Origin of the sequence: Fundidesulfovibrio magnetotacticus (genome assembly GCF_013019105.1) — a bacterium.
Classification (GTDB): Bacteria; Desulfobacterota; Desulfovibrionia; order Desulfovibrionales; family Desulfovibrionaceae; genus Fundidesulfovibrio; species Fundidesulfovibrio magnetotacticus.
In genome coordinates this window covers 1-55337 of record NZ_BLTE01000021.1, presented here as the reverse complement: position 1 = coordinate 55337, position 55337 = coordinate 1, and the positions used below count along the sequence as shown (strand labels likewise).

46 protein-coding genes are annotated in these 55337 nt (G+C 68.4%); 23 read left to right on the top strand and 23 right to left on the bottom strand.

Annotation, left to right across the window (positions count from 1 at the left end; genetic code table 11):
• Positions 1-184 precede the first annotated feature (184 nt).
• Positions 185-1753 (top strand): radical SAM protein, encoded by a 1569-nt coding sequence (locus tag NNJEOMEG_RS18175; RefSeq protein ID WP_173086889.1) that lies wholly within the window; start codon positions 185-187, stop codon positions 1751-1753.
• Positions 1754-1831: 78 nt separating this feature from the next.
• The gene (locus NNJEOMEG_RS18170) at positions 1832-3280 is read left to right on the top strand and encodes a lipopolysaccharide biosynthesis protein (protein WP_173086888.1); all 1449 of its coding nucleotides are present in this window, start codon (positions 1832-1834) and stop codon (positions 3278-3280) included.
• A gap of 45 nt (positions 3281-3325) precedes the next feature.
• Here NNJEOMEG_RS18170 and NNJEOMEG_RS18165 read toward each other — a convergent pair whose 3' ends face one another.
• The 5 genes from NNJEOMEG_RS18165 to NNJEOMEG_RS18145 form a co-directional block, all read right to left on the bottom strand.
• Positions 3326-3826 (bottom strand): DUF2867 domain-containing protein, encoded by a 501-nt coding sequence (locus NNJEOMEG_RS18165; RefSeq protein WP_173086887.1) that lies wholly within the window; start codon positions 3824-3826, stop codon positions 3326-3328.
• Complete coding sequence (locus tag NNJEOMEG_RS18160; protein WP_173086886.1) at positions 3823-4995, bottom strand: glycosyltransferase family 2 protein; 1173 nt, start codon at positions 4993-4995, stop codon at positions 3823-3825. Before NNJEOMEG_RS18160 ends, NNJEOMEG_RS18165 begins: the two co-directional genes overlap by 4 nt.
• Before the next feature lie 19 nt (positions 4996-5014).
• A complete protein-coding gene (locus NNJEOMEG_RS18155; protein WP_173086885.1) occupies positions 5015-5425 on the bottom strand; it encodes a hypothetical protein in 411 nt (136 codons plus the stop codon).
• A 171-nt stretch (positions 5426-5596) separates the two neighbouring features.
• Entirely contained in the window at positions 5597-6673 is a 1077-nt protein-coding gene (locus tag NNJEOMEG_RS18150; RefSeq protein ID WP_235957028.1) for a glycosyltransferase, read from the bottom strand.
• A 7-nt stretch (positions 6674-6680) separates the two neighbouring features.
• On the bottom strand, positions 6681-7895 hold the full coding sequence (locus tag NNJEOMEG_RS18145) for a radical SAM protein (RefSeq protein ID WP_173086884.1): 1215 nt from the start codon (positions 7893-7895) through the stop codon (positions 6681-6683).
• Positions 7896-8051: 156 nt separating this feature from the next.
• Here NNJEOMEG_RS18145 and NNJEOMEG_RS18140 point away from each other — a divergent pair, with 156 nt between their 5' ends.
• Complete coding sequence (locus NNJEOMEG_RS18140; protein WP_173086883.1) at positions 8052-9260, top strand: zinc-dependent alcohol dehydrogenase; 1209 nt, start codon at positions 8052-8054, stop codon at positions 9258-9260.
• A 223-nt stretch (positions 9261-9483) separates the two neighbouring features.
• Here the strand turns inward: NNJEOMEG_RS18140 and NNJEOMEG_RS18135 are convergent, their stop codons facing one another.
• A complete protein-coding gene (locus NNJEOMEG_RS18135; protein WP_173086882.1) occupies positions 9484-10296 on the bottom strand; it encodes a glycosyltransferase family 2 protein in 813 nt (270 codons plus the stop codon).
• Positions 10297-10435: 139 nt separating this feature from the next.
• Here NNJEOMEG_RS18135 and NNJEOMEG_RS18130 point away from each other — a divergent pair, with 139 nt between their 5' ends.
• The 15 genes from NNJEOMEG_RS18130 to asnB (NNJEOMEG_RS18060) all read left to right on the top strand — a co-directional run bounded on the left by NNJEOMEG_RS18130 (position 10436) and on the right by asnB (NNJEOMEG_RS18060) (position 28551).
• The gene (locus NNJEOMEG_RS18130; protein WP_173086881.1) at positions 10436-12052 is read left to right on the top strand and encodes a glycosyltransferase family protein; all 1617 of its coding nucleotides are present in this window, start codon (positions 10436-10438) and stop codon (positions 12050-12052) included.
• Positions 12042-12623 carry a hypothetical protein gene (locus tag NNJEOMEG_RS18125; protein WP_173086880.1) on the top strand — a complete coding sequence of 194 codons (582 nt, stop codon included), beginning with the start codon at positions 12042-12044 and terminating at the stop codon, positions 12621-12623. The genes NNJEOMEG_RS18130 and NNJEOMEG_RS18125 overlap by 11 nt, the downstream gene beginning before the upstream one ends.
• On the top strand, positions 12620-13105 hold the full coding sequence (locus NNJEOMEG_RS18120) for a hypothetical protein (protein ID WP_173086879.1): 486 nt from the start codon (positions 12620-12622) through the stop codon (positions 13103-13105). The genes NNJEOMEG_RS18125 and NNJEOMEG_RS18120 overlap by 4 nt, the downstream gene beginning before the upstream one ends.
• 110 nt (positions 13106-13215) lie before the next feature.
• Positions 13216-14505 (top strand): aminotransferase class I/II-fold pyridoxal phosphate-dependent enzyme, encoded by a 1290-nt coding sequence (locus NNJEOMEG_RS18115; RefSeq protein WP_173086878.1) that lies wholly within the window; start codon positions 13216-13218, stop codon positions 14503-14505.
• 57 nt (positions 14506-14562) lie between these two features.
• A complete protein-coding gene (locus NNJEOMEG_RS18110; RefSeq protein WP_173086877.1) occupies positions 14563-15816 on the top strand; it encodes an ABC transporter permease in 1254 nt (417 codons plus the stop codon).
• A complete protein-coding gene (locus NNJEOMEG_RS18105) occupies positions 15809-16501 on the top strand; it encodes an ABC transporter ATP-binding protein (RefSeq protein ID WP_173086876.1) in 693 nt (230 codons plus the stop codon). The genes NNJEOMEG_RS18110 and NNJEOMEG_RS18105 overlap by 8 nt, the downstream gene beginning before the upstream one ends.
• Before the next feature lie 16 nt (positions 16502-16517).
• Positions 16518-18140 carry a TolC family protein gene (locus NNJEOMEG_RS18100; RefSeq protein ID WP_173086875.1) on the top strand — a complete coding sequence of 541 codons (1623 nt, stop codon included), beginning with the start codon at positions 16518-16520 and terminating at the stop codon, positions 18138-18140.
• Between the two features lie 4 nt (positions 18141-18144).
• Positions 18145-19098, top strand: coding sequence for an efflux RND transporter periplasmic adaptor subunit (locus tag NNJEOMEG_RS18095; RefSeq protein WP_173086874.1), 954 nt, complete (start codon positions 18145-18147; stop codon positions 19096-19098).
• 2 nt (positions 19099-19100) lie between these two features.
• The gene (locus NNJEOMEG_RS18090; RefSeq protein ID WP_173086873.1) at positions 19101-20228 is read left to right on the top strand and encodes a hypothetical protein; all 1128 of its coding nucleotides are present in this window, start codon (positions 19101-19103) and stop codon (positions 20226-20228) included.
• A complete protein-coding gene (locus NNJEOMEG_RS18085) occupies positions 20212-21861 on the top strand; it encodes a hypothetical protein (RefSeq protein WP_235957027.1) in 1650 nt (549 codons plus the stop codon). The genes NNJEOMEG_RS18090 and NNJEOMEG_RS18085 overlap by 17 nt, the downstream gene beginning before the upstream one ends.
• Positions 21862-21897: 36 nt before the next feature.
• Positions 21898-22860 carry a glycosyltransferase family 2 protein gene (locus NNJEOMEG_RS18080; RefSeq protein WP_173086872.1) on the top strand — a complete coding sequence of 321 codons (963 nt, stop codon included), beginning with the start codon at positions 21898-21900 and terminating at the stop codon, positions 22858-22860.
• 6 nt (positions 22861-22866) lie between these two features.
• Positions 22867-24726, top strand: a complete 1860-nt coding sequence (gene asnB, locus NNJEOMEG_RS18075) for an asparagine synthase (glutamine-hydrolyzing) (protein WP_173086871.1) — start codon at positions 22867-22869, stop codon at positions 24724-24726.
• A complete protein-coding gene (locus NNJEOMEG_RS18070; protein ID WP_173086870.1) occupies positions 24723-25520 on the top strand; it encodes a class I SAM-dependent methyltransferase in 798 nt (265 codons plus the stop codon). Before asnB (NNJEOMEG_RS18075) ends, NNJEOMEG_RS18070 begins: the two co-directional genes overlap by 4 nt.
• Complete coding sequence (locus NNJEOMEG_RS18065; protein ID WP_173086869.1) at positions 25520-26680, top strand: glycosyltransferase family 4 protein; 1161 nt, start codon at positions 25520-25522, stop codon at positions 26678-26680. Before NNJEOMEG_RS18070 ends, NNJEOMEG_RS18065 begins: the two co-directional genes overlap by 1 nt.
• Positions 26668-28551 (top strand): asparagine synthase (glutamine-hydrolyzing), encoded by a 1884-nt coding sequence (asnB, locus tag NNJEOMEG_RS18060; protein ID WP_173086868.1) that lies wholly within the window; start codon positions 26668-26670, stop codon positions 28549-28551. Before NNJEOMEG_RS18065 ends, asnB (NNJEOMEG_RS18060) begins: the two co-directional genes overlap by 13 nt.
• Positions 28552-28576: 25 nt before the next feature.
• On the opposite strand, the gene NNJEOMEG_RS18055 is transcribed toward asnB (NNJEOMEG_RS18060), so the two are convergent.
• Positions 28577-29353 (bottom strand): hypothetical protein, encoded by a 777-nt coding sequence (locus NNJEOMEG_RS18055; protein WP_173086867.1) that lies wholly within the window; start codon positions 29351-29353, stop codon positions 28577-28579.
• 113 nt (positions 29354-29466) lie between these two features.
• Here NNJEOMEG_RS18055 and NNJEOMEG_RS18050 point away from each other — a divergent pair, with 113 nt between their 5' ends.
• Positions 29467-31800 (top strand): GGDEF domain-containing protein, encoded by a 2334-nt coding sequence (locus NNJEOMEG_RS18050; protein WP_173086866.1) that lies wholly within the window; start codon positions 29467-29469, stop codon positions 31798-31800.
• A 10-nt stretch (positions 31801-31810) separates the two neighbouring features.
• Here NNJEOMEG_RS18050 and NNJEOMEG_RS18045 read toward each other — a convergent pair whose 3' ends face one another.
• The 7 genes from NNJEOMEG_RS18045 to NNJEOMEG_RS18015 are packed head-to-tail and all read right to left on the bottom strand — an operon-like array spanning position 31811 to position 38723.
• Positions 31811-33004: a GAK system CofD-like protein gene (locus NNJEOMEG_RS18045; protein ID WP_173086865.1), complete on the bottom strand. Its 1194-nt coding sequence runs from the start codon at positions 33002-33004 to the stop codon at positions 31811-31813.
• Positions 33001-34119: an HprK-related kinase B gene (locus tag NNJEOMEG_RS18040; RefSeq protein WP_235957025.1), complete on the bottom strand. Its 1119-nt coding sequence runs from the start codon at positions 34117-34119 to the stop codon at positions 33001-33003. The genes NNJEOMEG_RS18045 and NNJEOMEG_RS18040 overlap by 4 nt, the downstream gene beginning before the upstream one ends.
• Positions 34116-34991, bottom strand: coding sequence for a GAK system ATP-grasp enzyme (locus tag NNJEOMEG_RS18035; protein ID WP_173086864.1), 876 nt, complete (start codon positions 34989-34991; stop codon positions 34116-34118). The genes NNJEOMEG_RS18040 and NNJEOMEG_RS18035 overlap by 4 nt, the downstream gene beginning before the upstream one ends.
• Before the next feature lie 15 nt (positions 34992-35006).
• Entirely contained in the window at positions 35007-36653 is a 1647-nt protein-coding gene (locus NNJEOMEG_RS18030) for a PhoU domain-containing protein (protein ID WP_173086863.1), read from the bottom strand.
• A gap of 2 nt (positions 36654-36655) precedes the next feature.
• Positions 36656-36967: an amphi-Trp domain-containing protein gene (locus tag NNJEOMEG_RS18025; protein WP_173086862.1), complete on the bottom strand. Its 312-nt coding sequence runs from the start codon at positions 36965-36967 to the stop codon at positions 36656-36658.
• Positions 36968-36983: 16 nt separating this feature from the next.
• Positions 36984-38159, bottom strand: a complete 1176-nt coding sequence (locus NNJEOMEG_RS18020) for a hypothetical protein (protein WP_173086861.1) — start codon at positions 38157-38159, stop codon at positions 36984-36986.
• Between the two features lie 9 nt (positions 38160-38168).
• Complete coding sequence (locus NNJEOMEG_RS18015; RefSeq protein ID WP_173086860.1) at positions 38169-38723, bottom strand: GAK system XXXCH domain-containing protein; 555 nt, start codon at positions 38721-38723, stop codon at positions 38169-38171.
• 183 nt (positions 38724-38906) lie between these two features.
• On the opposite strand from NNJEOMEG_RS18015, the gene NNJEOMEG_RS18010 reads away from it, so the two are divergent.
• The gene (locus NNJEOMEG_RS18010) at positions 38907-40367 is read left to right on the top strand and encodes a GGDEF domain-containing protein (RefSeq protein WP_173086859.1); all 1461 of its coding nucleotides are present in this window, start codon (positions 38907-38909) and stop codon (positions 40365-40367) included.
• Positions 40368-40542: 175 nt separating this feature from the next.
• Positions 40543-41289, top strand: coding sequence for a sulfite exporter TauE/SafE family protein (locus NNJEOMEG_RS18005; protein ID WP_173086858.1), 747 nt, complete (start codon positions 40543-40545; stop codon positions 41287-41289).
• Positions 41290-41460: 171 nt separating this feature from the next.
• On the opposite strand, the gene NNJEOMEG_RS18000 is transcribed toward NNJEOMEG_RS18005, so the two are convergent.
• Positions 41461-42666, bottom strand: a complete 1206-nt coding sequence (locus NNJEOMEG_RS18000; protein ID WP_173086857.1) for a PhoH family protein — start codon at positions 42664-42666, stop codon at positions 41461-41463.
• Between the two features lie 276 nt (positions 42667-42942).
• Here NNJEOMEG_RS18000 and NNJEOMEG_RS17995 point away from each other — a divergent pair, with 276 nt between their 5' ends.
• Positions 42943-45468: a methyl-accepting chemotaxis protein gene (locus NNJEOMEG_RS17995; RefSeq protein WP_173086856.1), complete on the top strand. Its 2526-nt coding sequence runs from the start codon at positions 42943-42945 to the stop codon at positions 45466-45468.
• A gap of 327 nt (positions 45469-45795) precedes the next feature.
• Here NNJEOMEG_RS17995 and NNJEOMEG_RS17990 read toward each other — a convergent pair whose 3' ends face one another.
• The 5 genes from NNJEOMEG_RS17990 to NNJEOMEG_RS17970 form a co-directional block, all read right to left on the bottom strand.
• On the bottom strand, positions 45796-47178 hold the full coding sequence (locus NNJEOMEG_RS17990; protein ID WP_173086855.1) for an MFS transporter: 1383 nt from the start codon (positions 47176-47178) through the stop codon (positions 45796-45798).
• 505 nt (positions 47179-47683) lie between these two features.
• Entirely contained in the window at positions 47684-48397 is a 714-nt protein-coding gene (locus NNJEOMEG_RS17985; protein ID WP_173086854.1) for a superoxide dismutase, read from the bottom strand.
• A gap of 109 nt (positions 48398-48506) precedes the next feature.
• Positions 48507-49106: a methionine biosynthesis protein MetW gene (gene metW, locus NNJEOMEG_RS17980; protein WP_173086890.1), complete on the bottom strand. Its 600-nt coding sequence runs from the start codon at positions 49104-49106 to the stop codon at positions 48507-48509.
• On the bottom strand, positions 49106-50296 hold the full coding sequence (gene metX, locus NNJEOMEG_RS17975) for a homoserine O-acetyltransferase MetX (protein WP_173086853.1): 1191 nt from the start codon (positions 50294-50296) through the stop codon (positions 49106-49108). The genes metW and metX overlap by 1 nt, the downstream gene beginning before the upstream one ends.
• A 13-nt stretch (positions 50297-50309) precedes the next feature.
• A complete protein-coding gene (locus NNJEOMEG_RS17970; RefSeq protein ID WP_173086852.1) occupies positions 50310-50675 on the bottom strand; it encodes an Hpt domain-containing protein in 366 nt (121 codons plus the stop codon).
• 165 nt (positions 50676-50840) lie between these two features.
• On the opposite strand from NNJEOMEG_RS17970, the gene ilvD reads away from it, so the two are divergent.
• A complete protein-coding gene (gene ilvD / locus NNJEOMEG_RS17965) occupies positions 50841-52505 on the top strand; it encodes a dihydroxy-acid dehydratase (protein ID WP_173086851.1) in 1665 nt (554 codons plus the stop codon).
• Positions 52506-52751: 246 nt separating this feature from the next.
• Here ilvD and fliS read toward each other — a convergent pair whose 3' ends face one another.
• The 3 genes from fliS to NNJEOMEG_RS17950 form a co-directional block, all read right to left on the bottom strand.
• Complete coding sequence (gene fliS, locus NNJEOMEG_RS17960) at positions 52752-53261, bottom strand: flagellar export chaperone FliS (RefSeq protein WP_173086850.1); 510 nt, start codon at positions 53259-53261, stop codon at positions 52752-52754.
• Positions 53262-53280: 19 nt separating this feature from the next.
• Positions 53281-54963 carry a flagellar filament capping protein FliD gene (gene fliD / locus NNJEOMEG_RS17955; RefSeq protein WP_173086849.1) on the bottom strand — a complete coding sequence of 561 codons (1683 nt, stop codon included), beginning with the start codon at positions 54961-54963 and terminating at the stop codon, positions 53281-53283.
• A 205-nt stretch (positions 54964-55168) separates the two neighbouring features.
• Positions 55169-55337, bottom strand: a 169-nt coding sequence (locus NNJEOMEG_RS17950) for a flagellin (RefSeq protein WP_268885702.1), incomplete at its 5' end; no start/stop codon positions are given.

Here is a 55337-nt window from a genome sequence, read left to right as displayed (position 1 = left end):
CCGTTCCTGCCGTACGGGTCCACTGTGGAGCGTGCGCCCGTCCCGAAAGTGTGCACGTGGGGCGTTGCGCCGCTGGGCATCGGGGTCGGCGCCGCCTCCCCCGGGCGTTGCCAACCCGGGCCCTTTTGCTGTACAGCGGCTCAGATTTGGCGTGCCTTTACGAATCCAACCACACGGACCAGCCATGAACCCAAAGCGCCCCCTCACGCCGGAGACCTACTACCGTCTCCCCTGGAACCTGTCGGACAACTCCATCACTTGGCTCGAACCCACCACCAAGTGCAACCTCTACTGCGAAGGTTGCTACCGCGAGAACGACCCCGACGGCCACAGGCCCCTGGAGGACGTGATCCGAGAGCTGGAGACCGTGCGCACCCTGCGCCGCACCGACGGCATCTCCATCGCGGGCGGAGAGCCGCTCATCTACCCCCACATCGTGGAGCTGGTGCGCTACGTGGCCGCCCAGGGATGGAAGCCCATCATCAACTCCAACGGGCACGCCCTCACCCCCGCCCTGGTGCGAGACCTCACCAAGGCCGGGCTCGTGGGCTTCACCATGCACGTGGACTCCCACCAGAAGCGCCCCGGCTTCTCCGGCCAGACCGAAGAGGAACTCTGCGACCTGCGCCTGAAGCTCGCCAACATGATCCACGAGCACGGCGGCGGCAAGGTGGCCTGCGCCTTCAACGCCACCATCTACCGCGACACCCTGGACAAGATCCCCATGCTCACCCGCTGGGCGCAGGACCACATGGACCGCGTCCAGACCATGGTGTTCATCCTCTTCCGCTCCGCCAAGGCCCAGGCCGGCTTCGACTGCCACGCCGGCGGAAAGCCCGTGGACATGCACCAGCTCGTCTACCAGCTGGACCACATGGAAGCCCACAAGGACATCGTGGCCCAGGACGTGGCCGACGTGATCCGCACCCAGGACCCGGCCTTCGAGCCCTGCGCCTACCTCAACGGCACCGAAGACCCCCGCTCCATGAAGTGGCTGCTCACCCTCAAGGTGGGCCGCAAGGACAAGACCCTGGGCTACCTCGACCACAAGTTCGCCGAGATCGTCCAGGTGTTCCACCACCTCTTCACCGGCACCTACCTGGCATACGCGCGCCCCACCCTCACCAACACCGCCCAGGCCCTCTTCCCCCTGGCCCTGGTGAACAAGAGCGTGCGCAAGATCTTCTGGGAATGGCTCAAGGAGCCCTCCCGCATGGCCGAATGCCTGCACATCCAGTCCGTGATGATCATCCAGCCCTGCGACGTCTCCGAGGACGGACGCCAGAACATGTGCGACGGCTGCCCCGACGCCATCCTGCACAAGGGCCGCATGGTCTGGAGCTGCCGCGTGGACGAACTGGAGAAGTACGGCACGTTCATCACCTGCACGCCGCGCGGCGGTTGCTGCGGCGGCGGACAGAAAGCCGCCCCGGCCCCCGCGCCCGAAGCTCCGGCCGTCAAATCGCCCGACGTCCCGGCCGTCAAATCGCCCGACGTTCCGGCCGTGAAGGCGCCCGCCCCGGTGGCCGTGAAGCCCGAAGCGCCCCTGGCAGTGAAGCCCGAGGCCCCCGTGGCCGTGGCCGCCCCTGCCGAAGCCCAGGCCGCCGCCACCGCTCCCGCGGAGAAGGCCCCGGAACAGGCCCCGCTCCTGGCCGCCGAGCCCCAGGCCGCGCCCGCGCCCAAGTCGGCTCCCAAAGCGGCCCCCAAGCCCGCCTCCAAAGCCAAGCCCGCCAAGGGCAAGGGCAGAAAGTAGCACCCACAAGCGACCTCACGAGGGGCGGGCCGCCCGGCCCGCCCCCACGGAATCCCCCATGACCCACCCCCGCCCAGCATGAGCCAGCCCTCGGACAACGGGGGAGCGGCCGCCGCGTCCCACGGCGTCATCGGCAAGTTCCTGCACCTTGCCTCGGCCCAGACCATCAAGGATCTCCTCCACACCGCCTTCTTCATCTACCTGGCCCGCGTGGACCAGAGCCACTACGGCGAGTTCCAGCTGGCCTTCAGCACGGCCATGATCGTGCTTTTCCTGGGGGAGTTCGGGCTCAACCAGCCCCTGGTGTCCGCCCTGTCCAAGAAATACGGGCACAAGGGCGACATCCTCATGCAGTACACGCTTATCAAGGGCGTGATCCTCGTGCTGGGCTGGCTGGGCGTCACGGCCTTCATCATGCAGCAGCGCTACACGGGGGGGCTCACCAACCTCATCCAGGTGATCACCGCCGGGGTGGGCCTGGAGGCCCTGGCCTCCACCTTCTTCGTGGCCTGCCGCGTGCAGGGGCGACAGGACCTGGAGGCCCGCATCCGCTCCATCGGCGCGGTGTGCGGCTACGGCTGGGCCCTGGCCACCCTGGCCCTGGGCTTCCAGCCCCACTGGATCGCCCTTTTCAAGATCATCGAGAACGGCATCAACCTCCTGGGCGGAGCCTGGATCGCCGTGAACCGCACCGACGTGCAAGACCTGGCCTTCAAGGGCAAGGCACTGGCCAGGACCTGGAACACCGCCAAGGGCGGCGTGGTCTTCGTATTCATGGCGCTCTTCTCCATCCTCTACAACAAGGCCAACCTCTTCTTCCTCCAGAAGTACGCCGGGCCGCATTCCGTGGCCCAGTACGCCGCCACCTGGGAGGTGGTGGACGCCATCCAGATCCCCATCTCCAGCCTGCTCATGAAGAGCGTGCTCTACCCCCTCTTCGTGGGCCTGTGGCGGCACGACAAGGAAGCCTTCGACCGGCTCAAGGACAACTCCGTGAAATGGCTCCTGGGGGCCTCCATCCCGGTGATGTTCTTCCTGTGGGCCGAATCGGACCGCATCATCGGCATCATCTACGGCCCGGACTACCACCAGGCCGCGTTGCTCCAGAAATGGCTCGTGCCCTCCGTGCTCTTCAGCTTCATCCACAACCTGGCCGCCTACCTGCTCATGAGCCAGCACCGGCAGTGGACCCTCTTCTGGATTTACGGGGCGGGGCTGATCCTGAACATCGCCCTGTGCAGCGTGTTCATCCCGGGCGACCCGCTGCTGGGCGCGGGCATGGCCATCGTGCTCACCAAGGGCGTCGTGGCGCTGTGCTCCACCGTGACCTGCCAGCGCTCCATGGGCCTCATCAAGTGGCGCGCCGTGAGGCCCGTGCTGGGGGCCGCGTGCCTGGGCGGGGCGCTCTACTACGCCCTGGGCCTGACCCACGTGCGCGAGCTGGCCGAGGCCGGGGCGCTCTCGCCCTTCGCGGTGCTCGGCTGGAAATGGTGGAAGGAGATGAAGGCCCAGGCGCGCGCGGCCTGAAGCCCGGGGCGCTTCAACGCCGCCAGGGCGGATGGCTGACGCCGCCTACGCCGCCCGGCGCGTCTTGGCCCCCACCACCAGGGAGTGGAAGGGGCGCACCAGCCGGAAATAGAGCGGGCCGCGCCAGTTCTTGAAGCGCACGAAGGTCATCACGCGGTAGCCCCTTGCTCCGCCCTCCAGGGTGTCTGCGGTCACCGCCAGCACCGCGCGCAGGTGCGCGTCGTCGGCTTCGCCCGCCCAGTAGGACCCCTCGCGGGCCGCAACGGTCCTGAAGATCCAGAGCATGCCCCCCGGCTCGAAGGGGATGGATTCCGGCCCGGTCGGCGCGTCCGGCTGGAACGCGTGGCGGATGCCCAGCAGGCGCGCCAGGGGCGCTCGCAGGGCGAAGAGCGCCCGTAGCCACCAGGGCCTGTACGAAAGAAAATCCGCCAGATAGCGGCGGATTTCCTTGCGGCTCGCAGCGGCGAACTGGTCGGCGAAATCGTAGGCCCCCACGGCCTCGAGCACCTCGGGCGGCAGCGAGAGCTCCGAAGGCTGGCCGTTCACTGGCGGATCACCCGCAGCACCTTGCCGCCCCAGCCCACCTTGTAGGACGTGCCCCTCCAGCGCATGTGGAAGGTGGTCCAGGTGCGCAGGTAGCACCAGGCGGCCATGAGGGGCGTGGCGAAGAAGCCCAGGGTCCAGGGGAGCAGGCGCACGCGGAGCGGGGCGAGCTGGCGGTAGAGAAGCCCCAGGCCGAAGAAGGCCGCGCCGTAGAGCGCGGCGGCGCCCAGCCACCAGGGGTCCGCCGCGCCGAACACGGCCCCCAGAGCGCCGAAGAGGGCCAGAAGCGCCGGGCCGAAGAAGAGCCAGATCACGGGGACGACCCCGAGCCACATCTCCGGCGTGCAGAACTTCAGGTAGAGGAGCTGGCGCGTCAGCCAGTCCTGCCAGATGGCGAAGGGCACGCTCTTGAGCGGCGTCTCCAGGCACGCCTCGCCCACGGGCCAGGTGCGGATGCCCTTCTTGGCCAGATGCGGCCCCAGGGAGAAATCGTCCACGATGTTGGTGGACCAGACGGCCTGGATGCCGTGTTCCTCGAAGGCCTTGCGGGAGACGGCCATGGCCCCGCCCCAGGGCTGGGTGACGGCGCGCACGGGCTGCAGGCAGTGCAGGAACATGCAGGCCAGGAGCATGCCCAGGGTGGGCGTGGTGTCGTTGTGGGGCACCACGCGGTGGAACCCGCCGGACATGACGCCCTTGCCCTCGGCGATGGGCCGGGCCAGCAGCCGGGCCAGATCAGGCCGGGCCACGTGGGTGGAATCGCAGAAGACGTAGATGTCGGCCCAGTGCCTGGCCTGTGCCACGCCCGCCAGGAGGTTGTGGTTCTTCTGGCCGCTGGTCTCGGCGGGGCCGCTCACCAGGCGCACGGCGTCGCCGCGCCCCGCGATAAGGGCGTCGATCACGCCCACGGCCGGGTCGGACCCGTCGCGGGTGACAAGGAAATAGCGCAGGTTGGGATAATCCTGCTCCAAAAGGCTTTTCAGGCCCGCGCGCACGGCCGGGGTGTCGCCGGTTACGGGCACGATCATGGCCACGCGGGGCGACGGCTCGAAGGGTTCGGGGCCTTTGTAGGGGTTGCGCAGCCCGGCCAGCACGTGGCGACGCCCGGCGTTCCACAAGGCCAGGAGCAGCAGGGCTTCGGCCAGGGCCGAAAGGACGAAGAGGGTCTTCACGAAATGATCCTCGGGCGCTTCACTGCGCGGGGGGGTAGTTGGGCGGCCATTCCAGGCCTCCGGGATGGGTGCGGCCGGGCTTCACGCGCCTGGCGTCCATGGCGATGGTGGGGCCGTCCTTCATGATGAAGTTGCCGGAGACGCGGCCTTCCGGGGATACCTGGCCGCTGAAGCGGTTGCCGCTGCTGCCGTGGAAGGCCTCCACGGAATTGCCGGCCACGATCCCGATGAGGTGGTAGGTGTTGCGTTCGCCCGCCCGGGTGGTCACGTAAGCCACGCCCCAGAGGAACTGGCCCTTCTGCTCCAGGTGGCATTCCACGGTGTTGCCGAAGAAATCGGCGGTCCAGAGGCCCTCCACGTTCTGGGGCTGGGGAGCGGCCAAGGCCGGCAGGGCCAACAGGAGGGCTACGGCGAGACAGATCGTTTTCATGACGGCTCCGAAGAGGTATGCGGCGCGCCCCGGCTGGAACGCGCGACGCGCCGCTTATAGACGCTTCCGTGCGGGTTGAACAGCCCCCCGGCAGACTGGCGGAACCATCGCGCGGGGTGCGGTGCGAAGGCCCCCCGGTCGGCCGCGGGAGAGGGCTTCGTCAAAGGGCCGTCAGGGCTGCCGGAGGCGATCGAGCAGTTCCTCGTGGCGCGCCACCATGGACCGAAGGGAGAAGTCCTCCACGGCGCGGGCGCGTGCCGCGCGGCCCATGCGCTCCCTGGTCTCCTCGTCGGCCAGTAGGCGCTCCAGGTTACGGGCCAGGCCCTCCGGGTCCCCAGCGGGGGAGAGACGTCCGGTGCGCTCCTCCTCCACCACCTCGGGAATGCCGCCCACGGCCGTGGCGGCCACGGGCACGCCGCAGGCCATGGCCTCCAGCACCACGTTGGGCAGCCCCTCGCGCAGCGAGGAGAGCGCCAGCACCGAGGCCTGCCGGTAGAAGGGCACCAGGTTCGGCCCGCCGGGGAAGACGCGGATGTTGCGCCCGCACTCCAGGCGGCGCGCGGCGAACTCAAAGCGGCCCTTGAGAGGGCCGTCGCCCACGAGCCAGAGTTCGGCGTCGGGCATGCGGGCGTGGAGGCGTTCGAAGGCGGCCAGGAGCGTGGGATGGTCCTTGTCGTCCACGAAGCGGGCCACGCAGAGCACCACCTTGCGCACGGGGCCGATGCCGTCGGGGTCAGGGCTGAAGCGGTCGGTGTCCACGCCGTTTCGGATCACGGTGACGGCGTGGTCGGGCCTGCCGAGCTTCAGGAGCGCGTCCTTGAGGGCCTGGGTGTTGGTGATGTGGTGCCCGGCCAGGGGCGCCAGGAAGCGTTCGTGCTGGCGCTTGATGTTGCCGCCTCCGCGCACGGTGCCGAGCACCAGGGGGAGCCCGGCCAGGCGGCCCCAGAGGCGGCCCCAGATGTTGGGCACGGCGGTGAGGGGCATGAGTACGGCGGGGCGCTCCCGGAGGATGGCGGCGCGAAGGGCCAGCACGGACCGAAAACTTACCGATCGCTGATCGGTAATCCACTGCACGGGAATGCCCGCCGCCGCCGCCTCGGGCGCGAAGTCCGCGCCCTTGCAGAGCGACCACAGCTCCGGGGCGAAGCGCGCGCGGTCGATGCCGCGCGCAAGCTCCAGGGCGTGGCGCTGGGTGCCGCCGTAGCACAGGTCCTGCAGGAGCAGGACGAGCCGACAGGGTCCGCTCAAGGGCAGCCTAGTAGCCCATGAGCCCGCAGCAGCGCGTGCAGGCGGGCATGAGCCCCTGGGTGGTGAGGCTCGCGCGGAACTTGCGGTAGGCCTCGTTGTTCCAGATCTCCGTGATGGTGTTCTGCTTCACGTTGCCCACCACGTAGTCGTGGTAGTCGCGACACGGCGACATGTCGCCGCCGGAGTCGATCTCCACGGCCTGGTAGATGGAGATGCACTGGTCGTAGCCGTAGTGCTGGGAGTGGTCGGTGTAGTATTCGCGCAGGTTGTCCACCCCGGTGATGTTGGGGATGATGTTCACGGCGGGCGAATCCCACCCCTTGGAGCGGCGCATCACTTCCTTGAGCTGCGCATCCAGCAGGGCGTACTCCTTGATGGTCCAGTCGCCCACCCAGCCCCAGTGCAGCTTGGGCTTCTGCCCGAAGCGGCGCTCGAAGTCGGCGTCGTGGGCCTTGGCCGAGTCCTCGTCGATCCACCAGGAGAGGTAGAACACGAAGAGGTCCACCTTGTCCTTGAAGGTCTCGTAGATGTCCACCAGACGCCCCACGTTGGCCTGGGAGATGGTGGTGAGCGAAGCCGTGAGCGGCAGCTTCTTGCCTGCGGCCTTCTTGGCCTGGTTCACGGCGTCCAGGGCGTCCAGGATGGACTGGAAGTTGTCGGCCCCCGAGGCAGAGGGGCGCGCGGCGTTGTGGGTGTCGGCGTCGGGGCCGTCGATGGACATCTGCAGCAGGAACATGGGGGCCTTCACCAGCCGCTCGGCCGCCTTGGCGATGCCCGTGGAGTTGGTGGCGATGGACGTGGGCATGCGCAGCACCGTGGCGTGTTCGATGATCTCCAGCCAGCCCTTGTACATGGTGGGCTCGCCGCCCCACAGGTACACCGACGGGAAATGACCGTGCGTGGCCAGGTCCGCCAGGAGCAGGTGGTAGCGCTCCGGCGAGACCTCGGACTTCTTCAGGGCCTTCAGGTCCGCGCAGTGCAGGAAGCCCTGGTCGCCCCACTGGCCGCACGTGTGGCAGCGCAGGTTGCAGATGTCGGTGATGCGCACGGACACCTGGCGGATGGACCGGGCCACGCCCTCGTGGGCGCGCGGGTTCAGGGGCTTGAAGAGGATCTTCTCCTTCTCCAAAGCCGCCAGCCGGGAGGCGATCCACGGATGGCGCGAGACGCGGGCGAAGTTCTTGAGGATGGTTCCCAGGGCGATGCTGGAGCGCTTGGACATGGTACCTCGCGGGCCGAAAATTCGGCGAAGGCGGAGTGTAGGCAACCGCACGGGTTTGTCAACCCGCGCGGCTCCCCCTGAAACGCGGGGTCTCTACGCCGCTCCAGGCCCCCCGTCAACCTTGACAGAGCAGCCTCCCTGCCCCACAACCCGCCCATGAAAGCCCTGCTCTACCGACGCTCCATCCCGCGCTACCTGCTTTCGGCCTTTTTCAGCGCCGTCCAGCGCCGCCGCTTCCACCATCTGGTCACCCCCCTGGCCCTGGAGGAGGTGGCGTTCAAGCCCGCACGCCCCGGCTGGTCCACCCTGCGCACCCGGCTGTGCGGCATCTGCGGCTCCGACGTGAACCTGCTCAAGGGCGCGGAGTCCATGCTCCTGGAGCCCTACGCCTCCCTGCCCATGGTCCTCGGGCACGAAATCCTCGCCGACGTGGAGGCCGCGCCCTCGGGCAACGGCCCCGCGCCCGGCGTTCGCGTGGTGGTGGAACCCGTCCTGGACTGCTCGGTCCGCGAGCTGCCCCCCTGCCCCGCCTGCGCCCGGGGCGACTACAACCTCTGCGAACGCTTCCTCGACGGCGCGCTCCCCCCGGGCTCCGTGCTGGGCTTCAACGCCGCCGCATCCGGCGGCATGGCCCCGCTCACCGCCGCGCACCCCGGCAAGCTCCTCCCCGTGCCCGAAAACGTCTCCGACGAGGACGCCATCCTTACCGACTCCATGGCCTCCGCCATGCAGCCCGTGCTGGAAAACTTCCCCGAGCCCGGGCAGTCCGTGCTCGTGATCGGCGCGGGCATCCTGGGGCAGCACACCGTGCGCTGCCTGCGCGCACTGGGCTTCGCCGGGCGCATCGTCCTGGCCGCGCGCCACCCCTTCCAGGCCGACCTGGGCCGCCAGGGCGGCGCGGACGAGATCCTGCGCAAGGCCACCCGGCAGGAGTTGGCCCGCGCCTTCCAGGGGCGCTTCCTCCCCACCACCATGGGCGGCGGCAACATCGAAGGCGGCGTGGACGTGGTCTTCGACTGCGTGGCCTCCCCGCGCACCCTCGAGGACTCCCTGGTGACACTGCGCGCGCGCGGCCGCTACGTGATGATCGGCACGGCCGGGACCCTCAAAAACACGGATTTCTCCAGCCTCTGGTTCCGACAGCTCACCGTCACGGGCACGGCGATGTACGCCACGGCCCCCTGGAACGGCGAGCGTGTGCGCACCTACCAGCTCTGCCTGGACCTGCTCGCCTCCGGCAGCTACCCCACCGCCGGACTCTTCTCCGGAGCATACCCTCTCGCGGAGTGGAAGAAAGCCTTCCAGGCCGCGTTCGACAAGTCCGGCTCCGGCTCCATGAAGCTGGCCTTCGCCCCCAGGATCTGAACAGGGTCGCGACGCCGCTTCAGCCTACGACCACGGACCGGGCAACTGTTGGCGGAAGCGCCCGACGCCATAAGGGCGGTGGGGCGGCGGCGAGGGGAGGTGCGGTCGAAGGAAGAGCCCCCCGCGTCCGGAGAGGGCGCCGGGTCTTTTTCCCGGGGCCGCGACGCGAAAGGCCCCCGGCGCGAGTCCGGGGGCCTTCGTATAAAAGCTTGATCCGCCTGGTCTATTCGGGGGGAAAGATGGTGGCGGTCTGGTCGGAATAGTAGTTGGCTTCGGGGTCGGAGAGTCCGCGTCCGTTGGGGTCGAAGATGGCGTGTTTGGCCTTGCCCCATTTCTGCATGCGGAATTTCCAGGCGGTGCCCAGGCAGCCCAGGCCGTAGATGCAGGAGCGCTTGAAGTTGATGGAGCTGGCCTCGTCGAAGTATTTGGTGGGGCAGCTCACTTCGCCCACTTTGAAGCCGAAGTAGATGGACTGGGCGAGCATCTGGTTATCGAAGACGAAGTCGTCGGAGTTTTCCCAGAGGGGGAGCTTCTCCAGCACTTCGCGGGTGAAGGCGCGGTAGCCGGTGTGGTATTCCGAAAGCTTCGCGCCCATGAGCAGGTTCTGGGCGAGGGTGAGGAAACGGTTGGAGACGTATTTGTATCCGGGCATGCCGCCGGCCAGGGCCGTGCCGCCCAGGATGCGCGAGGCGATGACCACGTCGTAGAGGCCCGAGGTGGCCAGGTTGGCCATGGCGGGGATGATGAGCGGGGTGTACTGGTAGTCCGGGTGGACCATGATCACCACGTCGGCGCCCAGCTTGAGGGCTTCGGAATAGCAGGTCTTCTGGTTGCGGCCGTAGCCCCAGTTGCGCTCGTGCAGGAAGCAGCGGATGCCCAGCTTGCGCGCGTGCTCGATGGTGTTGTCGCGGCTGGCGTCGTCCACGAGAATGACGTCGTCCACGATATCGCGAGGCACCTCGGCCAAGGTGCGCTCCAGGGTGGTGGCGGCATTGTAGGCCGGCATGACCACCACCACTTTTTTGCCGTTCATCATCGGGGGGTTCCTCCGAAAGAGATCGATGGCGGATGATACGAAACGGCGGATTAATCCTCAAACCCCCGGGGCTGTCAAGCCCGAATTGCGGCGTGCTTGTTTTTCCGGCGCAATGCGGTTAGAGACGCCGCGTCACACCATGCACACCAACGACACCACCTCCCTCGCCGCCTGCCGGGACTGGGCCTTTTGGGCCATCCTGATCCTGGGGGCGTTTCTCATCTTTAAAGGACTCGGCGACCGCCCGCTCTGGCAGGACGAGGCCGAAACGGCCACGCTGGCCCGCAACGTGCTTGCCACGGGGCTGCCGATGGTCACCGACGGCGTGAACGTGGTCTCCCAGGAGGAGCGCCGCGAGTTCGGTCCGGACATGATCTGGCGCTGGTCGCCCTGGCTGCAGATCTACATGTCTGCGGCCGGTCAGCTCATCGCCCCGCGCGACGCCTTCTGGGCAAGGTTTTTCTTCGCCCTCACGGGGCTGGCGTGCATCGCCGCCACCTACCTGCTGGTGGCACGCCGCTTCGGAGACCTTGCCTGGGCCAGGCTTTCGGCGCTGCTGCTGGCGCTGAACGTGCCTTTCCTGCTGTTCGCGCGCCAGGGGCGTTATTATTCGGCGGGGGGGCTGGTCTTCCTGGCCATCCTCTGGGGCTTCCTGGGCGACTGGAAGCGGCGCTGGCCGCCCCTGCTGACCATCGCCCTGGGGCTTGGCGTTTTGTTCCACGCCAACTACCTGCTGCTGCTCTCCCTGGCCCCGCCGCTTCTGGGCGCGGCCCTGCTGCTCTACCGCGAAAGGACCAGCCTGGCGCGCACGGGGCTGGTGATCGCCCTGTCGTGCACGCTCATCGTGCCGGGCATCCTGCTCTACCGCATGGGACGCCAGTCCACGCTTTTCAACATCATGCTCGTGCCCGAGAACCTGATGCTCTATTTCTCGGACTGGGTGATGTTCATGCTGCCCCTGCCCGTTCTGGCCTGGCTGGGCTGGCGCTGGCGCGGCTTCTTCCTGGGCCGGGGCGGCCCAGACGAACCCGGGGAGCGCTTCTGCCTTTTCATGGCCCTGGTGATGATGGGCAGCTTCGTGATCCTGGCCTTGTTCCCCCAGCGCTTCCACCGCTACATCGTGCATTTCTACCCGGCCTGCGCCATCCTGTTGGCCTGGGCCGGGCTCAGGCTCTGGCGCTTCTCCAGGCCGTCGGGGGCTTTGTTCCTGATCCTGGTGGGGCTCACCAACTGGCTGAACCTGCTGCCCATGGAGCGCCTGAAGATCGTGAACCGCCCATGGGAGAACGACCTGACCATGCTCACCAGCGTCAACGTGCCCCTGAAGCTGCACCTGACGGAGCTCTTCAACGGCTACCCCGCCGACGTGAACCAGGCCCTCATCGACTTCTTCCTGGCCAACGCCAGGCCCGGCCAGACCATCCTGGCCGAATATTCCGACATGGTGCTCCAGTTCCACACGCCCTTCCGGGTGATCGGCGGCCTGCAAGGCCCCATCAACCCGGCCGAGAAGCCCGACTGGGTGAGCGTGCGCCGCGCCGTGCGCGTGAACCGCGACGGCCAGGTCTTCGCGCCAAGGGAGTTCGTCACGCGGGGACTCGATCTGGCGCGCGACTACGAGCGCATCGAGCTGAACCGCCCCGACGAAACCTTCGGCAACCGCGCCGACCCCTATTTCCATTATTTCGTGCCCGCAGGTCCGCCCCAGGCCCCGCTGGTGGTCTACAAGCGCAAGGAGACGGCCCGTGCGGATTGATCCCGAGCGCCTGGTGAAGCTGGGGCTTTTCGCCTGCCTGGCACTGACCTTCCACAAGGGCTTCATGAAGCTCCCGGAGGTCTACCCCGCGCTGGAACCTGAGCGCTTCTACCGGGGCCAGGTGAACGACGGCGAGAACGTGGCCATCATGAAAGAGCGCCACTTCGACATCAACTACCACACCGGCAAGGCCATCGAGCTTCGGCTCGAGGAAATGCGCGAACGCGGCGAAGAGCCCGCCGACGACGAACTGGTCACGCGCGAGCGCGCCGAGCTGGCCCTGCTCAAGGCCCTGACCAAGGACGTGCGCAACGCCGACTACGTGCTTCTGGCCGAGGAGAAGCTCGCCCGCGCCAGGCTGCGCGAAGCGGCGCGCTGGCGTCTCACGTGGTCTGGCGAACCCGCTCCAGACCCTGTCTCCGAAGCCTCTGGCGAGGCCCGGGTCCGCTCCGGGTCCGGCGGCTTCTACGGGGGGGCGGTCGGCGTGGCGCCCACGCTGCCGCCCGCTCCCGGCACGGCCCCCCTCGAAACGCGGTTCCGGGACGCAGCGCGGGGAGGCAACGCGCCGTGAACGTGAAGAAGCCCCTGATCGCCCTGGGCTGCCTGCTGGCCGTCTGCATTGCCGGGTTCGCCCTGTTCAACGCCTGGTTCTACCCGCCCCACGGCCTGGAGCGCCTTGCGCGCGAACAGTCCGCCGAAGCCTGGGACATCGCGGCGCGCGGTTTCTGCGCCTCCTCGGGCCTCACCTTCGAGCGGGTCGACTTCATCAAGCAGCGCGCCCCTTCCACGGGCGGCGAGGCCTACGTGTGGGGCGTCGCCCGCTGCCGCACGGCCGACGGCCGCCAGCGCCTGGCCTGGATTTATCTGGAATGGTCCACCAAGCGCGACCTCTGGATGCGCGGCTACACCACCGTGCTGGCCGACTCTGACGACGAAATCTACTACACGCCCACGTTCCCGGGGCAATACGGCCGCGCGGCCACGGCGCTCGGGAAGATCATGCGGGAAAACGCCCGGCACGTACGCGAATACCTCATGGGTTCCGCCACGTAGCACGAAGGGTTGCGGCGTCTTCCTATCTGGTGTAGAGGCCCGTTCCAAAATGGCGCTCGTATGCCGTCCGCACGCCCGCGGGCTCACCACACTCCAAGGATAACCAGCCGATGAAATTGCACGACCGCTGCCAGAAAGTCACCGGAATGATCCGCGTCATCCGCGATGCGGGGATCTACCCCTACTTCCGCCCCATCAGCCGCTCCTGGGGCACGGAAGTGGAGTGCGCCGGCAAACGCCTCGTGATGATCGGCTCCAACGACTACCTCGGCCTCTCCCACGACGCCCGCGTCAAGGAGGCCTCCGCCCAGGCCATCTACCGCATGGGCACCGGCCCCGGCGGCTCGCGCTTCCTCTCGGGCAACATGGTGCTCCACCAGACCCTGGAGGAGCGCCTGGCGGCCTTCGTGGGCAAGAAGCGCGCCGTGCTTCACGTGACGGGCTTCTCCACCAACCTGGGCGCCCTGGGCTGCCTGCTCACCCCCAGCGACTACGTGCTCTGCGACCGCGAGAACCACGCCTCCATCTTCGCGGGCCTGGGCGGCACCAAGCGCATGGGCACCTTTGCCCACAACGACGCCCCCTCCGCAGCGCGCAAGATCGCCTCCGAAATGGGCAAGCCCGATTTCGACGGCCAGGTGCTCCTGATCACCGAGGGCATCTTCTCCATGTCCGGCGACGTGGCCGTCATGGACGAACTGGCCGAACTCAAGAAGCAGTATCCCGACATGCTGCTCTACCTCGACGACGCCCACGGCCTGGGCGTGCTGGGCGCCAACGGGCGCGGCACGGCCGAACACTTCGGCGTCACCGAACAGACCGACTTCATCATGGGCACGTTCTCCAAGGCCTTCGCCTCCATCGGTGGGTTCGTGGCCTCGGACCACACGGACGTGCTCGACTACATCCAGCACCAGTCGCGCACGCAGATCTTCTCCGCCGCGCTGCCCGCGGCCTGCACCACCGCCGCGCTCACCTGCATCGACATCCTCGAGGCCGAGCCCGAACGCGTGGAGCGCCTGCGCGCCAACACCCGCCGGATGCGCCAGGGCTACAAGGACATCGGCCTGCGATTCTCGGAGTCCATCGCGCCCATCATCCCCATCACCATCGGGTCGGACGAGAAGGCCTTCATGTTCGCCCAGGAACTTTTCGAACGGGGCATCTTCGCCCTGCCCGCCATCTACCCCGCCGTGCCGCGCGGACAGGCGCTCATCCGCACGGCCTGCATGTCCACCCATGAAGACCGCCAGATGGACTTCGTGCTGGAGGTCATGGACGAGATGGCCCGCAAATACCGCATCCGCATCCAGGACCAGGACGGGGACCAGCCCGAGGGCGAGGGCGCCCAGGCATCCTCCACCATCCCTGGAGCGCGTTCCAGCCAGTCGCTGCTGTAACCCGGCGGCAGGAACGCAAGTCTAGCAGGGAAGGGACACGGCCCAGCACGGAGACGCATGACCAACAAGACCACACTCCACAGCCTCAGGGCGGCGGGTTTTCTACCTCCCGACAGGGGAACCCGCTTCCTGCGCTTCATGGACCTCATCCGCATCAGCCTGCGGGAGGTGATGCGCAAGAGGCGGCGCTACATCGGCGTCATGGCGTCCATCGCCCTGGGCACGGCCGGTTTCATCACCATCGTGACCATGGGCCGCGACCTCAAGGCCAACTTCAACAACGACCTCGACCTCCTCGGCGGCGCGACCATCATCGCCGCACACTTCGACCCCCAGATGTACGACCGCCAGGAGTGGTTCCGCACCCACACCATCGAGGCCGTGGAAGCCATCCCGGGGGTCAAGGACGTCACGGGCATCCGCACGCGCGCCGGAGTCACCACCACCTACCAGGAGAAAGTCTACGGCTTCAACCTGCACGGGGTGGACGTGAACTACTGGTCGCTCTTCTCCTTCACGCCCCGGCTGGGCAGGCTCTTCACGCCCGAAGACATCGCCCATGGCAGCAAGGTCTGCGTGCTCGGCCAGGATCTGGCCAAGACCATCTTCGGCAGCCCCGAGGCGTCCCTCGGGCAGTACCTGAACATGGACAACAACCTCTACCAGGTGGTGGGCATCATCGGCGGCGTACGCGCGGCCGACAAGACCCTCATGGCCTTCGTCCCCGTGACAACCGCCAAGGCCCGCATCCAGGACATCTCGCAGATCTCCAGCCTCTACGTGCGCTGCAACACCTGGGACGACGTGGCCCCCGTGGCCGACGCCCTGGGCAGGATCATCAAGGCCAACCAGACCGACAAGGGCCTGCGCGTCCAGGTGGGCTGGGAGCCCCTCAAGCAGGTGCAGCGCATGTTCTGGTGGGTGAGCCTGTTCATCTACGCCTCCATCGGGGCCACCCTGGTGCTGGGCGGCTTCGGCATCTGGAACATCATGATGGCCGCCGTGACGGCCCGCACCCGCGAGATCGGACTGAAGAAGGCCATGGGCGCGGAAGATTCCGACATCCTCTGGCAGTTCCTCTTCGAGGCGCTCTCGGTCACGTTCGGCTCGGCCATGCTGGGCGTGCTCCTGGGCCGCTTCGGCATCGAATACATGAGCCGCATGCTCGGTTCGCGGCCGCCCGAGGGCCTCTTCGCGCTGTGCCTCGCGGCCGGCCTGGCCTTCGCCGCCGTGCTGGGAGTGGGCGCGGGACTCTATCCCTCCATCCGCGCAAGCCGGATGCAGGTCGTGGACGCCATGCGCTATGAATAGCCGCCACAACGAAATCGTCATCGACATCCAGCACCTCACCAAGGTGTACAACACCGGCGTGGAAGCCATCCCGGTGCTCAAGGACATCAACCTCGAGGTGCGCCGGGGCGAGATGGTGGCCATCATGGGCCCCTCGGGCTCGGGCAAGTCCACCCTGCTCTTCATCCTGGGCATCTTCCAGCCGCCCACCGACGGCGTGTACAAGGTGGCCGGCGTGAACGTGCTCACGCTGGACCGCGCCGCACAGGCTATCTTCCGCCGCGAAAAAATGGGCTTCGTGTTCCAAAGCTGCGACCTGCTCGAAAACTCCACCGTCTACGAGAATTTGGAGTTGCCCCTGATCTACACCGGGGTTAAACGCAGCGTACGGGAAGACATGATCATGGAAGCCCTGAAGCTGGTGAACCTGGAGCACCGCGTGCGCCAGCCATCCAACCGCCTCTCCGGCGGCGAACGCCAGCGCGTGTCAATTGCCAGAGCCCTGGTGAACGAGCCGGAATTCATCCTCGCCGACGAACCCACGGGACAGCTCGACAAGGACAACTCCGCGCGCGTCATGGACTACTTCGTGAAGATCACCGAGGAAGCACGGGTGGCCATGGTCATCGTCACCCACGATGCGGGAACGGCCGAACGCTGCTCCCGCAGAAGCCTTTTGTCCGACGGAATGCTCAAGCCCTATTAAGCAAAGGGGATCCACAATGCGTCTTGCCAGACGGCCGAATTTTCGACTCACCGCCCTGTGCCTCGCGGCGCTCATCATGCTTTTCGCCGCGCCCGCGCTGGCCGCCAAGGACAAAAGCAACTCGGCCGAGAAGCCCGACAAGATACGCTCCTACGAGACCCTCCCCACCGCTCCGCCCGCGCCGGATAAACCCGTGCAGCCCATGGACGCGGGTCAGGCCCAACAGCCCGGCGACGCCAAGCATGCGAAGCAGGCCCAGCCGGCCGTCCCCGCCAAGCCCGCGGCGCAAACTCAAGCGCAGCCGCCGGCGCAGGCCCAGGCCAAAAGCGGTCTCCCCGGCAGCGAGCCTCTGCCTTCCGGCGCCATGCCCGCCAACGGCGAGCGGCCCATGTCCACCTCCATCAAGCAGCCCGCCGACTTCCACGAATGCGTGCGCGTGGCCCTGGTGCAGTCCCCCCTGCTGGTGCGCTCGGCCCTGGAGATCGAAACCAAGCGCCTGGACGTGCAGGACGCCTGGTCCACGTTCGTGCCCACGGTCTCCATCAACACCACCTACTGGTTCCGCATGCCCACCAAGATCGACGGAACCCAGGACAAACCCTACACCATCAGCTTCTCCACCGGCCAGTGGAACCCCGTGCTCTCCACCTTCGAGGTCCAGGCCCGCAACGAGATGGCCAACATCGCCGTGCTGGGCCACCTGAAAGTGATTTCGGCCGGGCTCGTTCGCCTGGCCACCGACTTCATTCAGCTCGAGGCCGTGGAATCGCAGCGCGCTGTCTCCAAGGACCGCCTGGAGCTGGCCCAGAAGAACCTCACCTTCTACAAAACCAGGCTCGGCATCGGGCAGGCCACCCAGCTTGAGATAAAGCTCGCGGAGACGCGCATCGACATCGCCAAGGCCGAACTCGAACAGATCGAATCCATCCGCAACTCGGTTATGGACGACATCAAGTTCATCCTGGGCGTGCCCTTCACCAACAAGCTCGAACTCGACGTGGCCGCCGCCCGCAAGCAGATCATGGGCGCCTTCACCATCGCCGACGTCACCGACGAGAAGATCCGCGCCAACTCCTTCGACCTGCGCATGGCCGAATACGAACGCCGCCTGCAGAAGAAGAACATCGGCCTTTCCTACGTGAAGCTCCTGCCGTCCTTCGGCTTCACCTTCCAGACCGTGGACTCCCTGAACAGCTCCACCACCTACAAGAACGAAGGCTTCCCCTTCTACCCCGGCATCAACATCTCCATGCCCCTTGACTACTGGACCAAGGGACGCGAAATCTCGCGCCAGTACAAGAAGCTCGAGCAGACCAACGCCCAGAACAAGGCCAAGGAATTCGAACTGATCGTCAGCGTTCAGAAGGCTCTCTCGGACTACCAGACCGCCGCCTCCGAACTGCGCATGTCCACGGCCACCGTGGAGTTCCACCGCCTCAGGGACGAGCAGAGCGAATACCAGTTTAAGAGCGGACAGACCGACTTCGACAAGCTCGTGGATTCCCGCTCGCTGCTCTACGACAACAAGCAGAAGATGCTCCTGGCTCAGTCCAAGCGCGACATCGCCCTGCTCACGCTCATGGGCCTCTCCGGCGACCTGCGCCAGAAATACGTCGACATCGAATCCTGGGAGAAATAACCCGATGACCCTGCGCAACCTCCTCCTGGCTCTGGCCTTCCTGGCCGCGACGGCCTTGCCCGTCCGCGCCCAACAGCCCGCCGCTCCCGCTGCGCCCCCTGCGGCTCCCCAGGCGGCCGACCCATCGCCCATGGCCAGCGAAATCATCTTTTCGGGCAAGCTCTACAGCCCCTTGAAGCTCTCCGTGCAGCTGCCCTTCACGTCCCAGATCGCCACCATGCCCACGCAGATCGGCCAGAAGGTGAAAAAGAACGACGTCCTGGCCACCTTCGAGATCCCCATGGAAACGCGCATGGCCGAGAAGCGAAACCTCAACCTCGCCCAGGTCAAGGAGGTGGAGCACCTGCTCTCCGCCGCCAACCGCGACCTGGAAAAGTTCCGCGTCAAGCGCAAGGAACTGGAGATGATGGAGAAGCAAAACCTCGCCACATCCCAGGCCCTGGCCCAGAACGCCCTGGAGATCGATGCCGTCGAGAAACAGCGCGTGGCCCTCACCGAGCGCCTCAATCTCGAAAAGGACATGGCCCAGCAGCGCCTCGAACTGGCCCGCGACCGCTTCGGCCCCAAGGCCAACTTCGGCAGCCTCCCCAACGAGGGCATCGTCAAGGCCCCCGTCGACGGCTACGTGCTCTGGATCAACCCGGAACTGCGCCAGGGCGTCAAGCTCTCCCGCGACACCGAACTCTTCCAGGTAGGCCTGCTCGATCCCATCCTCATCCGCGCCCAGGTTCACGAGATCGAGGCCCTGCGCCTGAAGCTGGGCGACAAAGCCAAGGTCACCTTCGACTCCCTCCCCGGCAAGACCCTGGAGGCCAGCATCAGCCGCATCCCCTGGGCTCCCCTGCCCACCGCGCTGCACCAGCCCTCCTACTATGAAATCGAACTGACCCTGCCCAACCCGGACTTTTCCCTCAAGGAAGGCCTCAAGGCGCAGGTGTCCATCACCCCCAAGAAGTGACCATGGCCGCGCACATCGTCCCCGTGTCCACCCCCCAGGACATGGAGGACTTCCTCCAGCTGCCCTTCGCCATCTACGAGGGGGACCCGCACTGGGTCCCCCCCGTTCTTTCGCACCTTCGCGACTTCCTCGACCCCAAGAAAGGTCCCTTTTTCGAGGTGGGACAGGCGCAGTACTTCCTGGCCAAGGACGGCTCTCGCACCCTTGGCAGGCTCTCCGCGCATCTGAATTTCGCCTACGAAAAGCACCACGACCCCCACACCGGTTTCTTCGGCTTCTTCGAGTGCATCGACGACAAGCCCACCGCCCACGCCCTCTTCGAGACCGCCGCCCAGTGGGTGCGCGAGCGCGGCAAAACGCGCCTGCACGGTCCCCTCTCCTTCGGCATCTACGACGAGGTGGGCCTGCTCGTGGAGGGCTACCATCAGCGCCCCGTGATGTTCCACAGCTACAACCATCCCTACTACGAACAGCTCGTGGAAAGCTGGGGCTTCACCAAGACCTTCGACTGGTACGGCTACATCATCGACCACCTCGTCCAGCCCGTGGAGCAGCTCATCGAGCGCCGCGACGCCCTGCTCAAGGCCGCCGGGCTCATCATCACCCAGGGCAAGCCCAGCGAATTCATCGCCCGCGCCCCCGAGGTGCTGGAGATGTTCAACACCCTCTGGAGCAAGAACTGGGGCCATGTGCCCCTCACGGAGCGCCAGTTCAACGACGCCTTCATGCAGCTCAAGCCCATCCTGCGCCCGGAGCTGGTGAGCTTCATCGAGGAGAACGGCGAGATGCTCGCCTTCTGCATCGTGGCCCCGGACATCAACCACACCCTGCACAAGACTAGGGGCAAGCTGGGCCTCTGGGGCATGCTGCGTCTGCTCTGGGACTGCCGCGTCGCCCCGCTGGTCTCCTCGCGCGCAATCATCATGGGCGTGAAAAAGTCCCACCAGTGGCGCAAGCTCCACCACGCCTTGATCCTCAACGTGATGATCACCCTCTCGCGCTGGCTCAAGTACAACAACCACTGCGACTGCTCGCTCATCCCCGAGTCGCTGGTGAAGTGGAACAAGACCCTGCAGATGTTCGGCGGCCGGCGTTGGCGGACCTTCCGCCTCTATGACCGCGCCGTCTGAGCAGGGCCCGAAGCGCCCGGCCGAACCCTGGGACTGGCCCCTGGCGGCGCTTCTGTCCCTGGCCGTGTTCTGGGCCGCCCACGGACACGGCTTCGCCAACCCCTACGCCGTAAACGACGACCTGCGCCAGCAGGTCTACTGGATGCAGCGTTTCCAGGACCCAGGTCTCTACCCGCCGGACCTCCTGGGTGACTACGCCCGGGCCTACGTGACTCTGGGCGTCGAGGCGGTCTACCGCATCGCCTCTTTCTTCGTCGACCCGCTCATGGCCTCCAAACGCCTCACGGGGGGGCTCTTCGTGCTGGAGGCCTTGTACCTCTTCGCCCTGGGCCTGCGCCTGGGGGGACGCGCAACGGCCTGGGCCGCCGCGGCCATGACATGGCTCATGCCTTTCTTCCTGGACAACATCTCAGGGGCCCTTGCCCGGGGCTACGCCAGCCCGCTGCTGGCGCTCTTCGTCCTGGCGACGTTGCACGGCCGCAGACAGTTCGCGGCGCTCACGCTCCTGGGCCTGTTCATCCCCTACATCTGCCTGCCCTGCGCCGCCGGGCTCTTCGCGCAACGCGCGGCCTGGAGCCTGCGCCACAAGCGCCTGGACGAAAGCTTCGCCTCGTGGAGGGGCTGGCTGGGCTGGGCAGTTCCGGCGGGGCTCACCCTGGCAAACGCCCTCAAACCCCAGGGCGGGGGCTTCGGGCCGCTGGTCTGGCTCTCCGAGACGGCCGGACGCCCAGAATTCGGCCCCCAGGGACGCCTGGACCTGGCCCCGCTGCCCAATCCCTTCCTGGATTTCGTCTACTTTCCATTCGAGGGCGTGGGGCTTTTCAAGGAACTCGGGCTGGCCGCGGGCATCGTCACCCTTGCCCTGCTGGCCCCGGCGCTCTGGTTCGGGGCCAGGGCCGCGGACTGGCGGTTGCTCGGACGCGCTCTCAAACCCCTGGCCTGGACCGGCGGGGCTTTCCTGGTGTTCTACGCGGCAGCGCGCCTCCTGGCCTTCAAGCTCTTCGTGCCCGACCGCTACGTGCAGTACCCCCTGAACCTGCTCTACGCCCTGCTCCTGGCGTGGTGCCTGGCCGGGGCCGTCTCGCGCCGTGGTCTTTCGCGCACGGCCTGCGCCGGTCTCGTGCTGGCGGCGTGCCTGGGCGGCGGCGTCCGGCTCAAGGGGGTGGCCCTCTACGACTACTCGGCCCAGGCCCCTCTCTACGCCGCCATCGAGGCCGCCACGCCCAAGAGCGCCCTGCTTGCGGGGCTGCCGGACCTCATGGACAACGTGATGACCTTCTCCCGGCGCAACGCCCTGGTCACCTTCGAACTGGCCCACCCCTGGAGCAGGGGCTACTGGGAGCGCTTCCGCCCGCGGCTGGAGGCCGTGCTCAAGGCGTACTACGCCCAGGACCCCGCCGACGTGCGCGCCCTGGCCCGCGACTGGGGCGTGGACTTCCTGGTGGTCAATGAAGCCCATTTCACTCCGGAGTTCCTCTCCGGCAGGCCCGTGTTCGAGCCTTTCGGGGCCATCGTGCGCGAATCCGTGCGCGGCCGCACGGCCTTCGCCCTGCTGAACCCGGCCCTCTTTCCGCGCATCCCCCTGGCCCCCGGGGCTTTCCTGGTGGACGTGCGCCCCGCCGGGCGGGGTTGAGGGAACAGTGCAACTCGTGTAAGAAAAAGACCATCCATGCCCAACAGATCGCTCTCCATCATCATTCCGCTTTTCAACGAGGAAGATAACGTACTGCCGTTGCACGCACGGCTCCTCCCCGTGTTGCACGCCATGGGCCACGTCTACGAGATCATTCTGGTGGACGACGGCTCAACCGACGCCACGGCCCAGCGACTCCACGAAATCGCCCAGGCCGACTCCCGCGTGCGCGTCATCCACCTGCGGCGCAACTTCGGCCAGACCGCTGCCATGATGGCGGGCATCGACGCCGCCACCGGTGACATCCTCATCCCCATGGACGGCGACCTCCAGAACGACCCCGGCGACATTCCCAAGCTTCTGGCCAAGCTCGACGAGGGCTACGACGTGGTCTCCGGCTGGCGCAAGGACCGCCAGGACCACCCTCTGAAGCGCAATTTCCCCAGCCGCGTGGCCAACTTCCTCATCTCGCGCATCTCGGGCGTGCACCTGCACGACTACGGCTGCTCCCTCAAGGCTTACCGCAAGGAGATCATCAAGGGCGTGAAGCTCTACGGCGAGATGCACCGCTTCATCCCCATCTACGCCTGCTGGCAGGGGGCCAAGGTCACCGAGGTGGGCGTCACCCACCACCCAAGGGTGCACGGGGTCTCCAAGTACGGCATCGAACGCACCGTCAAGGTGATCCTCGACCTCATCGTTGTGAAGTTCCTGGACAAGTTTGCCCAGAAGCCCATGTACCTTTTCGGCGGATTCGGGTTGGTCTCACTGGGCGTTTCCTTCCTGATGTTCCTGGCCATGCTCTACCTGAAGCTCTTCGGCAGCAAGAGTTTCATCGAGACGCCGCTCCCCCTGGCCGTGGTGCTCTTCTTCCTCATGGGGTTCATGTCCATCTTCATGGGCCTCATCTCGGAGATTCTCATGCGAACGTACCACGAGTCACAAAACAAGCCGACCTACATCGTGGACAGGACGCAGAACTGTCCCGGCGGGGAATGACGCGCCGTGTGCGGCATCTGCGGTTTCGCCGGGCCCGGAACCCCGGAGCAGCTGGCGGCGATGAACGCCCGCTTGGCCCACAGAGGGCCCGACGGGCACGGCGTCCACCACCATCCCGACCAGGGCGTGCATCTGGCGCACCGACGCCTCGCCATCGTGGACCTGAGCGACGGCGCGCAACCCATGCTCTCGGCCGCGGGCGACCTGGCCGTCACCTTCAACGGCGAAATCTACAATCACCTGGAGTTGCGCCGCGAGCTGGAGGCCAAGGGTCACCGCTTCCGCACCCACCACAGCGACACCGAGACCATCCTGCACGGCTGGCGCGAGTGGGGGCCGGGCCTCCAGGAACGCATGAGCGGCATGTGGGCCTTCGTGCTCCACGACGCCCGCAAGCGCCTGCTCTTCGCCAGCCGCGACCGCTTCGGCAAGAAGCCCCTCTACTACCACCTGCGCCCGGGATTCTTCGCCTTCGCCTCGGAGCTTTCGGCCCTGGCCGCACACCCCGGCGTGCCCACGTCGCCCTCCCTGCCGGCCCTGCGCAAGTACTTCGCCCACGGCTTCATCCCGGCCCCCAACAGCCTCCTGGAGGGCGTGCACAAGCTTCCCGGCGGCTACTGCCTCACCGTGGACCTGGACGACTTCTCCTCCCGCCTCCAACGCTGGTGGGCCTTCACCGTGGAGCCCGACGAGGACCTGGCCCGACGCCCCGAGGCCGAACTGGCCGAGGCCCTGCGCGAGGCCCTGGACCGCGCCGTGTCGCGCAGGCTCATGAGCGACGTGCCCCTGGGCGTGTTCCTCTCCGGCGGCGTGGACTCCACCTCCGTCACGGCCCTGGCCGCCCGGCGCGTGCAGGACCTGCACACCTTCTCCGTGGGCTTCGAGGAGGCCTCCTTCGACGAGTCCCTGCACAGCCGCAACGCCGCCAGCCGCTACGGCACGCGCCACCTCCAGCACACCCTGAGCCTCTCCCAGGCCCTGAGCCTCCTGCCCGATCTGGCCTCCCGCCTGGACGAACCCCTGGGCGACAGCTCCATCCTGCCCACCTACCTGCTCTGCCGCGAGACGCGCCCCCACGTCACCGTGGCGCTGGGCGGGGACGGGGCGGACGAACTCTTCGCGGGCTACGAGACCTTCAAGGCCCTGCGCGCCGCCGAGCGCTTCCACGCCCTCTGCCCCAGGCCCGTGCACCGGGCGCTCACGGCCATGGCCGCACGCCTGCCCGTGAGCCACGGCTACATGACCCTGGGCTTCAAAGCCCTGCGCTTCTTCACGGGAATCGAACACCCCATGCGCCTGTGGAACCCCGTGTGGATGGGGCCTGCCGGGCCGGACCTGCTGGCCGAACTCTTCCAGGCCCCCGCGGACCCCGAGGAGGTCTATTCCGAGGCCATCGCCGCCTGGGACGAGACCGGCCCCAAGGACTTCACGGACAAGACCCTAGAGTTCTACACCCGTTTCTACCTCCAGGACGCTATCCTGGCCAAGGTGGACCGCGCCAGCATGCTCAACTCGCTGGAGGTGCGCGCCCCCTACCTGGACCCCGAGGTGGCCGACCTGGCCCGGCGCATCCCGCACCGGCTCAAGTTCCGCCACGGCCGTGGCAAGCACATCCTGCGCAAGGCCCTGGAGCCCCTGGTGCCCCGCTGGGTGCTGGCGCGGCGCAAGCAGGGCTTCGCGGCGCCCCTGGGCAAGTGGTTCCACGAGGGCAGGCTCACCCTGGAGGGCTGTTCCTTCCCGGCGGGCGTTTCGCCCGAAGCGGCCATGGCCCTGGAGCGCGAACACCGCGAAGGCCGCGCCGACCGCCGCCTGGCCCTGTGGTGTCTGTGGGCGCTGGGCCACTGGCGCAACGAAGGCCCCGCGTGATCTGGTCGAACCTGGAATACGTGACCCTTCGCCTGATCCGGCGCTTCCTCTTCTCCGGCCAGGCCCTGGACCGCCTGGGTGGCTGGATGCCCTACTGGCGCGTGAACCAGGGGCGCCTGGACCCCTCGCCCATCGTGGACGCCTACGAACGCCTGGCTCTCAGGGCGGGCATCGCGACCGACGGATGCCGCGTGGTGGAGCTGGGCTGCGGCGCGGCCAACGGAACGGGCCACGAGTGGACGGCCCGCTTCGGCGGGTCCTGGACCGGCGTGGAGCCCTTCGCCCTTTTCGACGCCGCCTTGGACGCCACGCTCCAGGCCCAGGCGCGCGCCCGCCACCCCTACGGCCTTTCAGGAAACGTGGGCCGCGTGCGCGACCTCGCCCTGTTGCCGGACGCTGGCGCGGACCTCATCGTCTCCAACTCGGTGCTCGAGCACCTGCGCCGTCCGCCGGAGGTGTTCCGCCACTGCTTCAGGGTGCTCGCGCCCGGCGGGGCCATGCTGCACAGGGTGGACTACCGCGACCACTTCTTCAAATATCCCTTCCACTTCCTCACGTTCTCCCAGAGCGTCTGGGACAACCTTCTGGACCCCGGCGACCTGCCGCGCCACCGCCTGGACGACCACCTGGCCGCCCTCTCCCGCGCGGGCTTCGAGGCCCACGTCCTGGAGCGCGAGACCGACCACCGCGCCTTGCGCGCCGTGGCCCCCTTCCTGGCCCCGCCCTTCGACGGACGCAACCCCGACATGCTGGCCACCACCACGGCGGTGATCGCCTGCCGCAAGCCCCACTGATGCGCCTGCTCCTGGTGAACTACGAATACCCGCCCCTGGGCGGGGGCGCGGGCAACGCCACGGCCAACATCGCCCGCGAGATGACCCTCCTGGGCGCGCGGGTGATGGTGCTCACCTCGGCCTTCAGGGGCCTGCCCCGGCACGAGACCGTGCAGGTCCCCGGCGGCGCGAGCTTCGAGATCGCGCGCATCCCCACCGTGCGACGCCACGCGGACCGCTGCGCGGCCTGGGAGATGGCCGCCTTCATGGCCTCCTCCTGCCTGACGCTGCCCCTGGCGGCCCGCGCCTTCCGGCCCGACGGCGCGGTGGCCTTCTTCGGCATCCCCGGCGGCCCGTCGGCGTGGATCCTCAAGGCCCTGGCGGGCACGCCCTACGTGGTCTCCCTGCGCGGCGGCGACGTGCCCGGCTTCCAGCCCTACGACCTGGCCGCCATGCACCGCCTCACGGGGCCGCTCATCCGCTTCCTGTGGCGGCGCGCCCTGGCCGTGGTTCCCAACAGCCGGGGTCTGGCCGCCCTGGCCCGCGCCTTCGAGCCCGGCCTGGCTTATCCCGTGATCCCCAACGGCGTGGACCCCGAGCGTTACGCCCCCCGCCAGGGCGCGCGCGAGCCCGGCCCCATGCGCCTGTTCTTCCACGGCCGCGTGGTGCGCCAGAAGGGGCTGGACGTGCTGGTCCAGGCCCTTGCCCAGCTCCCCCGGGGGCTGGCGTGGGAGCTCTCCATCGCCGGGGACGGGCCCGCGCGGCCCGGGCTGGAATCGCAGCTGCGCGCCCTGGGCCTGGCGGACCGGGTGCGTTTCCTGGGCTGGATGGACCGCGCCGACATCGCCCTGGCCCTGCGCCGGGCCGACCTCTTCGTCTTCCCCTCGCGCGACGAGGGCATGCCCAACGCCGTGCTGGAAGCCATGGCCTCGGGCCTGCCGGTGCTGGCCACGGCCATCTCGGGCAACGAGGACCTGGCGCTTCCCGGGCGCACCGGGCTAACGGTCCCGCCGGAAGACGCCGGAGCCCTGGCCGGGGCGCTCGCCCGGCTCCTGGCCGATCCGCCACTGCTGGAAGCCATGGGCCGCGAGGCCCGCGCACTGGTGCTGGAGCACTACTCCTGGCGCAGCGTGGCAGAGCGCTACCTCGCGCTCTTCGGAGACCGGCCGTGTGCGGCATAGCGGGCATCGTCGCGCCCGAGGGTTCCCGGGCGGACCGCGACATCCTGGAGGCCATGGCCCGCGCCCAGGCCCATCGAGGCCCCGACGGCCAGGGCCTCTTCCTGGAGGGCCGCGCGGGCCTGGCCCACCGCCGCCTGGCCATCATCGACCTGGCCACCGGCGACCAGCCCATGACCACGGCCTGCGGCCGGGCCACCATCGTCTTCAACGGCGAGATCTACAACCACCTGGAACTGCGCGCGCGCCTGGAGGCCCGGGGCAGGCGCTTCGCCACCCGCTCGGACACCGAGGCCATCCTCCAGGCCTGGATGGAGTACGGCCCCGCCTGCGTGGAGCACCTGCGCGGCATGTTCGCCTTCGCCGTCTGGGACCGCGACGCCCGCACCCTCTTCGCCGCGCGCGACCGCCTGGGCAAGAAGCCCTTCCATTACGCCCTGGCGGACGGGGCCTTCCTCTTCGCCTCGGAGATCGGCGCGCTCACGCTCCATCCGGGCGTCTCGCGCGAACCGGACCTGGAGGCCCTGGGCCTCTACCTCTCGCTGCAGTACGTGCCCGACCCGCGCACGGCCCTGCGCGCCGTGCGCACGCTGCCCCCGGCCCACACGCTCCTCTGGCGCGGCGGCGCTCCGCGCGTGGCCCGCTACTGGAGCCTGGAGTTCGCGCCCAAGCGCCGGGCGCCCGAGCAGGAGCTTCTGGAGGAGCTGCGCGGGCTTGCCGAAGAGGCCACGCGCATCCGGCTCATGAGCGAGGTGCCCCTGGGCGCGCACCTTTCGGGGGGCATCGACTCGAGCATCGTCACGGCCCTCATGGCCCGCGCCATGTCCGGACCCGTGAAGACCTTCTCCATCGGCTTCGAGGAGGAGGCCTTCTCCGAGCTGCCCAAGGCCCGCGCCGTGGCCCGACGCTGGGGCACGGAGCACCGGGAGTTCACCGTGCGCTACGGCCACGTGCCCGCCGTGCTGGATGAGATCGTGGCCCACGCGGGCCAGCCCTTCGCGGACCCTTCGGCCCTGCCCATGTGGTTTCTCGCGCGCGAGACGCGCGCCCACGTCACCGTGGCGCTCAATGGAGACGGCGGCGACGAGCTCTTCGCCGGCTACCAGCGCTACTGGCTGGACCCCCTGGCCGCACTCTGGAGCGCCCTGCCCGCCGCCCTCACCCAGCGCCTGACTCCCTGGCTGGCCCGCCGCCTGCCCCAGCCCGGCGACGTGCCCATCGAACGCGACCGCGTGGCGGCCCTCAAGCGCCTGGCCCAGGTGGCGGCCCTTTCCCCCAAGGCCAGCATCGTGCGCTGGGGCTCCTACTTCACCCCCCAGGACGCCGCACGCCTCTGGCGGCCTGGGCTTGCGCCGCACGCCGACCCCGTGGCCCTGCTGGCGCGGCGCTTCGACAACGCCCGCGCCGTCACCTTCCTGGACCGCACCCTGGCGGCGGACCTCTCCTGCTACCTGCCCGGCTGCCTGCTCGTGAAGGCCGACCGCATGGCCATGGCCCACGGCCTGGAGGGGCGCTCCCCGCTTCTGGACCAGGAGCTGGCCCAGTGGGCGGCCCGGCTGCCCGACGGGCTCAGGATGCGCGGACGCACGGGCAAGTGGCTCCTGCGCCGGGCCTTCGCGGACCTTCTGCCCCCCGAGGTGACGGCCCAAGGCAAGCAGGGCTTCGGCGTGCCCGTGGGCAGGTGGTTCCGGGAGGGGCTGGCGGGTTGGAGCCGGGAGCTGCTGCTGGGCGGGCGCGCCGTGGCGCGCTACCTGCGCCCCGAGGCCGTGCGGACGCTCCTGGACGAGCACGCGCGCGGGCGCGCCGACCACGGCAAGCGCCTCTGGGCCTTGGCGGCCCTGGAGCTCTGGCTGTCGCGCCACGCCTCGGTCTGAAGATTCACGCGGCCAAAGGGCGCGGCTAGCCGCGCGTCAGGCAGGCCAGGGCGCGCACGGCGGCCTCGCGGTGGCCGCTCCAGGCCGCGTCGCAGGCGGCGTCCAGGGCCGGGCGGACCGCCTCCGTCTCCGGCGGCACGGGCAGCTCCGGCAGGCCCAGGGCGTCGAAATCCACGGGCTTGAAGGCCATGTCCTCATCGATCTTGCAGACGTTCTCCCCGGTGAAGCCCCCGGCCACGGCCTCGCGCCCGGCGCTGACCGGGTCCAGGGACTTGGCGTAAGCCAGCACCGTGGAGGGGGTCTGGCAGGTGTTCACCTTGTCCACTTCGGCGTTGATGGCCTCGGCCATGCGCTTGAGCGAGGCGTGGTTGGGCAGGAGGATCTTCTTGGCCGGGTTGCGCGGGTCCTGGCCGTAGCCGCCCTCCATGTAATCCCGGGTGGCCAGGCGCATGGCCTCGTAGGCGTAGCGCACGGCCTTTTCGTAGCGCCCGCGCGCGGTGAGGGCCAGGGGGAAGCGGTAGCGGCAGGGATCTCCCGCCCCGGCGGCCAGGGCGGGGAGTTCGCAGGCTCGCAGGCCCGCCGCCTCGCAGAAGGCGCGGGACACCCCCGCGTCGGCCAGCAGGGCGAAGAAGCTGCCCCAGCGGCGCAGGGCCTTGCCCCCCAGGTCGCGCACCTGGAGCGCCAGACGCGTGAAGGCCTCCTGGCGGACTTCCAGCTCCTTGCGGCGCGCGAAGAAGCTCTCGGCCATCTCCGTCATGGTTTCGGCATAAAACTCGTCGAAGAAGTTCTGGTGCGGGCCCATGGCTCTCCCGGCCGCGCTCCCGGCGCGGCGCTTTGACTTATCGTAACCGTTTCTTCACGGGCATTCCACCATTCCGCGACGCTTCGGCCGCGAAAGCGGATACCTCATGCGGCATGCATACCGTCATGAAGGAGCTGCCCCCGCCCTCGGTACAGGCCCTGCGCCAGCGCCCGGCGAGCGCCGAGCAGCGCCGCACCCTGGCCCTGTTGCACAGCCCCCACCGGGAGCGGGCGCTGGAACTCCTGCGCCACGGACACTCCGTGAGCCTGATGCTCTTCGAGATCCAGGACTTCACCGTCTTCACCAAAATCTACGGCCTGGACGCCGCCGAGACCCTGGCCCGCGCCGCCGAGAAGGCCCTGCGCGAGCTGGCCGACCAGTCCTTCCCGGGCATGCCCTTCACCCTGCTGGACCGCCTGGACGCCGACCGCTTCCTCCTGGCCGTGGGCTGCGACCGCGAGGAGGCCCAGGCCCTGCCGCGCACGGCCTCCATCCTGCGCCTGGGCCTGCGCTCGCGGCTCAAACAGGCCTCCCTGGACCTCACCGGCCAGGAGGCCGAGGTGGCCCTCGGCGTGGGTCGCCTGCCCTCCGGACTCAAGCGGAACCTGGAGAACGCCGTGCACTCCGCCGTGGGCGACGCCCAGCGCATGGCCCGCGGCGGCCTGGACGCCTCCGGGGCCATGCTGCTCACCGAGTTCCGGGCCATCCTGGAAGAGGACTCCGTGCGCTCGCTCTACCAGCCCATCGTGGACCTGCGCGGCGGCGACATCTTCGCCTGGGAGGCCCTCTCGCGCGGCCCCGCCGGGAGCCCCTTCGAACAGCCCTCCATGCTCTTCGGCTTCGCGGAGGAGAACGGCCTGGTCTTCCCCCTGGAGCGCGCCTGCCGCCGCGCGGCCCTGGCCGGGTTCGGCCCCCGCGCCGGGGGGCGCAAGCTCTTCCTGAACGTGCACCCGCGCACCCTGGTGGACCCCTCCTTCAACCCCGGGGAGACCATCCGTCTCCTGGACGAGCTGGGCCTGGCCCCCCATGACGTGGTGCTGGAGATCACCGAACGCCACTCCACCAAGGACTTCTCCCTCTTCCACCGCACCCTGGACCACTACCGGGGAGAGGGCTACAAGGTGGCCGTGGACGACGTGGGCACGGGCTACTCCGGGCTGTGGTCCATCGCGGAGATCCGCCCGGACTTCATCAAACTGGACATGTCGCTCATCCGGGGCATCGACGCCAACCCCGTGAAGCGCGCGCTCATCGAGACGTTCCTCACCTTCTCGGACAAGGTGGGCTGCAAGATCGTGGCAGAGGGCATCGAGACGGCTTCGGAGCTCTCCAGCCTGGTCTCCATGGGCGTGCACTACGGCCAGGGCTACTTCCTGGCCCGCCCGGCCAGCCCCAGGCCCGAGGCCGGACGCGAGGCCCTGGCCCTGATCCAGGAGCGCAGGCGGCGCGGCGCGGGCGACCTGAAGTGTTCGAGCCCCATCGGCCTGCTGGTGGAGGAGGCCCCGAGCTTCCCGGCCGAAACCCGCGTGTCGGACCTCAAACGGCACTTCGACCAGCATCCCCTCACCGTCTCGGCCGCCGTGGTCTCGGGCAGGCGGCCCGTGGGCCTGGTGACGCGCCACCTCCTGGACCGGATGCTCTCCACCCAGTACGGCCAGGCCCTCTATTCCAACCGCCCCGTGAGCCGCATCATGGACGGCCAGCCCCTTACCGTGGACTGGCACACCCCCGTTGAACTGGTGGCCCAGGCCGCCATGACCCGCGAGGGCGCCAAGGTCTACGACCACGTGGTGGTCACGCGAGACGGCAAGCTTTCCGGCCTGGCCTCGGTGCAGAAGATCCTGGACGCCCTGGCCCAGGTGCAGATGGAGATGGCCAAGGGCGCAAGCCCCCTCACCGGGTTGCCCGGCAACGTGGCCATCGAGCGCGAGCTGGAAACCCGCGTGGCCGGCGAGCGCCCAGTGAGCTTCGTCTACGCCGACCTGGACCACTTCAAGGCCTACAACGACGCCTACGGCTTCAAGGCGGGCGACGAGGTGATCCTGCTCACGGCGCGCATTCTCTCCTGGGCCTTGCGCCGCCACGGCGAGCCCGGCGACTTCATCGGCCACGTGGGGGGCGACGACTTCGTGCTGTGCACCACCCCGGAGCGCGCCGAACGCGTCTGCCGCGCCGTGGTCCGCTGCTTCGGCAGGTTGGCCCCGCGCTGCTACGGCGAGGCCCACCGCCTGGCCGGGGGCGTGCCCGGGCGCGACCGCGAGGGCCGCGAGGGCATCATCCCCCTGGTCAGCGTTTCCCTGGCCGTGGTGGACTGCCTGGGGCGCTGCACGCCCGAGGCCGTGTCCCAGCGCGCGGCGGAGATGAAGAAGTACGCCAAGACCCAAGAGGGCAACGTGTGGGTGCGCGACCGGCGCGGCCCCCTGAGCCCCTGCTCGCCGGAGCGGTGAAAGGCGGGGCTCAGGCCAGGGAGAGCAGGTTCTCTATGACCGCCTGCTCGTCGAAGTAGGGGGCGCGCGCGGCGCTCTCCAGGTCGGCCTCGATGACGCCGATGCCCATGGCCTCGATCTGGCGCAGGCCGTGGGGTTCCTGGTAGTTGCGCCGCCGGTCGATGAGCACGTGGTTCAAAAGCGTGTTGGCGGGGCGGGGCTTGGTGCAGCTGGCGCGCAGGTATTCCAGCAGGGCGCGCACGCTCTCGCCCAAACCCAGGCCGTACTGCTCCGGGTCTCCGGCGGGGTTGGGCACGAACACCTTGGGGCACTGGGCCTTGCTCACGGCGTCGCCCACGCCCCGGGGCAGCAGGTTGGCCACCACCGAGGAGTAGAAGCTGCCGATGGGGTAGCAGATCAACTCTGCGGAGAGGATGTTCTCCTTCACCTTGCGGCGCACGTCGATCTCCACGGGCGCCGTGTCCTCCTGTCCGCGCGAGAGCCACACGCGGCGCACCTTGCGCCCCACGGGGCCGCTCTCCTTGCCCGTGAGCAGGTGCTGCCCGGCCAGCACCGAGCCGTCGTCGAGCTCGGCGCAGAGGGTCAGGTCGCGGTTGATGATGGGGCGCACCAGCCCCCGGGCCTTCACGAGCATGGAGAACATGTAGATCACCGGGTCGATCTGACGGTTGTAGTTGAAGAAGCCCCCGGCCAGGATCAGGTTGCCGACGCTGGCCCCGCGCAGGTCGAAGGGCGTGCGCTCCATGGCCTGGGCGAAGAACTTCAGGTGGGTGCGGATGATCTTGCGCATGGGGTCGGGCACGGCGGCCACCAGGGGGTCGCGCCCGGCGATGAGGCCCTCCAGCTCCTCGCGCAGGGCCTCCTGGGGCTGGTCCTTGGGCAGGCGGCGGGCGAAGAGGGCGTAGATCTCGGGGTTGCCGTGCAGGGTGCGGTCGGCCAGGGCCATGAGCCGGTTGCGCAGGTCGCCCACGGCCAGCATCCCGAAGCTCTTGCGCAGCTTGGCCGAGGAGCCGCCTGAGTCGAAGGGCGTGATGAGGTGCATGGAGTTGTGCGTGTAGCGCACCAGCTCCCGCGAGAGGTCGCGCAGGGCCGTGCCGCCGCTGAAGAAGAGCACGCGCGGCCCCAGCTCCGGGGCCTTGAGATAGCGCGCGATCTTCACCGGATCGGGCAGACGCACCGTGTGCGTGACCGTGACCTTCGTCATGCCCCCGCGCCCTCTCCCTTGAGGAACCCCGCCAGCACGCGGGCGGCCTCCTCGAAGTCCGCGCGGCCCGTCACCTCCAGCACCGTGCAGCCCGCGAGCATGTCCACGTAGGCGTCTTCGGAGAAGTCCGGGGCGTGCGCGCCCTCGGGCTCCTCGTAGAAGAGGCCCGTGGATTTCATGAAGGCCTCCAGGAGGTCGCGCCGCCGGGCGATGTCCACGGCCGCCACGTTGAGCCCCTGCCCCGCGCGCGACCAGTTGAGGATGGCCAGCCCCTTCATGCGCGCCTCGATGCGGAAGCGCCCGGGACCGTAGCACTGGTCGATGAAGGCGTCGTACTTGTGCTCCAGGGTCCAGAGTTCGTCCTGGGGCAGGGCGCGGAAGGCCTCGCGGTCCGCCGGGGGGATTACCGGGGCCAGGGAGGGGTTGTGGAGCACGGTGCCGGGGTTCACGCGCGGCATCTTGGCCACCCCGTACATCATGAGATCCCCGTTGTCCTTCCCCACCAGGACGCGGTCGTTGGAGACGAAATCGAGCCCATGGTTCATCAGGTGCAGGGCCAGGGTGGACTTGCCCATGCCCGAGAACCCGGCCAGGGCCAGGCCCTGCCCGCCATGGGCCACTCCGGCCGCGTGGCCCAGCAGGCAGCCCTGGTGGAGCTTGTGCTCGATGAAGCGGTTGTTGACGAAGTTCACCACCTGGTTGGGGTTCTCCCGGCAGGGCCCCAGGGCCAGGTTGCGGCCCTCTCCGAAGACGAACACCATGCCCGTGAGGCGCTTGCGCACCACGCGCCCGTCGGGGAGGTCGGCGTACTCCTCCTTGACCTTGGTCTTGCCCGGGTCCGGCTCGCGCGTGGCGTAGCGCAGGCCCAGGTCCTGGGGCGGGGTTTCCAGGGCCAGCAGCTGGCAGGGCGCGGGCGGGGCCGCGTCGTCGTCGGCCAGGAAATCGCGGAAGTAGGCGCGCAGCCATCCGGCCAGCTCGAGGTCGTTGGTGCGCAGATCGGCGCGCCAGGCGCCCAGGGCCAGGCGCACGGCGTGGGGCGCGGCCCATTGGGTGGCGTAGCGGTCCATGAGCCCGGCCACGGAGTTCGACGGGGAGGAAGCGGTGGATGCGCTCACGACAGGACCTCCAGAACATGCTTGGCGTAGGCCTGGGCCGCGTCGATGCCGCAGGCGTCCCGCAGGCCCCGGAAGCCGCCGAAGGCCGACACCTCGAAGACGATGGGGCCTTGGGCCGTTTCGGCCACGTCCACGCAGGTGAAGGCCATGTCGAAGAGCGACTGGGCCTTCTCGGCCAGGGCCACGATCTCGGCAGAGGGCTCGTGGGCCACGTAGCGCCCTCCGGCGGCCGTGGTGGTGTTCCAGCTCGACCCGCCGGACTTGCGGGCGTAGGTGGCCAGGTATTTGCCGCCCAGGTAGGTGACGCCCAGATCCTTTTCCAGGGGCGGGAGCATCTTCTGGAGGTACATCACCGCGTTGCCCGCGTCCTTGAAGGCCTGCACGCGACGCAGGGCGTCCGGCCCGGCCTCGATGACCTCCATGCCCCGGGCCTTGGTGGAGTACAGCGGTTTGAACACGGCCCGGCCGAAGCGCTCCACGGCGTCGCGGGCCTCCTCGACGCTCTCGGTGACCACCGTGGGCGGCATGGGCAGCCCGGCGGCGCGCAGCGTGACGGTGCAGCTCAGGCGGTCCACCAGGCGCAGGATGGACGAGGGCCGCGAGAACACCGGCAGGCCCCGCAGCTCCAGAAAGCGCAGCATCTCCAGGCGGTCGAGCACGTCGGGGGAATACTGGGGGGCGATCTTCTTGACGATCAGGGCGTCCAGCTCCAGGAGGTCCTGACCCTCGTGGCGCACGGTCCCGGCGTCCAGGTCCAGCACGGCCTTGTCCATGTCCACCAGGAGGCGGAAGCCCGTGAGCTTCCCGCACGCGTCGGCCAGGACCTCCGAGGACCAGCCGTCCGTGAGCCCCACAACTCCTATCTTCTTCATCACGGCTCCTTGGCCTCAATAGATGAGCACGGCGTCCGGCAGGACGTACGCGCTCCAGGGTTTGCCGGAATCCCCGAAGTCTGCGGCGGACTCCAGGAGGTAGACCCCGCGCAGGAACATCTCCCGCGCGAAGCCCTGGTTGAATTCGAAACGGCTGGACGTGATGAAGGAGCGGGCCAGGCCCAGGGCGAGGCGGGCCTCGAAGGAGGCGTCCCCGGCCTCGACGGCGAACTCGCGCGAGAAGGCCAGGAACTGGCGGATCACGCGGTCGAGTCGGGCGCGCAGCAGGGTGTCCAGCACGGGAAGGCGAAAGTTGGAGAGGAGAAACACGGACACGTCCTGGACGTAATCGGTGTCGCGGGAGCGGTGCAGGTCGATGTAGTGGATGCGCTCCTCGTCGTGGGAGTAGACGATGTTGTTGCTGTTGAAGTCGCCGTGGATGAGCACGCTGAAGGGGGCCTCGAGGGAGGTCTCGGCCTCCTCGGCGCGGCGCAGCACCTCGTCGAAGCCGGGGATGCGCCTGCCCGCCAGGCGCATTTCGCCCCGCCTGAAGCCCGGATGCATGCGGAACACGTCGTCCAGGCGGGAGGAGAGCTGGCGCACGTAGCCCGCCTTGACGGGTCCGGGGCGGCGGGTGTCCTGCCAGAGCTGGCGGGTGGTCTGCTCCAGGACGAAGGTGGCGTTGGCGGCAATCTCGGGCGCGCCGGAGAGCACCACCTCCTGGTAGGTGCAGCCGCCCAGGTATTCCATGAGCATGCTGGCCGAGTCGCCGTCCACGTGGAAGGCCTGCACCTTGGGGGGCAGCCCGGGCATCACGGCCTCCCAGCGGCGGATGTTCTCGGCCTCGGCGCGCAGCTTCACGGCGTTGCCCTCCTTGAAGAGCACGCCGCTGGAGCGCGGCCCCTTGCGCCCGGCGTCCACCCGGCCGATGCGGCAGCCCGAGCGCGTGCCCCAGATGGACTGGAACTCGCCGTCGGTGATGGGCACGTCCCGGCCCAGGCCCGAGAGGCTCTCCTTGAGGGCCTCGAACTGGTGGATCTTGAACTTCTCGCCCACGGCGGCGAAGATCACGGCCTCGCCGATGTTCAGGATGGTGTCGCCCATGCGCTCCAGGTAGCGGAAGATGTTGTGGGCGGTGATGCAGTTCTCGGGCGATTCGCCCGTGCGCAGGTCGCGCAGGACCATGTCGAAGTTTTCCTTGAACAGGGCGTCCAGGGTCACTTCGGCGCGGCAGATCTTGAAGGCCAGGGTGATGTCCTGGTTGAAGAGGGCCTTCACCACCAGGCGCAGGGCCTTGATGATCTCGGCGAAGAAGGCCTTGTAGTCGTAGCGTTTGATGAAGGCCGGGTCGCGCAGGTACTGCGACTGCATGACGATGTTCACCGCATGGTCGGCCAGGCGCTCCAGGTTGGAGGTGATGATGTTCACGGCGCGGGCCATGTCGATGGCGCGCTTGTCGCCGCCGAACCCGGTGTGGATGCGCGAGAAGCACTTGTTCTCGATGACGCTCTTGAGGTTGTCGATGTAGTCGTCGCGGCTTTCGATCTTGGTGACGAGGCCGGGGTCCGGGTTTTCGAGCACCTTCAGGGTGTTTTCCACCTGCTTGGTCACTTCCAGGACCATGAAGCGGAAGTTCTCCTCAACGCCCTCCAGAAAACGCATGGCTACTCACCGCCTCCGGACCGGACCACCAGGAGGTCTTCCTCGCGTTCCTTTTCGGCCGTTTTCTCGCGCCAGGCGAGCTTGAGGGCCAGCTTCATGCGCCCTTCCTTGGCCTTGGCCTCCACGGCGAAGCCCAGGAGCCCCGACGGAGACATGACGAAACGGGCGTCCTTGCGCTCGAAGAGGATGCTGCCGCGCTCGATGCCGTCGGCCAGGGCGCGCAGGTAGGCGGCCAGGCTCTCGGCGTCCTGCACGGACTGGTAGGAGAACTTACCCTCGCGCGAGGGCTGTTCGGAATCGCTGAGTGTGTCCATCGTCGCTCCGTGGGCCTCAGCCTAGGCGGGCCCGGTATTCGTCCATGACGGTCTTGCGGCTCACCCCCGCCACGATGAGCCCCTTGGCGATGCCCAGGTCGTCCCAGGCGGGCTGAAGGCCCACCTCGCGGGCGGCCTTGTCCCTGTCCTGCTCCTCGGGCTTCTTGAGCTTCTCGCTCATGTGGCAGTCGTCGCCCATGAATATGAGCAGGGGCCTGTCCTTGTGGTAGCCCCGGCGGTTCTGGTCGAGCACCACGCTGATGAGGAACTCCGTGTACTGCTGCGACTGGGGGTTCCACACCTCGATGCCGTCCACGTCGTAATTGCGCAGGAGGATGGGCCAGAACTGCTCGGGGTGGGGGATCACCACGCCCGCGCCCAGGGAACGCGCCTCCTCGATCACCTCCGAGGCGCGGTAGAAGTAGGCCATGGAGAAATTCTCCTTCACCACTTCCTTCACGGCTTTGGCGTACACCTGCACCTTGTTGATCAGGCGGTCGTCGTAGAATTCGCGCAGGCAGTCCAGGTAGTTGCGCACGAGCTTGTTCTTTACGGCGTCTTCGGGGGTGCGCATCTCGTTGGCCGAGAGCATCTCGCGCAGCCGGGCGGCGTGGATGGCGGTGAACTCCACCACCTCCTCGTCGGAGCCCGCGGCGCGCGCGGCCTTCTGGCGGCGCTCCTCCCAGGCCGGGGCGCACAGGGCGTCCAGGTACTCGAAGAGCTGCGAGGAGCGGTACTTGAAGGTGTGGCGCAGCATGTTCCCCAGCACGCCCGCCTGCTCCACCCGTTCGGCCTTGAGGTGCACGAGCAGCTGCACCTTGCGGTTGAAGCCGTGGGAGTAGCAGTCCACCTCCACGCCCGCGTAGCCGTCCCAGGTCATGATCTGGTTGTGCTGGGTGGGGATGATCAGCTGGTCGCGGGCGTTGGGGTACATGGCCTCCAGGCGCTCGCGGATGAGATCCAGCGGGACCTGCTCGGGGTGCCAGTGCACGGCCAGCACGTACTCCTGGCGCGGATGCGCGGCGGGCGGCGTGCGCACAGCCCGGGCCTGCTCGGGCGTGACGCCCGCGCAGGTGAGGGCCAGGTAGGTTTCCATGTCCCAGTCGGTGACTTCACGGGGCAGGCTGGCCAGGTCGAACTCCTGGCAGGCCTTGCCCCCGGCCTTGACGAGCCCGAAGGTCTTGGCGGTCACGGAGGCCTCCTAGGCGTGACGGGAGTGGCACTCCCGCTTGAGCCGGGCCAGTTCGCCGTAGGCCAGGCCAAGGGCCTCCAGGTCGCTCTGTTCCAGGGCCTGTTCGAAGGCCTGCACGGCGTCCAGGTAGTGGGCGTAGTATTCGTCGCCCTTGCCGGAGTAGGCGCACATGAGCCGCGAATCAGCCAGGAAGCTCCGGGCCTCCTGGAGCGGGGGCAGCTGCCCGGCGGCCAGGGCCTGGCCGATGGCCTTGAAGGTGTATTTCATGTGTTTCTTCAGCGAGGAGTACTTGGGCATGGCTTCTTCGCCGCCCTCCTCGTCCGCGGGGTCCTCACCGGGCGCGAGCGCGGGCCGGGGGAACTTCACGGAGAGCTTGGCCGCGTAGCCCTGGGGCCAGCCCGCCTTGAAGGATATCTTCAGGCCCTTGAAACCTTCCAGGGCCAGGGGGCCGGTGTCCGTGGCCAGCTCGCCGGCGTCCAGCGCGTCCGCCAGGCCGCGCAGCCATGCCGAGAGACCCTCGCGGTCCAGCGCCGCCTCCGCCTTGTACTTGCCTGATGTCGCCATGTGGTTTCCTCCCGTGATTCCGGTGAAGGACTTAGCCTCTACCATCAACCGGGATCGAGGCAAGGAGCTTCTAGCAGCCTTCCCGTGACGAATCGGTGACCGTCCGCCGGACCCGGCAGAACTTTCCCAAGGCATCAATCTTGCAAAAATACCGCGATGACACCATCCACCAGGAGAGCCCCCATGCGCAAGTCCGCAAGGCGACCTTCGACGGTCTGGCTGCTGGGCCTGGCGGGACAGCCCGCCAAGCGCGTCCGTCAGGCCGTTGGGACCCTGGCCGAGGTCCGTCGCATCGACCCGCGCGACCTGCCCGGCCAGCCCGAGTACGACCGCGCCGCGCCCCTGGCCGTGTTCCTGGACCTGGCCGCCTGGCGCGCCCTGCGCGACGACGCCCCCGCCTGGCTGGCCGGCGCGCGCCGCGTGCTGGTGCTCGCGGAGGGCGAGGAGGGCCTGCACGACGAGGTGCTTTCCCAGGGCTTCCTGGCCTGCCTGACCCCGCCCCTGGGCAAGGCGCGCATCCTTTCCGCCCTGGAGGCCGCCCGCGAGAACGAAAGCGCCCTGGAGGACATCTCCCGCCTGCTGGGCGAGGCCCAGCGCGAGCGCGACATGCTGGTGCAGGAAAACGGCCGCCTGGCCTTCTTCCAGCAGCTCATGGCCCGGGCCATGTCCTCCCTGGAGCTGCCCGCCGTTCTGGCCGGGCTGCGGGAGGACCTGGGCCTGGCCTTCCCCGTCTCCGAGGTGCTGGCCGTGTTCTGGGGCGCCTCGCCCGAGTGCGAACTCTTCGTGGCCGAGGGCCTTTCGACCCAGGCCCGCTCCGCGCGCACGGACTACCTGCTGGACCTGGCCGCACGGCTGCGCGGGCAGCCCTCCGGCCAGTTCCGCACCCACGCCGTGCCCGGCGGCGACCAGGCCGCCCCCGTGGCGCCCGGCCGCGCCCTGCTGGTGCCCCTGCGCCACGGCGAGGAGGCCTTCGGCTGCCTCTCCGTGCTCATCCACCGCGACCTCTCCCGCCAGGAGCAGGAGACCGCGCGCCAGGCCCTGCAGCAGCTGGCCCCCAGCCTGAAGAACGGCCTGGACTACCTGCTCATCAAGCGCCGCGCCGACCGAGACGGCCTCACCGGCCTCTTCAACCGCCGGACCCTTGACGCACGCCTGGACCAGGAGCTCAAGCGCCACATGCGCCACCGCGAGGGCTTCGCCCTGATCCTGGCCGACATCGACCACTTCAAGAAGGTCAACGACGTGCACGGCCACCTGGCGGGCGACGCCGCCCTGCGCCACGCCGCCCAGACCATGGACGCGGGGCTGCGCACCACCGACTTCCTGGCCCGTTACGGCGGCGAGGAATTCGCGGCCATCCTGCCGCACACCGGGGCCTCCCAGGCCTGGATGCTGGCCGAGCGCCTGCGCCGCCGCGTTGGGGCGCACCCCCTGCGCTACGCCGGGCGCACCATCGCCCTCACCGTGTCCATGGGTTTGGCCGCCTTCGTGCCCGGACAGGCCGCCACCCCCGCCTCCCTGCTGGCCCAGGCCGACCAGGCCCTCTACGCCTCCAAGCACGCCGGACGAAACCGCGTCTCCATCGCCCCCAGCCGCGAAGAACTGCGCGAGGTCTACCGCGAAGGCGCGCTCCAGGCCGGCTAGACCGCGACGGTTTTCCACCGCGCTTTCCTGCACGTCTCGCGGCGCACTTCCCGCCGCTCCCCGCGCGCCGCACGATCCTGCGTTCCACCGGCGGTTTCCTGACGCCACCGTGACCCTTGCCGCCATTCCCCGCCGGGCGTAGACTCCCCGCCTTCATTCCACGCAAGGACGCTCCATGGATTCCGCGCTCCCCGCCTGTCTCGCCGCCGCCGTGCTGGCGGGCTTCATCCAGGGTTTTTCCGGCTTCGGGTCGGTGCTGGTGGCTCTGCCCGTGCTCCTGGCCGTGCTCGACCTGCGCGAGGCAGTGCCCCTGGTGAGCCTTCTGGCGCTCTCCATCAACGTGGTCATGGCCACGAAGCTGCGCGGGCACATCCAGTTCCGCTCCATGCGCCTGCTCTTCGCCAGCTCCCTGCCGGGCATGGCCGTGGGCGGCTGGATCCTCGAAGGCGCGCCCGACAGCCTCATCAAGGGCCTTCTGGGCGGGGCCATCCTCTTCCTGGTGTTCCATTCGCTCACCAGCAACCGGCCCCGCGCCGCCCTGGGCACGGGCTGGACCCTGGCGGCCGGGTTCCTGAGCGGCTGCATCGGCCTGACCACCGGGGCCAACGGCCCGCCGGTGATCGCCTGGGCCGCGCGCCAGCCCTGGGCGCGCGACGAACTGCGCGCCACCCTGACTTTCTATTTCCTGGTGACGGGCGCGGCCATCGTGGGGGTGCAGGCCGTGACGGGGCTGGCCACGCAGCGCGTGCTCACGCTCTTCGGGGCGTGCCTTCCGGCCATGCTGGCGGGGCTGTGGGCGGGCGGGGCGTGTTCGGGGCGCGTGGGGGAGGCGGGGTTCCGCAAGGCGGTGCTGGCGCTTCTGGCGCTCATCGGGCTCAATCTCTGCTGGCAGGCGATTGCGGCGGGGCTGGCCGGGCGCTGAGGCAGGCCCGGCACGATCACCGACACAGGGCAAGGCCACGGACCTGACGCGCGGCCCGGCCCTGGCCGTCAGGGCCGGGAACTCCTCGACCGGGGCACAACCCGTCTCCCAGCCGCGCCGTGGGCCGGACAACCGACGCCAGGCCCTTCGGGCCGCCCAGGCCGCCTGATCCTACAGCTTGCTCTTGAGCACCATGTCCGTGATGGGCCCGCGCGAGCGGTCGCCCTTGAGCACGATGTGCCCGTAGTTGTCGAAGCCCTTGAACTTGCGCACGATCCAGTTGAGGCCGTTGTTGGCCTCGTTGAGGTAGGGGTTGTCCACCTGGGAGGTGTCGCCCAGGCAGACGCACTTCACGCCCTCGCCCATGCGTGTGAGCAGCGCGCGCACTTCGGCCCGCGAGAGGTTCTGGGCCTCGTCGATCACCACCACGGCGTTCTCGATGTTCATGCCGCGCACGTAGGCCAGGGGCAGCACCTCGAACTTCTTGGGGTTGAAGCGCGGGGTTTCGTCGTTGGGGTTGGTGAAGAGCTTGTTGGCCGGGCGCTGCTTGTGCAGCTTGATGAGCAGGTCGTAGACGTACTTCATGTAGGGCTCCATCTTCTCGGCCACGTCGCCGGGCAAAAAGCCCAGCTTCGCGCCGATCTCGATGGTGGGCTTCACCACGAAGATCTTCTCGTGCTCCTTGCGCTCCAGGGTCAGGTAGAGGGCCGCCGCCAGGGCCAGGTAGGTCTTGCCGAAGCCCGCCTCGCTCTGGATGGACACCAGGTCCACGTGGGGGGAGACGATAAGCTCCAGCGCCAGATTCTGGTACACCGTGCGCGGCTTGAGGTTCCACACGTCGTTGACGTAGCCCACCGTCTTCTCGCCGTCCGGGGCCAGGAGCACCGGCTTGCCCTCGCGCCAGAGGAACGAGTTGGGCGGCGCGCCCTCGGCCTCCTCCACGAACCCCGTGTAGAGCTGCGACTCGGACTCGAAGGGCCTGGAATCGCGCAGCTCCTCGCTCTTGATGTTGCGCAGCGACGCCTGCAGCTGGAGCAGCCGGTCGTTGGTGACCAGGATCGGGTCCTGGATGCCCTGGGCCGACTCGATCTCGCGCAGGATGTAGTTGTCCACGATGTGCGTGTAGGGAGAATCCTCCACGCCGTCGCGGATGAAGGTGATGTGCTCGCGGTTTTCGATGAGGCTGGTGATGACCTTGGAGACGATGTGGCGCAGCTTGGGCGTGTTCTTGAGCGTTTCCAGCTCCATGAGCACGTGGTAGGGGATGAAGATGTTGTTTTCGCTGCCGTTGCGAAGCGTCCGGACCGAGTTGGGGTTTTCGATGAGGACGTTGGTGTCGATGACGTAGTTCTTCCTGCCGGGCGATTCCTGGGTCATTGGGCCTTCCTTCGGGACGCGCCGGATGCGCCATGCGCCCCGACGTCTCAGTATCCACGCGGTGTGACGAATCCATGACCTTGCGGCGTCCGCTCCCTCGCGGCCCCGCCGCGTCTCGTTTTTCCCCTTCCCGAGCGTTCCTCCTGTCGCGCCGCGCACTGCCGCGCGCCCCGTCATTTAACCCCATCGCCATGAAGTTGTCACCTTTCGTCGTTCAACGGTTCCCGGTCGGCGGGTACCTTCGGGTCCCTTTCGCCGCACCAAAGGAGCCCCACCATGCCACTGCGTCTCACCCTTCGCGCCAAGCTCATCGCCTTCTGCCTGGCCATCGGCATCCTGCCCCTGGCCTTCATGGGCGTCTACTCCGTGCGCCAGGCCTCCGAAAGCCTCTCCCGCCAGGCCTTCGGCCAGCTCGAATCCGTGCGGGACTCCCGCGCCCAGGCCCTGCGCCAGCTCACCGACAAATGGTTCGCCGAGGTTCGCATCTACGCCTCGGTCAAGGAGGTCTACAACTCCATCGCCATGCTGCGCGACATCTTCATGGGCAAGGCCAAACCCGGGCAGCGCGCCGACGTCAACGACCCCGAATACGTCGAAATGGCGCAGTTCGTGGCCCCCGCCTTCGAGCCCTTCCGCAAGGTGCTGGGCTACGCCGACGTGCTCCTGGCCGACGAGTACGGCCGGGTGATCTTCTCCACCGGCAAGGGCCGCGAACTCCTCGAAGACATCAAGGACGGTCCCCTCAAGGACTCCAGCCTTGGCCGCGCCTGGAAGGCCGCCATGCAGGGCCGGGCCGTCTTCGAGGACTTCGCCGCCTACCCGCCCCAGGAGGGCCGCCCCGCCGCCTTCCTGGCCGCCCCCGTGCGCAACCACGTTGGCGGCATCGACGGCGTGGCGCTCCTGCGCATCGACCCCGCCGACCTGGCCCCCATCCTCAAGACCGGCTACGACGACGACGCCGAAACCCGCCTCGTGGGCGCGGACCGTCTCATGCGCTCGGACTCCCCCACGCACGCCCTCACCCACTCCGTGCAGGCCTCCTTCGCGGACCCCGCTCGGGGGCGCATGGACATCGAGCCCGTGCGCCGCGCCCTGGAAGGGCTCACCGGCAGCCTCGTCACCGAGGACATTTCCGGCAAGCCCGTGCTCGCCGCCTACGCCCCCATCAAGACCGGCGACGCCGCCTGGGCCCTGGTCACCGTGGCCGACGAGGCCCGCGCCTTCGCCGCCGTGGAGCGCCTGCGCGGCGCGTCCCTGATCCTCGGCGCGCTCACCGCCCTGGCCGTGCTGGCCTGCTCCCTGTTCTTCCTGCGCCGGGAGATCGGCCAGCCCTTCCGGCACCTCGGGACCTTCCTGGAACGCGTCAGCGAGGGGGACCTCCGGGCCACGCTCGAAGGCCGTTTCAAGGCCGAACTGGCAGCCCTGGCCCATGGCCTCGCGCGCATGGTGGAGGAACTCAAAACCCGCCTGGGCTTCTCCCAGGGCATCCTCGACGCCATGACCGTGCCCTGCCTCGTCACCGACACCCGGGGCCTGGTGAGCTTCGTCAACCAGCCCCTGCTGGACCTCCTCCAACTCGACGGCGAACCCGGCCGACACCTGGGACGCCGCCTGGAAGACCTCTTCGCCCAGAACCTCGAACTGGCCAACGCGCCCGCCGCCTGTCTGCGCCAGTGCCAGCCCGTGCGCGGAGTGGAAGCCCCCGGGCAGGGCGCAAAAGGCAGGCCCTTCCACGTGCGCCTGGACTGCGCGCCGCTTCACGACCTGGACGGGCAGCCCCTGGGCGCGTTCACCCTCTTCGCCGACCTCACCGAAATCAGGCGTCAGCAGGCGCTCATCCTGGAGCAGAACCGCCAGACCCTCCAGGTGGCGCGCGAGGCCAACCAGATCGCCCTCCACGTGGCCCAGGGAGCGGAAGAACTCTCCCAGCAGATGATCGGCGTCAAATCCGGCGCGGACCACCAGAGCGAGCGCATCCAGGAGACCACCCGCGCCATGGAGGAGATGAACGCCGCGCTCACCGAGGTGGCCCGCGTGGCGGCCCTGGCGGCCTCCAGCTCCGATTCCGCGAGCGCCCAGGCCGCCGACGGCTCCCGCGTGGTGAAGGAGAGCGTCGTCTCCATCGACCAGGTCCACCAGCTCTCGCTGCAGCACCAGCAGTCCATGGACGAGCTCGGCCGCCGGGTGGGCTCCATCGGGCGCATCATCGGCGTCATCGACGACATCGCGGACCAGACCAACCTCCTGGCCCTCAACGCCGCCATCGAGGCGGCGCGCGCGGGCGACGCCGGGCGCGGCTTCGCCGTGGTGGCCGACGAGGTGCGCAAACTGGCCGAGAAGACACAGCTCGCCACACGCGAGGTCTCGCGCGGCATCACGGAGATCCAGGACGGCACCCGACAGAACATCGAGGAGACCGCCAAGACCTTCGAAGCCATCGAACAGGCCCAGCAACTCGTCCAACGTTCGGGCGAAGCCCTCGCGCGCATCCTCCAGGACGCCCACGACGCCGCGGATCAGGTGCGCCTCATCGCTTCCAGCACGGAACAACAATCCGCGACACACCACGAAGTGAACCTCGCCGTCAGCGAAATCAGCGGCATCGCCCAGGAGACCTCCGCCGCCACGGTCCACGCCGCCGAAGCCATCGGCTACCTCGCCCAGCAGGCCTCGGAGCTCAAAAGCCTCATCGACGCCATGCACTGCCAGGACGACGGCCACGACGCGACCTGCCTCGAACCCGCCGGGCGCGACTGGCCGCGACTCGCCATGGCGAAGCCACAGACGGCGCTGGCGGCCTAGCTACGCAAGACGGGAGCGGCGGGGGGGGGGAAAGATGTCTCCAGCGGGCGAGGGGCCGCGCTCTCCGCGCTCCCGGAGGGCGTCGCGGGCTTCACCGGGCGGGGCAAGGCGTCCTGCGCCGGAGCCCGGGACTGAACGGCGCACGGCCGCCTATGCCTCGGCGAACGGCCGGGGGCCTGTTGAAACGGTCGGTTCTTGAAGTTCAAACCACTCGTCGGTTTGTTCCCTGCAATGCTGCCGACGAGGATTGTCCCCCAGGCGGCCGACGGCCGAAGATTGCCGCCCTGAGCCGCGGACCGCGCCGCTCTTCCTGGCAGGCAATGCCCGTCAGGCCAGGTCGCGGCTTCGCTTGCCCGGAACGCCGTCGGCGGCCCCGGGGCTTCTCTCGCGCATGGTCAGCGCCGCGAGCAGGTTGATCCCGGACAGAACCGTGAGGACCAGCGCGGGGGCGAACGCGGTTTCCCGGCCCTGCATCAGCCACGTGGCCGCCACGGGCGCCGCGCCGCCGAAAACGCACAGCGAGAGATTGTAGCCGATGCCCATGGCGCTGTAGCGCATGCGCGGGGGGAACATCTCCACCAGCGCCGCCGGGACAGGGCCGAGATACAGCGCCATGAGCGCCGTGAACGCCGTCTGGGACACGAACAGGCCGGCCACGCCCCCCTGCTGGGCCAACTGGAACAGCGGCAGCGTGAAGACCGTCATCCCCGCGCAGCTCCAGACCAGAAGCGGCTTGCGGCCCAGCCGGTCGGAAAGGCTGCCGGTGAACGGGATGAACACCATGAGCAGCAACAGCGAAAAGGCGTTGAGTCCCGCCACCCCGGGGACATCCGGACGAAGGACGCTGCCGAGGTACGTGGGCCACCAGACGAAGAGCGTGTAGAACCCCGCGCCCACCAGGATCACCAGGAAAAACAGGTGAAGGATGCGTTCCGGCACGAGCTGGACGGCCTCGGCCACGGGATTTCGCCCCAGGCGCTTGCGGTCCTCCAGGGCGAGGAACACCGGCGTCTCCGAGAGGCTCTTGCGCATCCAAAAGGCCACCACGGCGATCAGCGCCCCCGCGAGGAACGGAACCCGCCAGCCCCAGGAGTCCATGGCCTGCGCGCCGAGCCCCAGGCTCAACCCCGCCGTGAGCAGCGAACCCAGCATCATCCCGCCGTACTCGCTGGCGAAAGTCCAGCTGCAGTAGTACCCGCGCCGCTCTTCCGGCGCGTTCTCGGCCACGAACGCGATGGAACCGACCAGTTCGCCCCCCACCGAGAGCCCCTGCGCCATGCGCAACAACACGAGCAGCAGGGGGGCCAGCACCCCGGCGTCCCGGTAGGTGGGCAGCAGCCCCACCAGGAACGTGGGCACGGCCATGAGGGCCACGGAGAGCTGAAGCGACGTCTTGCGGCCCCGGCGGTCCCCGATGTAGCCGAAGAGCAGGCCGCCCGCCGGGCGGGCCAGGAAGGCCGCGGCGAACACCCCGAACGCCCCGAGCAGCGAGACCAGCGGGTCGTCCGAGGGGAAGAAATTCCGGCCGATCTGGGGGGCGAGGAAGCCGAGAATGGCGAAATCGTACCACTCGAGAGCGTTCCCCGCGACGCCGCCCAGCATGTTCGTGCGCAGGGGCGCGCGCCCGCGCCGGGGTGCGCTCCCGCGACGCCGGGCGGCGGCCCGCGTCAGAAGCCAGGGGAGCGATGCCTCAAGGCCTCTTGACCCCATGCGTTGTTCGTCTTCGGGCACCGTTCCAGTTCCTCCGTGAAGCCGCGTCGGCCGCGCGGGGAAGCCCGGCGCGGACCAGACATGTAAGCCCGACGGCCTCTCCGGTCAAATGCGCGCGCCCGCCGGACGGGTGGTCGCCAACCCGCCTGCCCGGCTCCTCCGGCAGGCTGTCCCTCCGGCTGGCGGCGGGACCGTTCGGCACGATCCAGCCGCAAGGACGGCGGCGGCCCCTGAGGAGCCCCCCCCACTCACGCGCGTGAAGCCGCCGAACGGGGGGGCTTCCGACAGAAACCCCGGCATGGCGGGGCCCGGCCCGGCTGCAGGGGCCCTCCGCAACGTCGGCCGCGCCACGTGCCGACGGCGGCGCGGGGCGCGGCGCAACGGATCCTCCGAGGGCGCCGGTGAAGCGCTCTCGACATCCTTCCAGGCGGATCTCCAAGGCCAACAGCCAAGACCGTCGCGCCGGGTTTTGAAACCCGGCGCCATGTCTTTCAAGAACGCGACGCTAGCCGAGGTTCTTGGCCACGAAGTCCCAGTTGACGAGCTTGTCGAGGAACTCCTTCACGTAGTCGGCGCGGCGGTTCTGGTAGTCCAGGTAATAGGCGTGCTCCCAGACGTCCACGGTGAGCAGGGGCTTCTGGTTGTTGACGAGGGGGTTCATGGCGTTGGGCGTCTTGACCACCTTGAGCGTGCCGCCGTCGTCCACGAGCCAGGCCCAGCCGCTGGCGAACTGGGTCATGGCGGCCTCGGAGAAGGCCTTCTTGAACTCGTCGAGTCCGCCGAAGGCGGCCTTGAGGGCGTCGGCGAGCTTGCCCGCGGGCGCGCCGCCCCCGCCTTTCTTCATGCAGGAGAAGTAGAAGGTGTGGTTCCAGGCCTGAGCGGAGTTGTTGAAGAGGCCCACGCTGGCTGCGTCCTTGGAGGCGTCCAGGAACACGCGCTCCAGGGTGAGCCCTGCGGTGGGCTTGCCCTCCAGGGCCTTGTTCATGTTGTCGTAGTAGGCCTTGGCGTGCTTGCCGTAGTGGAAGGAGAGGGTGCGCGCGCTGATGACCGGTTCCAGGGCGTCTTCGGGGTAGGGCAGAGCCGGGAAGGGGAACACGGCGGCTCCTTGGGCGCTGGCCGCGCCCGGGAAAAGGGTTGCGGCGGCGGCCGTGGCGGCCGTGGCGGCGGCCAGGGCGTTGAACTGCCTGCGGGTGAGGAGTCCGTTGTCATCTGTGGTCATGGGGGCTCCTATGGGCCTGGTGTGGAATGGCCGTGGGGCTTCAGGCTTAAGGGTATCTGACCGCCTCGTGGAACGGTGTCAAGGGGGGGCCGGGGTACGGGGGGCGTGGTCAGGAGCGGGCGAGGAGGAAGATGCCGTAGGTGGCGCGCAGGTTGGGCAGCAGGCGCAGCACGAGTCCGCCCCGGGAGGCCGGGTCGGTCTTGACGGCCACGGCTTCGAGGATGGTGAAGCCGAAGCGGTTGCAGAAGCGGTGGAAGTCCCGAAAGGTGATGACGCGGATGTTGGGGGTGTCGTGCCAGTCGTAGGGCAGTTCCGGGGTGACGGGGGCGTTGCCCTGGAAGAAGAGCTGGCAGCGGTTGCGCCAGTGGGCGAAGTTGGGGAAGCTGACCACGGCGCGCTTGCCCACGCGCAGCATCTGGCGGATGAGGCCCAGGGGTTCGGCCACCTGCTGGAGGGTCTGGGAGAGCACGACGACGTCGAAGGCGTTGTCGGGGTAGTCGCGCACTTCTCCGGCCATGTCTCCCTGGAGGATGGAGACGCCCCGGCTGATGCCCGTCGCGGCCTTTTCCTCGTCCTGCTCCACGCCGAAGCCCTGCACGCCCTTTGTGTCGTGGAGGTGCTGGAGCAGTTCGCCCTGGCCGCAGCCCAGGTCGAGCACTTTGGATCCGGGGGCGATCCAGGAGGCCACGAGGTCGAGGTCGTAGCGGATCACGGGAGGCCCCTCCGGAGGTCGCGCCCGAGGTCTCGGCGCGTGCGTTCGAGGTGTCCGGCGACGAGCCCCGAAAGGCGCGGGCTGTCCAGGAGGAAGGCGTCGTGCCCCCACTGGGCCTCGATCTCGCAGAAGCTCACGTCGCGTCCGGCGCGCTTGAGGGCCTGGACCAGCTCGCGGGACTGGTAGGTGGGGTAGAGCCAGTCTGAGCTGAAGGAGACCACCAGGAAGCGGGTGTCGCCCCGGGAGAAGGCCTTGGTGAGGGAGCCCTGGCCGTGGGTGGCGCCCAGGTCGAAGTAGTCGGCGGCTCGGGTGATGTAGAGGAAGCTGTTGGCGTCGAAGCGCTCCACGAACTTCCGCCCCTGGTAGCGCAGGTAGGATTCCACCTGGAAGTCGGCGTCGAAGCTGAAGGAGAAGTCGGCGCGGTCCTGGAGCCCGCGTCCGAACTTGTGGCGCATGGCCTCGTCGGAGAGGTAGGTGATGTGGCCGATCATGCGGGCCACGGCCAGGCCGTGGGCGGGCTTGGGGCCGTGGTAGTAGTCTCCGCCGTTCCAGTCGGGGTCGGCAACGATGGCCTGGCGGGCCACCTCGTGGAAGGCGATGTGCAGGGCGGAGTGCTTGGCGGCGGTGGCCAGGGCGATGGCGGAGACCACGGTCTCGGGGTAGCGCGCGGCCCATTCGAGCACCTGCATGCCGCCCATGGAGCCGCCCACGGCGGCGAGCACGCGCTTCACGCCCAGGTGGTCCAGCAGGACCTTCTGGGCGCGCACCATGTCGCCGATGGTGAGCACGGGAAAGGCCAGCCCCCAGGGTCTGCCGGTCTCGGGGTTGAGGCTGGCGGGTCCGGTGGAGCCCATGCAGCCGCCGAGAACGTTGGAGCAGATCACGAAATGCCGGTTTGTGTCGATGCCCTTGCCCGGGCCGATCATCACTTCCCACCAGCCGGGCTTGGGGTCGGCCCCGTGGTAGACGCCCGCCGCGTGGGAGTCTCCCGTGAGGGCGTGGCAGACGAGCACGGCGTTGGCGCCGTCGGGGTCCAGGGCGCCGTAAGTCTCGTAGGCCAGTGTGACCGGGCCGATGGCCGCGCCGCTTTCCAGGACGAAGGGCTCGTCCTGGGCGAAGGTGAAGAAGCGTTTCTCCACCGCCCCCACGCCGGGGCCGCCGGGGGAGAGGTCGGCGTATTCGCTCATGGCCCGCTTGTTCTCACAGGCAGTGCGGCGAGTCCAGGGCCTGGGCCATGGCCCGGGAGAGTTCCTCCAGCAGGGCGCGGCTGGCCGGGACATCCAGGGCGCGGGCGGCGGACTCCAGCTCGGAGGCGGTGCGGGCCACCACCGGGGCGCAGACCACGGCGGCCATGCCCTTGAGTGTGTGGCAGAGATTGGCGGCGGCCTGGAGGTCCTGCCCGTCCAGGGCCTTGGCGATGGCCGAGAGGTCCGCGGGGCCGTTGCTCCTGAAAATGGCGAGCAACTCGGGGAGGCAGTCCTCAATTTCCGCGAAACGGCTGGCGCGCTCTTCCAGATCGAAGGGCGGACACGGTTCGCGGCTGGCGGGATACGGGCTTTCGTCCATTGTTCCGTGGCCTTGCCGGGTGCTCCGGCGTAGAGTGGTGCTCTCTGATAGGAAAGGCTTTATTCCCACAAGCCGTTTCGAATTTCAAGGCCATGCCCGGCGGGGCGGGTGACAGGCCCCCCGCTTTGCGGCTATGCCACGTGGATTCCAGCACGAGGTGCAGCCATGCGAAGCAAGCTCATGACCGGCGGGGTCGAGAAGGCCCCCCACCGCTCCCTTCTCCACGCCCTGGGCCTGACCCGCGAGGAGATCGACCGCCCCCTGGTGGGCGTGGTCAACTCCGCCAACGAGATCGTCCCCGGGCACATCCACCTGGACACCATCGCCACGGCCGTGAAGGCCGGGGTGCGCTCGGCCGGGGGCACGCCGCTCGAATTCCCGGTGATCGGGGTCTGCGACGGCCTGGCCATGAACCACGCGGGCATGCGCTTCTCGCTGCCCTCGCGCGAGATCATCGCCGATTCCATCGAGATCATGGCCACGGCGCACCCCTTCGACGCCCTGGTTTTCATCCCCAACTGCGACAAAACCGTTCCCGCCATGCTCATGGCCATGCTGCGCCTGGACATCCCCTCCATCCTGGTGTCGGGCGGCCCCATGCTGGCCGGGGCCTCGGCGGGCGGCCCCGTGGACCTCATCAGCGTCTTCGAGGCCGTGGGCCGCGTGCGCCGGGGCGAAATGGACGAGGCCCAGCTGGCCGACCTGGAGCTCAAGGCCTGCCCCGGCTGCGGCTCCTGCTCGGGCATGTTCACGGCCAACTCCATGAACTGCCTCTCGGAGTCCATCGGCCTGGCCCTGCCCGGCAACGGCACCATCCCCGCCGTGACCGCCGAGCGCGTGCGCCTGGCCAAGACCGCCGGGGCGCGCGTGATGGAGCTTCTCAGAAACAACGTGACGCCCCGCAAGATCGTCACCTCCGCCGCCGTGGCCAACGCCGTGACCATGGACATGGCCCTGGGCTGCTCCACAAACACCGTGCTCCACCTGCCCGCCATCTTCGCGGAGGCGGGCCTGGACCTCACCCTGGACATCTTCGACGCCGTGAGCGCGCGCACCCCCAACCTCTGCAAGCTCTCCCCGGCCGGACACCACCACATCGAAGACCTCCACCGCGCGGGCGGCATCCCCGCCGTGATGAACGCCCTGGCCAAACGCGGGCTCATCGACACCTCCGTGCTCACCGTCACGGGGGCCACCGTGGCCGAGAACCTCAAGGCCCTCACCCCCGACATTCGCGACCCGGACGTGATCCGCGACGCCGCCCCCTATTCGGAGCAGGGCGGCATCGCGGTGCTCAAGGGCTCGCTGGCCCCCGAGGGCGCGGTGGTGAAGCAGTCGGCCGTGGCCCCGGAGATGATGCGCCGCACCCTCACCGCCCGCTGCTTCGACTCCGAGGAGGAGGCCTACAAGGCCATCCTGGCCGGAGAGATCGTGCCCGGCCTGGCCGTGATCATCCGCTACGAAGGCCCCCAGGGCGGACCGGGCATGCGCGAGATGCTCTCGCCCACGGCGGCCATCATGGGCATGGGCCTGGGCTCGGACGTGGCGCTCATCACCGACGGGCGCTTCTCGGGCGGCACGCGCGGCCCGGCCATCGGCCACGTCTCCCCCGAGGCCGCCGAGGGCGGCCCTATCGGCCTGGCACGCGACGGCGACGTGGTGGAGATCGACATTCCGGCCCGCAGGATGGACCTCATGGTTTCCGAGGAGGAGTTGGCGGCGCGCCGCGCGGCCTTCAAGCCCGTGGAAAAGCCCCTGCCCTCCGGGCTTCTGCGCCGCTACGCGCGCAGCGTGAAGTCCGCCGCCCACGGCGCGGCCTACAAGGACTAGCACCCTTCCGCCCAAGGCTCGACCACGGCAAAACGCCCCAAACCACAACGCAAAGGCCCGGCGCGTCAAAGACGCGCCGGGCTTTCCAGTTTGACGACAAACCCCGAAACGGGTTTGTGGGAGCCGTTTACGGGCGGCAAAGCCGCCCTGCTCCAGGCTGCGCTTCGCGCAGGGCTGCTTCCAAAGCAGCAAAGGCCCGGCGCGCCTCTGGCGCGCCGGGCCTTCGACTTCCGCCCGCGCGGCGGTCTAACCGGCCTTCTTGGCCTGGGAATAGGCCGAAAAGGCCTTGTTCATGGAAGCCCCCAGCGAGGGGGCGGCCACGGCGGTCTGGTTGGTGAGCGGCACGGGGCCGCGCGAGGTCTGCGCCGGGGACGGGGCCTTGGGCGCGAACTCGGGAGTGTTGATCTGGGCAAAGGCGTCCCGGATGCCCGTGAGCACCCCGATCACTTCGTCCACGAGCTTCTGGTCCATGCGCATGTTGGCCATGAGCAGTTTGGTGGAACACAGCAGGTAGAGCTTGCGCAGGTTCTCGGCCAGCTCGCCGCCCTTCTGGGCGTTGAGGCTGCCCTGAAGCTCGGCGAGCACGTCCAGGGCCTTGGAGATGAGGATGCCCTTCTTGGCGTAGTCCTTGGCATCCATGCGCTCCTTGGCCTGTCGCAGGAACTTGAGCGCCCCGTCGAAGAGCATGATGAGCAGGTCCCCCTGTGTGGTGGTGGTGACCTGCGTCTGGAAATAGGCTTGCGCTGCCTTGTACATGGTGCGTCGCTCCTTGCTCCTAGGCCTTGGAAATCTGCGCGATCTGCGAGGAGAGCTGCCCCTGGATCTGGCTGTACTGCCCCAGGAGAGCGTCCAGCCGTGCGAACCGGTTGCGCATGTGCGTTTCCATGGCGGAGATGCGTCTGTTCTCGCTGTCTATCTTCTTTTGGATGTTGTCGGAAATGGTCACGTAGTTCTTCTGGAGGATGTTCAACGGACCCGTGTCGGCGTTGGTCAGGTCGGCCAGTTCGTCCACCAGTTCGGGGGCTTTGCCCAGGCGCAGGTAGACGTTGTGGCTGTAAGTGCCGTCGGTGAGGTCGTTGACGCGCACCACCATACCGGCCTCGTCCTGGCCCGACGCGCCGGTGATGTTGGCGGAGTTGGAGGCGAAGCTGGCCGCGTGCCCGTTGATGGTGGCCGAGGTGATCTTGCCGCCGGCCACGGTGTACTGCACGTTGTACTCCCCGGCCTTGGTGATGCCCTGGATATAGGACGAATAGGTGATCTGGGCCGAGTCGGTGTCGCCCGAATACTGGGCCGCGAAGATTTTGCCCACGGCCAGGGGGTCTGCCTCCAGGGCTTCCTTGAATTTGTCCTCGTCCAGGATGATCTGGCCGAAAGTGGCCGACCCTTCCACGGAGTCCGTGGAAAGCCCCAGCGGCGAAAGAGAGGTGTAGCGGTCCGTTGCGTCGTTGAAGCCGATGCCGGGCGCGGCGGTTATGTTCTGCATGATCGTGCCGATGATCTGCAGGCCGTAGTTGCCCGTGAGGATGGACCCCTCCTTGGTGTTGGAGTCGAACTTCGTCAGGTCGCGCACCTGTTTGCGCACGGTGTTCACCTGGTTTACGAAGGTACGCACGTTCTCCAGCACGGCGTCGGCGTCCGTTCCCACGGTGAGCGTGCCCGCTCCCGAGTTCTTGAGCGTGAGCGTGAGCCCCGTCACCACGTCGCTGATGGTGTTGCTGGCGCGCGAAATCCAGGCGTTGGAGAGCGGCCAGTTGTTGATCTTGATCTGGGCGTCCTGGTTGGCCTGGGTGATGTTGAAGGAACCGTTGCTGAAGCCCGGCAGGGAGGAGCTGGAGGCCACCACCAGGGAGGACGCCGCGCCGGTATCGAGCCCGCGCAGCTGCATGTAGTACTTGGTTCCGTCGTAAAGAACGCTTGCACGTACGCCATTGTTGGATGGATTGGCGTTGATGATCGCGGCAAGATCGTTGATGGTTGCGCTGGCAGGAACGGAATTCGAAATGGTGACGCCCTTATAGGTGTAATTGAAGCTTACCGCCGTCGCTTGCGAGTTGATGTCTTCCGTATTGGTGTTGTACCCTGTCCCGGTGACCATCATCTTGTTCTGCGCCAGCTGCTTCACCGTGTAGGTGTACGTGCCGGACTCGGCCTCGCCGCCCGCCGTGGCCGTGAGAGAGGAACTGTCCGTGGAATCGGCGGACTTCTTGAGGAACTCGTTCACGGTGTCCATGCCCTGCAGCGTGGTGCGCAGGGAGAGCATCTTGGAGTTGAGGTCCTTGAAGGCCGTGTTCTTGGTGAGCCAGGACTTCTGCCAGGTCTGGTAGGTCTTGACGCGGCTCTGCTCCACCTCCACCAGTTTCTTGATGAGGGTGTCGAAGTCCGTGCCGCTGCCCAGGCCCGCGAAATAGACCTGACCTGATGTGCTCGTTCCCGACGTGGCGTCGCCGATTGCCATGGCCGCACCCCTAGGTAAATTTTTCCCGGGCTTTCGCCGTGACCGGAAGCTAGCAAGCTTCGCGCCGTACCCGGAGCACCGGGCCGCGAAACCGGGGGTGCGGCTTCGCGTGCGGCGCGCGGACCCTGCCGCGCGGCCTTTCAAGCTGAAACGGCCGGGCCTCGCGGCCCGGCCGTTGGTTTCCCCTCTCCTTCCTGGTTCCCGGCTAGCCGAGGAGCTGCATGGCCATCTTGGGCAGGCTGTTTGCCTGCGAGAGCATGGCGATGGCGGACTGGGTGAGGATCTGCGAGCGCACGAAGCTGGTCATCTCCTCGGCCACGTCCACGTCCGAGATCTGCGACTCGGCGGCCTGCAGGTTTTCGGCCTGGATCTGC

Coding starts and splice junctions, on each gene's coding strand:
- NNJEOMEG_RS17995 (WP_173086856.1), top strand. CDS start 42,943: ATGCCACTGCGTCTCACCCTTCGCGCCAAGCTCATCGCCTTCTGCCTG.
- fliS (WP_173086850.1), bottom strand. CDS start 53,261: ATGTACAAGGCAGCGCAAGCCTATTTCCAGACGCAGGTCACCACCACC.
- NNJEOMEG_RS18085 (WP_235957027.1), top strand. CDS start 20,212: ATGACCGCGCCGTCTGAGCAGGGCCCGAAGCGCCCGGCCGAACCCTGG.
- NNJEOMEG_RS18055 (WP_173086867.1), bottom strand. CDS start 29,353: ATGGGCCCGCACCAGAACTTCTTCGACGAGTTTTATGCCGAAACCATG.
- NNJEOMEG_RS18140 (WP_173086883.1), top strand. CDS start 8,052: ATGAAAGCCCTGCTCTACCGACGCTCCATCCCGCGCTACCTGCTTTCG.
- NNJEOMEG_RS18005 (WP_173086858.1), top strand. CDS start 40,543: ATGGATTCCGCGCTCCCCGCCTGTCTCGCCGCCGCCGTGCTGGCGGGC.
- NNJEOMEG_RS18115 (WP_173086878.1), top strand. CDS start 13,216: ATGAAATTGCACGACCGCTGCCAGAAAGTCACCGGAATGATCCGCGTC.
- NNJEOMEG_RS18080 (WP_173086872.1), top strand. CDS start 21,898: ATGCCCAACAGATCGCTCTCCATCATCATTCCGCTTTTCAACGAGGAA.
- NNJEOMEG_RS18110 (WP_173086877.1), top strand. CDS start 14,563: ATGACCAACAAGACCACACTCCACAGCCTCAGGGCGGCGGGTTTTCTA.
- NNJEOMEG_RS17970 (WP_173086852.1), bottom strand. CDS start 50,675: ATGGACGAAAGCCCGTATCCCGCCAGCCGCGAACCGTGTCCGCCCTTC.
- ilvD (WP_173086851.1), top strand. CDS start 50,841: ATGCGAAGCAAGCTCATGACCGGCGGGGTCGAGAAGGCCCCCCACCGC.
- NNJEOMEG_RS18175 (WP_173086889.1), top strand. CDS start 185: ATGAACCCAAAGCGCCCCCTCACGCCGGAGACCTACTACCGTCTCCCC.
- NNJEOMEG_RS18145 (WP_173086884.1), bottom strand. CDS start 7,895: ATGTCCAAGCGCTCCAGCATCGCCCTGGGAACCATCCTCAAGAACTTC.
- NNJEOMEG_RS17985 (WP_173086854.1), bottom strand. CDS start 48,397: ATGACCACAGATGACAACGGACTCCTCACCCGCAGGCAGTTCAACGCC.
- NNJEOMEG_RS18170 (WP_173086888.1), top strand. CDS start 1,832: ATGAGCCAGCCCTCGGACAACGGGGGAGCGGCCGCCGCGTCCCACGGC.
- NNJEOMEG_RS18035 (WP_173086864.1), bottom strand. CDS start 34,991: ATGAAGAAGATAGGAGTTGTGGGGCTCACGGACGGCTGGTCCTCGGAG.
- NNJEOMEG_RS18065 (WP_173086869.1), top strand. CDS start 25,520: ATGCGCCTGCTCCTGGTGAACTACGAATACCCGCCCCTGGGCGGGGGC.
- NNJEOMEG_RS18130 (WP_173086881.1), top strand. CDS start 10,436: ATGCACACCAACGACACCACCTCCCTCGCCGCCTGCCGGGACTGGGCC.
- NNJEOMEG_RS18135 (WP_173086882.1), bottom strand. CDS start 10,296: ATGATGAACGGCAAAAAAGTGGTGGTGGTCATGCCGGCCTACAATGCC.
- NNJEOMEG_RS18025 (WP_173086862.1), bottom strand. CDS start 36,967: ATGGACACACTCAGCGATTCCGAACAGCCCTCGCGCGAGGGTAAGTTC.
- metX (WP_173086853.1), bottom strand. CDS start 50,296: ATGAGCGAATACGCCGACCTCTCCCCCGGCGGCCCCGGCGTGGGGGCG.
- NNJEOMEG_RS18045 (WP_173086865.1), bottom strand. CDS start 33,004: ATGACGAAGGTCACGGTCACGCACACGGTGCGTCTGCCCGATCCGGTG.
- NNJEOMEG_RS18105 (WP_173086876.1), top strand. CDS start 15,809: ATGAATAGCCGCCACAACGAAATCGTCATCGACATCCAGCACCTCACC.
- NNJEOMEG_RS18095 (WP_173086874.1), top strand. CDS start 18,145: ATGACCCTGCGCAACCTCCTCCTGGCTCTGGCCTTCCTGGCCGCGACG.
- NNJEOMEG_RS18030 (WP_173086863.1), bottom strand. CDS start 36,653: ATGCGTTTTCTGGAGGGCGTTGAGGAGAACTTCCGCTTCATGGTCCTG.
- NNJEOMEG_RS18015 (WP_173086860.1), bottom strand. CDS start 38,723: ATGGCGACATCAGGCAAGTACAAGGCGGAGGCGGCGCTGGACCGCGAG.
- NNJEOMEG_RS18050 (WP_173086866.1), top strand. CDS start 29,467: ATGCATACCGTCATGAAGGAGCTGCCCCCGCCCTCGGTACAGGCCCTG.
- NNJEOMEG_RS18090 (WP_173086873.1), top strand. CDS start 19,101: ATGGCCGCGCACATCGTCCCCGTGTCCACCCCCCAGGACATGGAGGAC.
- NNJEOMEG_RS18100 (WP_173086875.1), top strand. CDS start 16,518: ATGCGTCTTGCCAGACGGCCGAATTTTCGACTCACCGCCCTGTGCCTC.
- NNJEOMEG_RS18155 (WP_173086885.1), bottom strand. CDS start 5,425: ATGAAAACGATCTGTCTCGCCGTAGCCCTCCTGTTGGCCCTGCCGGCC.
- NNJEOMEG_RS17990 (WP_173086855.1), bottom strand. CDS start 47,178: ATGGGGTCAAGAGGCCTTGAGGCATCGCTCCCCTGGCTTCTGACGCGG.
- NNJEOMEG_RS18010 (WP_173086859.1), top strand. CDS start 38,907: ATGCGCAAGTCCGCAAGGCGACCTTCGACGGTCTGGCTGCTGGGCCTG.
- fliD (WP_173086849.1), bottom strand. CDS start 54,963: ATGGCAATCGGCGACGCCACGTCGGGAACGAGCACATCAGGTCAGGTC.
- NNJEOMEG_RS18000 (WP_173086857.1), bottom strand. CDS start 42,666: ATGACCCAGGAATCGCCCGGCAGGAAGAACTACGTCATCGACACCAAC.